Annotated in this window: 56 protein-coding genes, 3 tRNA genes and 1 pseudogene (2 of these 60 cut by a window edge); 34 read left to right on the plus strand and 26 right to left on the minus strand. The window is 61.7% G+C overall.

Going from position 1 to position 55172, the window contains the following annotated elements; genetic code table 11:
• The 5 genes from plsX to NKH90_RS16265 form a co-directional block, all read left to right on the plus strand.
• Window positions 1-512 carry the 3' portion of a phosphate acyltransferase PlsX gene (gene plsX / locus NKH90_RS16245; RefSeq protein WP_352472001.1) on the plus strand. Its footprint begins 559 nt before the window's first position, so 512 of the gene's 1071 nt are visible here — the last part of the coding sequence; its start codon lies off the left edge, out of view; its stop codon occupies window positions 510-512.
• A 9-nt stretch (window positions 513-521) separates the two neighbouring features.
• On the plus strand, window positions 522-1493 hold the full coding sequence (locus tag NKH90_RS16250; protein WP_023674509.1) for a beta-ketoacyl-ACP synthase III: 972 nt from the start codon (window positions 522-524) through the stop codon (window positions 1491-1493).
• 104 nt (window positions 1494-1597) lie between these two features.
• Entirely contained in the window at window positions 1598-1921 is a 324-nt protein-coding gene (locus NKH90_RS16255) for an integration host factor subunit alpha (protein ID WP_023717292.1), read from the plus strand.
• A gap of 244 nt (window positions 1922-2165) precedes the next feature.
• A complete protein-coding gene (locus NKH90_RS16260) occupies window positions 2166-2708 on the plus strand; it encodes a MerR family transcriptional regulator (protein ID WP_352682035.1) in 543 nt (180 codons plus the stop codon).
• 74 nt (window positions 2709-2782) lie between these two features.
• Window positions 2783-3124: a hypothetical protein gene (locus NKH90_RS16265; protein ID WP_352501526.1), complete on the plus strand. Its 342-nt coding sequence runs from the start codon at window positions 2783-2785 to the stop codon at window positions 3122-3124.
• Window positions 3125-3250: 126 nt separating this feature from the next.
• Here the strand turns inward: NKH90_RS16265 and NKH90_RS16270 are convergent, their stop codons facing one another.
• Window positions 3251-3442: a hypothetical protein gene (locus tag NKH90_RS16270; protein WP_023674514.1), complete on the minus strand. Its 192-nt coding sequence runs from the start codon at window positions 3440-3442 to the stop codon at window positions 3251-3253.
• A 317-nt stretch (window positions 3443-3759) separates the two neighbouring features.
• Between NKH90_RS16270 and NKH90_RS16275 the strand changes: the two genes are divergently transcribed.
• Together NKH90_RS16275 and NKH90_RS16280 are read left to right on the plus strand one after the other, a co-directional pair.
• A complete protein-coding gene (locus tag NKH90_RS16275) occupies window positions 3760-4038 on the plus strand; it encodes a helix-turn-helix domain-containing protein (RefSeq protein WP_352471998.1) in 279 nt (92 codons plus the stop codon).
• A 119-nt stretch (window positions 4039-4157) separates the two neighbouring features.
• Window positions 4158-4616 carry a YbaK/EbsC family protein gene (locus NKH90_RS16280; protein WP_352471997.1) on the plus strand — a complete coding sequence of 153 codons (459 nt, stop codon included), beginning with the start codon at window positions 4158-4160 and terminating at the stop codon, window positions 4614-4616.
• A gap of 38 nt (window positions 4617-4654) precedes the next feature.
• On the opposite strand, the gene NKH90_RS16285 is transcribed toward NKH90_RS16280, so the two are convergent.
• The 7 genes from NKH90_RS16285 to NKH90_RS16315 all read right to left on the minus strand — a co-directional run bounded on the left by NKH90_RS16285 (window position 4655) and on the right by NKH90_RS16315 (window position 10748).
• Entirely contained in the window at window positions 4655-4849 is a 195-nt protein-coding gene (locus NKH90_RS16285) for a hypothetical protein (RefSeq protein WP_023674517.1), read from the minus strand.
• A gap of 147 nt (window positions 4850-4996) precedes the next feature.
• Entirely contained in the window at window positions 4997-5230 is a 234-nt protein-coding gene (locus NKH90_RS16290) for a hypothetical protein (protein ID WP_352471996.1), read from the minus strand.
• A gap of 766 nt (window positions 5231-5996) precedes the next feature.
• Window positions 5997-6073, minus strand: a tRNA-Pro gene (locus NKH90_RS16295).
• Window positions 6074-6109: 36 nt separating this feature from the next.
• Window positions 6110-7399: an O-antigen ligase family protein gene (locus NKH90_RS16300; protein ID WP_352820066.1), complete on the minus strand. Its 1290-nt coding sequence runs from the start codon at window positions 7397-7399 to the stop codon at window positions 6110-6112.
• Window positions 7396-8931 (minus strand): undecaprenyl-phosphate glucose phosphotransferase, encoded by a 1536-nt coding sequence (locus NKH90_RS16305; protein WP_352471993.1) that lies wholly within the window; start codon window positions 8929-8931, stop codon window positions 7396-7398. Before NKH90_RS16305 ends, NKH90_RS16300 begins: the two co-directional genes overlap by 4 nt.
• A 116-nt stretch (window positions 8932-9047) precedes the next feature.
• On the minus strand, window positions 9048-10172 hold the full coding sequence (locus tag NKH90_RS16310; protein ID WP_352501530.1) for a glycosyltransferase family 4 protein: 1125 nt from the start codon (window positions 10170-10172) through the stop codon (window positions 9048-9050).
• A 12-nt stretch (window positions 10173-10184) separates the two neighbouring features.
• Window positions 10185-10748 (minus strand): polysaccharide biosynthesis/export family protein, encoded by a 564-nt coding sequence (locus tag NKH90_RS16315; RefSeq protein WP_023674625.1) that lies wholly within the window; start codon window positions 10746-10748, stop codon window positions 10185-10187.
• Window positions 10749-11003: 255 nt separating this feature from the next.
• Here NKH90_RS16315 and NKH90_RS16320 point away from each other — a divergent pair, with 255 nt between their 5' ends.
• Window positions 11004-13253, plus strand: coding sequence for a GumC family protein (locus NKH90_RS16320; protein ID WP_352820067.1), 2250 nt, complete (start codon window positions 11004-11006; stop codon window positions 13251-13253).
• Between the two features lie 23 nt (window positions 13254-13276).
• Here the strand turns inward: NKH90_RS16320 and NKH90_RS16325 are convergent, their stop codons facing one another.
• Complete coding sequence (locus NKH90_RS16325) at window positions 13277-14506, minus strand: GNAT family N-acetyltransferase (RefSeq protein ID WP_352820068.1); 1230 nt, start codon at window positions 14504-14506, stop codon at window positions 13277-13279.
• 90 nt (window positions 14507-14596) lie between these two features.
• Here NKH90_RS16325 and NKH90_RS16330 point away from each other — a divergent pair, with 90 nt between their 5' ends.
• Complete coding sequence (locus NKH90_RS16330) at window positions 14597-15655, plus strand: polysaccharide deacetylase family protein (RefSeq protein ID WP_352501533.1); 1059 nt, start codon at window positions 14597-14599, stop codon at window positions 15653-15655.
• Here the strand turns inward: NKH90_RS16330 and NKH90_RS16335 are convergent.
• Window positions 15652-15879, minus strand: a complete 228-nt coding sequence (locus NKH90_RS16335) for a DUF2842 domain-containing protein (RefSeq protein WP_023674629.1) — start codon at window positions 15877-15879, stop codon at window positions 15652-15654. The two genes, NKH90_RS16330 and NKH90_RS16335, sit on opposite strands and share 4 nt — an antisense overlap.
• A 151-nt stretch (window positions 15880-16030) precedes the next feature.
• Here NKH90_RS16335 and NKH90_RS16340 point away from each other — a divergent pair, with 151 nt between their 5' ends.
• Window positions 16031-17125 carry a COX15/CtaA family protein gene (locus tag NKH90_RS16340; protein WP_352820069.1) on the plus strand — a complete coding sequence of 365 codons (1095 nt, stop codon included), beginning with the start codon at window positions 16031-16033 and terminating at the stop codon, window positions 17123-17125.
• On the opposite strand, the pseudogene NKH90_RS16345 reads toward NKH90_RS16340, so the two are convergent.
• The 3 genes and pseudogenes from NKH90_RS16345 to speB all read right to left on the minus strand — a co-directional run bounded on the left by NKH90_RS16345 (window position 17115) and on the right by speB (window position 19917).
• Window positions 17115-17953: pseudogene (locus NKH90_RS16345) on the minus strand (aminoglycoside phosphotransferase family protein). The gene NKH90_RS16340 and the pseudogene NKH90_RS16345 sit on opposite strands and share 11 nt — an antisense overlap.
• Window positions 17954-18880, minus strand: coding sequence for an N-acetyl-gamma-glutamyl-phosphate reductase (gene argC, locus NKH90_RS16350; RefSeq protein WP_352449330.1), 927 nt, complete (start codon window positions 18878-18880; stop codon window positions 17954-17956).
• A 29-nt stretch (window positions 18881-18909) separates the two neighbouring features.
• Window positions 18910-19917: an agmatinase gene (gene speB / locus NKH90_RS16355; protein WP_352449331.1), complete on the minus strand. Its 1008-nt coding sequence runs from the start codon at window positions 19915-19917 to the stop codon at window positions 18910-18912.
• A 305-nt stretch (window positions 19918-20222) separates the two neighbouring features.
• Between speB and NKH90_RS16360 the strand changes: the two genes are divergently transcribed.
• The gene (locus NKH90_RS16360) at window positions 20223-21281 is read left to right on the plus strand and encodes a glycerophosphodiester phosphodiesterase family protein (protein WP_352820070.1); all 1059 of its coding nucleotides are present in this window, start codon (window positions 20223-20225) and stop codon (window positions 21279-21281) included.
• Between the two features lie 353 nt (window positions 21282-21634).
• Here NKH90_RS16360 and NKH90_RS16365 read toward each other — a convergent pair whose 3' ends face one another.
• Window positions 21635-22513 carry an aldo/keto reductase family oxidoreductase gene (locus tag NKH90_RS16365; protein ID WP_352820071.1) on the minus strand — a complete coding sequence of 293 codons (879 nt, stop codon included), beginning with the start codon at window positions 22511-22513 and terminating at the stop codon, window positions 21635-21637.
• Between the two features lie 94 nt (window positions 22514-22607).
• Here NKH90_RS16365 and NKH90_RS16370 point away from each other — a divergent pair, with 94 nt between their 5' ends.
• The gene (locus tag NKH90_RS16370; protein ID WP_352614137.1) at window positions 22608-23516 is read left to right on the plus strand and encodes a LysR family transcriptional regulator; all 909 of its coding nucleotides are present in this window, start codon (window positions 22608-22610) and stop codon (window positions 23514-23516) included.
• Between the two features lie 87 nt (window positions 23517-23603).
• Here NKH90_RS16370 and NKH90_RS16375 read toward each other — a convergent pair whose 3' ends face one another.
• The 4 genes from NKH90_RS16375 to NKH90_RS16390 form a co-directional block, all read right to left on the minus strand.
• On the minus strand, window positions 23604-24134 hold the full coding sequence (locus NKH90_RS16375) for a hypothetical protein (RefSeq protein ID WP_352766872.1): 531 nt from the start codon (window positions 24132-24134) through the stop codon (window positions 23604-23606).
• Window positions 24135-24357: 223 nt separating this feature from the next.
• Complete coding sequence (gene rpsI / locus NKH90_RS16380; RefSeq protein ID WP_023674644.1) at window positions 24358-24840, minus strand: 30S ribosomal protein S9; 483 nt, start codon at window positions 24838-24840, stop codon at window positions 24358-24360.
• A 1-nt stretch (window position 24841) separates the two neighbouring features.
• Complete coding sequence (gene rplM, locus NKH90_RS16385; protein WP_023674645.1) at window positions 24842-25306, minus strand: 50S ribosomal protein L13; 465 nt, start codon at window positions 25304-25306, stop codon at window positions 24842-24844.
• A gap of 214 nt (window positions 25307-25520) precedes the next feature.
• Window positions 25521-25985, minus strand: coding sequence for a PaaI family thioesterase (locus NKH90_RS16390; RefSeq protein ID WP_352471978.1), 465 nt, complete (start codon window positions 25983-25985; stop codon window positions 25521-25523).
• Window positions 25986-26135: 150 nt separating this feature from the next.
• Here NKH90_RS16390 and NKH90_RS16395 point away from each other — a divergent pair, with 150 nt between their 5' ends.
• The 5 genes from NKH90_RS16395 (at window position 26136) to NKH90_RS16415 (ending at window position 29776) form a co-directional block, all read left to right on the plus strand.
• Window positions 26136-26957, plus strand: coding sequence for an enoyl-CoA hydratase (locus tag NKH90_RS16395; RefSeq protein WP_352682011.1), 822 nt, complete (start codon window positions 26136-26138; stop codon window positions 26955-26957).
• A gap of 9 nt (window positions 26958-26966) precedes the next feature.
• Window positions 26967-27389, plus strand: a complete 423-nt coding sequence (locus tag NKH90_RS16400; RefSeq protein ID WP_352820072.1) for a VOC family protein — start codon at window positions 26967-26969, stop codon at window positions 27387-27389.
• Between the two features lie 76 nt (window positions 27390-27465).
• Window positions 27466-27987, plus strand: coding sequence for a CoA-binding protein (locus tag NKH90_RS16405; protein WP_352820073.1), 522 nt, complete (start codon window positions 27466-27468; stop codon window positions 27985-27987).
• Between the two features lie 152 nt (window positions 27988-28139).
• A complete protein-coding gene (locus tag NKH90_RS16410) occupies window positions 28140-29420 on the plus strand; it encodes an O-acetylhomoserine aminocarboxypropyltransferase (RefSeq protein ID WP_352820074.1) in 1281 nt (426 codons plus the stop codon).
• A 5-nt stretch (window positions 29421-29425) separates the two neighbouring features.
• Window positions 29426-29776, plus strand: a complete 351-nt coding sequence (locus tag NKH90_RS16415; protein WP_352820075.1) for a cupin domain-containing protein — start codon at window positions 29426-29428, stop codon at window positions 29774-29776.
• A 160-nt stretch (window positions 29777-29936) separates the two neighbouring features.
• Here NKH90_RS16415 and NKH90_RS16420 read toward each other — a convergent pair whose 3' ends face one another.
• Entirely contained in the window at window positions 29937-31112 is a 1176-nt protein-coding gene (locus tag NKH90_RS16420; RefSeq protein ID WP_352820076.1) for an LVIVD repeat-containing protein, read from the minus strand.
• Between the two features lie 30 nt (window positions 31113-31142).
• On the opposite strand from NKH90_RS16420, the gene NKH90_RS16425 reads away from it, so the two are divergent.
• Both NKH90_RS16425 and NKH90_RS16430 read left to right on the plus strand, forming a co-directional pair.
• Window positions 31143-31376 carry a hypothetical protein gene (locus NKH90_RS16425; protein WP_352820077.1) on the plus strand — a complete coding sequence of 78 codons (234 nt, stop codon included), beginning with the start codon at window positions 31143-31145 and terminating at the stop codon, window positions 31374-31376.
• Window positions 31377-31503: 127 nt separating this feature from the next.
• On the plus strand, window positions 31504-32418 hold the full coding sequence (locus tag NKH90_RS16430; protein WP_352682001.1) for a LysR family transcriptional regulator: 915 nt from the start codon (window positions 31504-31506) through the stop codon (window positions 32416-32418).
• Between the two features lie 160 nt (window positions 32419-32578).
• Here NKH90_RS16430 and NKH90_RS16435 read toward each other — a convergent pair whose 3' ends face one another.
• Window positions 32579-33826: a cytochrome P450 gene (locus NKH90_RS16435; RefSeq protein WP_352820078.1), complete on the minus strand. Its 1248-nt coding sequence runs from the start codon at window positions 33824-33826 to the stop codon at window positions 32579-32581.
• Window positions 33827-33923: 97 nt separating this feature from the next.
• Here NKH90_RS16435 and NKH90_RS16440 point away from each other — a divergent pair, with 97 nt between their 5' ends.
• Entirely contained in the window at window positions 33924-35027 is a 1104-nt protein-coding gene (locus NKH90_RS16440; protein ID WP_352820079.1) for an NAD(P)/FAD-dependent oxidoreductase, read from the plus strand.
• A gap of 3 nt (window positions 35028-35030) precedes the next feature.
• Here the strand turns inward: NKH90_RS16440 and NKH90_RS16445 are convergent, their stop codons facing one another.
• Window positions 35031-35621, minus strand: coding sequence for a hypothetical protein (locus NKH90_RS16445; protein WP_352820080.1), 591 nt, complete (start codon window positions 35619-35621; stop codon window positions 35031-35033).
• Between the two features lie 374 nt (window positions 35622-35995).
• Between NKH90_RS16445 and NKH90_RS16450 the strand changes: the two genes are divergently transcribed.
• From NKH90_RS16450 to NKH90_RS16480, 7 genes are all read left to right on the plus strand, one after another.
• The gene (locus NKH90_RS16450; RefSeq protein ID WP_352820081.1) at window positions 35996-37390 is read left to right on the plus strand and encodes a TackOD1 domain-containing metal-binding protein; all 1395 of its coding nucleotides are present in this window, start codon (window positions 35996-35998) and stop codon (window positions 37388-37390) included.
• Window positions 37387-38661, plus strand: coding sequence for a glycosyltransferase family 2 protein (locus NKH90_RS16455; RefSeq protein WP_352820082.1), 1275 nt, complete (start codon window positions 37387-37389; stop codon window positions 38659-38661). The genes NKH90_RS16450 and NKH90_RS16455 overlap by 4 nt, the downstream gene beginning before the upstream one ends.
• Complete coding sequence (locus tag NKH90_RS16460; protein ID WP_352820083.1) at window positions 38592-39686, plus strand: HlyD family secretion protein; 1095 nt, start codon at window positions 38592-38594, stop codon at window positions 39684-39686. Before NKH90_RS16455 ends, NKH90_RS16460 begins: the two co-directional genes overlap by 70 nt.
• Window positions 39687-40031: 345 nt before the next feature.
• Complete coding sequence (locus NKH90_RS16465) at window positions 40032-40661, plus strand: ATP-dependent Clp protease proteolytic subunit (protein ID WP_023674655.1); 630 nt, start codon at window positions 40032-40034, stop codon at window positions 40659-40661.
• Between the two features lie 304 nt (window positions 40662-40965).
• Window positions 40966-42240: an ATP-dependent Clp protease ATP-binding subunit ClpX gene (clpX, locus tag NKH90_RS16470; RefSeq protein ID WP_006332719.1), complete on the plus strand. Its 1275-nt coding sequence runs from the start codon at window positions 40966-40968 to the stop codon at window positions 42238-42240.
• Between the two features lie 280 nt (window positions 42241-42520).
• Window positions 42521-44932: an endopeptidase La gene (gene lon / locus NKH90_RS16475; protein WP_352501552.1), complete on the plus strand. Its 2412-nt coding sequence runs from the start codon at window positions 42521-42523 to the stop codon at window positions 44930-44932.
• 196 nt (window positions 44933-45128) lie between these two features.
• Window positions 45129-45401: an HU family DNA-binding protein gene (locus tag NKH90_RS16480; RefSeq protein WP_006201846.1), complete on the plus strand. Its 273-nt coding sequence runs from the start codon at window positions 45129-45131 to the stop codon at window positions 45399-45401.
• Window positions 45402-45475: 74 nt separating this feature from the next.
• Here NKH90_RS16480 and NKH90_RS16485 read toward each other — a convergent pair whose 3' ends face one another.
• On the minus strand, window positions 45476-46498 hold the full coding sequence (locus NKH90_RS16485) for an aldo/keto reductase (RefSeq protein WP_352820084.1): 1023 nt from the start codon (window positions 46496-46498) through the stop codon (window positions 45476-45478).
• A gap of 183 nt (window positions 46499-46681) precedes the next feature.
• Here NKH90_RS16485 and hxlB point away from each other — a divergent pair, with 183 nt between their 5' ends.
• Complete coding sequence (gene hxlB, locus NKH90_RS16490; protein WP_352820085.1) at window positions 46682-47248, plus strand: 6-phospho-3-hexuloisomerase; 567 nt, start codon at window positions 46682-46684, stop codon at window positions 47246-47248.
• A 5-nt stretch (window positions 47249-47253) separates the two neighbouring features.
• Window positions 47254-47997 (plus strand): creatininase family protein, encoded by a 744-nt coding sequence (locus tag NKH90_RS16495; protein ID WP_352471961.1) that lies wholly within the window; start codon window positions 47254-47256, stop codon window positions 47995-47997.
• A gap of 50 nt (window positions 47998-48047) precedes the next feature.
• On the opposite strand, the gene NKH90_RS16500 is transcribed toward NKH90_RS16495, so the two are convergent.
• The 3 genes from NKH90_RS16500 to NKH90_RS16510 form a co-directional block, all read right to left on the minus strand.
• Window positions 48048-48965, minus strand: a complete 918-nt coding sequence (locus tag NKH90_RS16500) for a carbohydrate ABC transporter permease (protein ID WP_352575954.1) — start codon at window positions 48963-48965, stop codon at window positions 48048-48050.
• A 13-nt stretch (window positions 48966-48978) separates the two neighbouring features.
• Window positions 48979-50100, minus strand: a complete 1122-nt coding sequence (locus NKH90_RS16505) for a carbohydrate ABC transporter permease (RefSeq protein WP_352456633.1) — start codon at window positions 50098-50100, stop codon at window positions 48979-48981.
• A gap of 128 nt (window positions 50101-50228) precedes the next feature.
• Window positions 50229-51893 (minus strand): ABC transporter substrate-binding protein, encoded by a 1665-nt coding sequence (locus NKH90_RS16510; protein ID WP_023674663.1) that lies wholly within the window; start codon window positions 51891-51893, stop codon window positions 50229-50231.
• A 293-nt stretch (window positions 51894-52186) separates the two neighbouring features.
• On the opposite strand from NKH90_RS16510, the gene NKH90_RS16515 reads away from it, so the two are divergent.
• Genes NKH90_RS16515 through rbsK form a run of 3 tightly spaced genes read left to right on the plus strand, consistent with a single transcriptional unit; the run spans window position 52187 to window position 54675 of the window.
• A complete protein-coding gene (locus tag NKH90_RS16515) occupies window positions 52187-53245 on the plus strand; it encodes an ABC transporter ATP-binding protein (RefSeq protein ID WP_352456634.1) in 1059 nt (352 codons plus the stop codon).
• 31 nt (window positions 53246-53276) lie between these two features.
• A complete protein-coding gene (locus NKH90_RS16520; RefSeq protein WP_352471958.1) occupies window positions 53277-53729 on the plus strand; it encodes an RbsD/FucU family protein in 453 nt (150 codons plus the stop codon).
• 4 nt (window positions 53730-53733) lie between these two features.
• On the plus strand, window positions 53734-54675 hold the full coding sequence (gene rbsK / locus NKH90_RS16525; RefSeq protein WP_352769962.1) for a ribokinase: 942 nt from the start codon (window positions 53734-53736) through the stop codon (window positions 54673-54675).
• Window positions 54676-54768: 93 nt separating this feature from the next.
• On the opposite strand, the gene NKH90_RS16530 is transcribed toward rbsK, so the two are convergent.
• Window positions 54769-54845, minus strand: a tRNA-Asp gene (locus tag NKH90_RS16530).
• A 217-nt stretch (window positions 54846-55062) separates the two neighbouring features.
• Between NKH90_RS16530 and NKH90_RS16535 the strand changes: the two genes are divergently transcribed.
• Both NKH90_RS16535 and NKH90_RS16540 read left to right on the plus strand, forming a co-directional pair.
• Window positions 55063-55138, plus strand: a tRNA-Val gene (locus NKH90_RS16535).
• Between the two features lie 20 nt (window positions 55139-55158).
• On the plus strand, window positions 55159-55172 hold the beginning of the coding sequence (locus tag NKH90_RS16540; RefSeq protein WP_352820086.1) for a hypothetical protein. 490 nt of this gene lie beyond the right edge of the window; 14 of the gene's 504 nt are visible here — the first part of the coding sequence; its start codon is at window positions 55159-55161; the stop codon falls past the right edge of the window.

Genomic DNA, 55172 nt, shown 5'->3' on the forward strand with positions numbered 1-55172 from the left:
TCAAGGGTCAGGAAGAGGTCAAGGAGGCGGGTCGTATGTTGCGCGAGGCCAACATGGCCTCGATGAACTACCATGGCTTTGTCGAGGGTGACGACATCGGCAAGGGCAGTGTCGACGTCGTCGTTACCGAGGGATTTGCCGGCAACATCGCGCTGAAGACGGCGGAAGGCACCGTTAGGCAGATCGCCGGCTATCTGCGCGCGGCGATGAACCGGACGCTGATGGCCAGGATCGGCTATATCTTCGCCAAGACCGCCTTCGATCGCCTGCGCGAGAAGATGGATGTCGGCCGCTCCAATGGCGGCGTCTTCCTCGGATTGAACGGCATCGTGGTGAAGAGCCATGGCGGGGCTGATTCGGATGGCTTCGCGGCGGCGATCGAGCTTGGCTACGACATGGTGCGCAACAATCTGCTTGACCGCATCGAAGCCGATCTCGACCTGTTCCATGCCCGCAATCCGAATGCCCAGACAATCCGGAAATCCGACGTCGTCATCGACGCAAAGGAATAGGAAAGAGCATTGATCAGATCCGTCGTGCGCGGCACGGGCGCCGCGCTGCCCCGCCGCATTATGAAGAATGCCGATTTCGAAGGCATGGTCGAGACGTCGGACGAGTGGATCGTCCAGCGCACCGGCATTCGCCAGCGCCACATTGCGGCCGACGACGAGACGACGGCCTCGCTGGGCGAGGCGGCAGCGCGCGCGGCCCTCGACAGTGCCGGCCTGACGGCTGACGACATCGACCTGATCGTGCTGGCGACCTCGACGCCCAACAACACCTTTCCCGCGACCGCGGTCGAGATCCAGAACCGGCTCGGCATGCACCACGGTTTTGCCTTCGACCTGCAGGCGGTCTGCTCCGGCTTCGTCTATGCAGTGACGACCGCCGACCTCTATATCCGCGGCGGCTTGGCCAGACGGGTACTGGTGATCGGCTCGGAAACATTTTCGCGTATTCTCGACTGGAACGACCGCTCGACCTGCGTTTTGTTCGGCGACGGCGCCGGCGCGATGGTGCTGGAAGCAGGCACGGGGGCAGGCGGCATCGCCGACCGAGGCGTTCTGGCGGCCAGCCTGCGCTCCGACGGCATCCACAAGGACAAGCTTTTTGTCGACGGTGGGCCGTCGACCACCGGAACGGTCGGGCACCTCAGGATGGAAGGCCGCGAAGTGTTCAAGCATGCGGTCGGCATGATCACCGACGTCATCGAGGCGACTTTCGCACAGGCCGGCATCGGCGCCGCCGATCTCGACTGGTTCGTGCCGCATCAAGCCAATAAACGAATTATTGACGCTTCGGCCAAAAAGCTCGGGATAGAGGAGCGGAAGGTGGTGGTGACCGTCGATTTGCACGGTAATACCTCGGCGGCTTCCGTGCCGCTGGCACTGTCCGCAGCCGTCGCCGACGGTCGCATCAAAAAGGGTGACCTGGTACTGCTCGAGGCGATGGGCGGCGGCTTCACCTGGGGTGCCGTCCTGCTCCGCTGGTAAGTGCCGAACTATCGGGTTCGGGTCCTTGACCTTGACGGATCAATTACTTAGGTTCTGCCGTTGCTTGTATCGATTTATGTTTTTGAGCTGATGGGACGGTTCGTATGGGGGGAAAGACACTTACGCGCGCCGACCTCGCCGAAGCCGTTTACCGCAAGGTTGGGCTGTCACGTACTGAATCGGCCGAGCTTGTCGAGGCGGTGCTGAATGAGATCTGCGAGGCGATCGTTCGCGGCGAGACGGTGAAGCTGTCGTCCTTCGCGACCTTCCACGTCCGCTCCAAGAACGAGCGCATCGGGCGCAATCCCAAGACCGGTGAGGAAGTGCCGATCCTGCCGCGCCGGGTGATGACCTTCAAGTCGTCGAACGTACTGAAGAACCGTATCCTGCGCTCCCATCAAAACAGCAAAGCCAAGGGCAGCAAGTAGCCGCCCAATCCCCCTTTGCCAAGAATCATGCTCCAGGCTTCGGTTGAAAAATGAACCCTGCTTTTGCGCCGGGCTTGAATATTGTTTCATAAACCGCTGAAATAAGATGCGATTCGGTAGGCCGGATCGGTATTGGGTGTGATCCGTTCCGCCGGGACGGAAAGCTGCTCTCTTTGTTAAGCGTGATGTCGCCCGAACCCGGTTCCCGCCTTTCGCGATCATGCTCTAGCGTGAGGATTCGTCCATGGACAAGAGCCCTGATGCTTTCCGCACCATCAGCGAGGTCGCGGAGGATCTGGATTTGCCGCAGCACGTGCTGCGTTTCTGGGAGACGCGTTTCAACCAGATCAAGCCGATGAAGCGCGGCGGCGGCCGCCGCTACTACCGTCCGCAGGACGTCGAACTGATCAAGGGTATTCGTCATATGCTCTACGACCAGGGCTATACGATCAAGGGCGTGCAGAAGCTGTTGCGCGAGAACGGCAACCAGTTTCTGATCGCCGTCGGCAGTGGCGACATGGCGGCGGTCGAGGCGATCTCGCAGCGCCGACAGGCCGACACGGTACCGCTGACGCAAGCGGCGCAGCCGCGCGGCCCGGACGACGAAATGCTGGTTGGCCAGCCGAGGGTGAAACCCAGCCGTCGTTTTTTCGGTATGGGCAAGACCGACGAGGAAGGTCCGGTTCCGCCGGACACGTCAAAACTTTCCCGTGACAATCGCGCGTTGCTGCAGGAGGCGCTGTTCGACCTCCTGGAATGCAAGCGCCTGCTAGATCAGGTTCGCTAGAGCCCGCCGGGTTGACCGGAACGGTCTTCAGGGTCATGCGTTAGGCTTCCTTCTGCAGATGAAGGAAGCACGTCATGGCATCGCTTTCGAGCATCTCCGACACCGATCTCAACAAGCAGGTCGCGGCCTTGGCCAGGGAACTGGCCACCTTGAAGAAAGCCGTGTTGAAGCAGGGCGGCGCCTTTTACGAAGACGGGCGCGATACCGCGTCGGATTACTATTCGGATATCACTGAGCGGCTCGGCAACGCCTTGCCGGCAATCAGAAGGCAAGGCCGGGCGATCGAGAAGACCGCCCGAGATCACCCGGCGACGGCGGCCGCTGTCGGGCTGGTTCTGGTCGGGCTCGTCGCCAGTCTGTTCCTCGGCGGCCGACAGCAAAACGCGCCGCGAGCGCGTTCAAGGTCGGCACGTTAAGAAAAGCAAATGGCGGTGGTCAGCGGACCGCCGCCATTTTTCGCCGACACGGCAAACCCGGCAAGCGCGCCGCCCTTGATCCAGGACCAGAACGCCTGATTGCGGGTTGTTCGCCCGAGGGTGTTTTCAGTACTTCTTCGCGACAACCTTCTTGTGATGGTGGCGGTAGTGGTGGACGCGGTGATGGTAGTGATGGCGGTGATGCTTCTTGACGGTGGTGTGCATCGTCGTCGCATTCGCGCTGCTTGCGCCGATGATCGGCATCGAGAGTGCAAGTGCGATTGCAAGTCCAAGAGCGGAGAGAAGAGGCTTCTTCATGACATCGTTTCCTTTTTGCGCAGGCGGAATTTGAGCGTCACTGATTCAGGTCGGTGACTCGAGCGCTGCGGTTGGGACTATCGCCTTGGAGTTTTTCGGCAGTTTCTCCGGCCTGTAGAATTTTGTTTCCGAACTGTGTCTGCTGAGGATCCGGCCAGATGTCAGCTCGCCGGCATCCGCCATCCATTCCGGCGTCGGTTCACGATGCCGTGACGCTATCTTTGATGCTTGGCAAATCACCGGCGAGCGGGCATTCTCCCGATCGTCTCAGGCAACAACATGATTTGATCTAACTCTTTCATCCCACGGAGTTGCCAATGCCCCAAATAGCAAAACGCGAACCTTATTCCGAACTGGCGGCGAGCGCGGTTACGCCTGAACGCAGTGCCGTCCGAACCGCCCGGGAAGCCCGTGGATACAGCATCGAAGAGCTGTCCCTGGCGTGCGGGCTGGCAGCCTATGAGATTGCCGACGTTGAAAGCGGCAAGGATGCCGATCCCTCGAAACGTCGGCGTATTGCCTCCGCGCTTCAACTTCCGGAAAGCGCTCTGTTTGACGAAGCCGTGTTGCCTGCCAAAAGGCGATCCGTGTCGTAGCGACGTGTCATGCTTTTATTCCACGAGCTCGCCATGGGTCGCCCTGGCGGGCTTCGTTTTTTCGGCCACGTAGTGGACTTGCCGGCCGCCACGGCGACGCCAGACGGAAATTGCTGGAGATGAGCCTCGAATCCGTTCGCGCCTTCTTCGCCGCACACGCGGCCGACATTGACGTCATCGTCACGGAGGCAAGCTCGGCGACGGTGGCTCTGGCCGCCGAAGCGCATGGCGTAGCGCCGGCGCAGATTGCCAAGACGATCTGCTTGCGCGCCGGCGACCAGACGATGCTGATCGTGGCCAGCGGGATCTCCAGGCTGGACAATCGCAAATTCAAGGACCGGTTTGGTGGCAAGGCGCGAATGCTGGACGCCGACCAGGTGCTCGCCGCGACCAACCATCCCGTCGGTGGGGTGTGCCCGTTCGGCCTACCGGCGCCGCTCCCGGTCTACTGCGACATCTCGCTGCGCGCCTTTGACGAGGTCGTCCCGGCGGCAGGCGCGACGAATGCCGCCGTGCGGCTCAGCCCGCAACGCCTGGCCGAACTCGTCGACGCCGAGTGGGTGGATGTGTGCCAGTAGCGATTTATCCGGGTCGTGGAATCCGCTGAGCGTTACCGCTACTCGGTCTTCTGTGGCTCTTCTTTCTTGATCGTCTGAGCGTCCGTGACAGTCGACATATCGGCCTTCTCGACGCTTGCTGTCTTCGTCTGCGTGTCGACCGATGCCTGAACCTTGGAATGCGCGGGGCAATCCGCAGAGGCAGCTGATATGGACATGGTCAGTGCCGCGGCTATTGCGAGGAATGTCTTCATGATCATTCTCCTCTTTCGTTCGATGGGTAAAGTTAGCCCGTCTGGCACCGACCGCAAAATCACATTTGTTCACACGCGCTCCTGCGCACACGGAAGCCGACGCTGGGCCAGTAATTCAAATGGCTGCGCGGATAGCCGCTTGCCGTATCAAGGCCCACTGGCTCCGGCCGGAGGATTTTTGGCGTTAAAGATCTCGCCGCTCAGAGCCAGTCTCAAATCTTCGGCGCTGAGCTGACCACTTTCAAATAAATCCATCACTCTGCGGCCGAGCACTTCTCTGCCTGGATCTCCATCAGCGAGGCCTAGTTCACGGCATCGGGCATCAAGTGCCTTGGTCAACATGGTCAGCTCGGCAGGACAGGCAACTCCTTGAAGCGACATTGCATCTCTCCCGAAAAGGGCGAAAGCGCGTGGCATCTTCGTAGCGTCCGCTCGCCCTTACAACTGCGGACGACGGCAATTCAACTAGAGCCAACCTTTTTCGAACTCAACATTCAAACGTACCAAAACGCCGCGCGCTCCAATGCGAGGATCCTGCTACAATACGGTATGGCCGTCCGAATAGCGGTTGTCCTCGCGCTTCTTTTCGCCTTCGCCTACGGTTTCGCAAAACTCGCGGAACATTATCGCAGCGTTGGCGATAGGCCCTCTCCGTGTGAAGAATTGCCCTATCCTGATTGTCCTGACCAAAAAGCTCCTCCCCGGGAAGAAACTGAGCCTTGAGCGCGCGCCTGTTCAGGCCAGGCCAGCCGTCGGGATTGAATTAGTTCTTTCCAACCGACGGTTGGTGGACGCATTGCAGCTGATGCGCCTAGGGTTCAGTACGATCCGCGCGCACCGGGCATGCCCAACCCCCGAGTCACCCTGCCTGATGCAAGGCGCCTGATCGAGTCCCGCCGTTCTGGCATGTGCGGCGGGACCTTTTCTCACGATAAAGGTTGGCGTACGCAGCAAAGCTTACCTAGCCATTACCGCGCGGTTTCTCGGTGGGCTTCTGGCTAGACGCCAGCCTCCGTGCCTCGCGCACGAGTGATGCGTGATCGGTTCCCTCGATGAGATCACGCCTGCGTATGTTGCGCTGCTGCAGTGCGGCTATCGTCTGTACAGCCAGTTTTGGGGGAAAACTGGCTAAGCCTTTGGATTTTAATGGTCGGAGTGGCCGGATTCGAACCGACGACCCCTTGACCCCCAGTCAAGTGCGCTACCGGGCTGCGCTACACTCCGGACCGGTCGCGATGTATCGTGATAGACCGGGTCCGGTCAACCGAATTCGGTTGCTGTCTTGCCTGAAGCAACCGCGACGGGGATTGCCGGTCGCTGCGTCGCCCGCAGCTGCCACTGGTGGCGGTATTCGAGCGCGATGGCACCCCAGATCAAGCCGAGCAGCAGGTAGACGTGGCGCCAGTGGTCGATGTCGATGAAGGTGCCGAGCCCGATATTGCCGATGAAGGCGACGTAGGCGCATAGAAGATAAGGCTGCCACGGCCGGTCGCGCAGCAGAATGCGGAAGCCGGCGGCGATCGTCCAGCACGTCAGCGTCAGGAACGACACGAAGCCGAGCCAGCCGTAATCCATCAGCATCTTCAGCCAGATGTCGTGCGTGTCCTCGCCGAACATCTTGCCGAAGACGAGCGGGCCGATGCCGAAAGGATGCTCCAGTGCCATCTGAAAGCCGATCGTATAGCGGGCGAAGCGGCCGAGCCGGGCGGTGTCGTAGCTTTGTTCGAGCTGTGCGCGGTTCGAGAACATTTCGGCGACTCCTGGCAGTTGCAGGATGACGATCATTGCGATGACCAGCAGTCCGACGGCGGCGATGGTCATGACGACGACGCGCAGCCTGAACTTGCCGCTGGCGCTCTGCAGGAACAAGGCACCGGTCAAAAGGATCGCCGAAACGGCGAACATGCCCCAGGCGCCGCGCGAAAAGGAAAAGAAGATGCCGGCGGTGATGATCAGCAACGGCACCGCCAATAGCGGCATGCGTGCGACCGAGCCGGTAAGCAGCAGGTAGAGCAGGTAGATGCCGGGCAGCACCAGGAACGGACCGAACACGTTCGGGTCCTGGAAGGCGCCGGCGGCACGGTCGTATTTGGTGAAGATCTCGGCTCCTGGAAAGGCATGGAAATAGCCGGCTATGCCGACCAGCGAAGTCAGCACCGCCGACACCACATAGGCGACGAAGATCACCCGGTAGAGACTGGGCCGGACCGCCGTTACCGAAGCGAAAAAAACCGCGGTTAAGGCCAGGAACAGCGAGACGGCGAGATAGAGCGGCGTGCCGGCGAGGTCCGACATCTGCGTCATCGAGATCATGCCGCCGATGTTCATGATCACCAGCAGCACCAGCAGCGGCACCGCCGCGCGTTGTATGCGCAGGCCGAACAAGGGCCACACCACGATCAGCCCGACCATATAGAGGTCGTATGGCGCCGGTTCATCGATGACGAAGCCCGACAGGAAAACACCGAGGAAAACCGCCCCCGAAGCAATCAATGCAATCAGCTTGGCGTTGACCGCCGTCGCCGGCAATTCATAGGCCGTCGCGCTCAATACGCGTTTTCCGTATTGAGCAGGCGGATCGGCGTCAGGAACAGGATTCTGAGGTCGAACAAGAGCGACCAGTTCTCGATGTAATAGAGGTCGTATTCCGTCCGCATGCGAATCTTCTCGTTGGTGTCCATCTCGCCGCGCCAGCCATTGATCTGCGCCCAGCCGGTCACACCGGGTTTGACCTTGTGGCGGGCGAAATAGCCGTCGACCACTTCATTGTAGAGGAGGTTGTGCGACTGCGCGGCAATGGCGTGCGGGCGCGGCCCGACCAGCGACAGCGAACCGAACAGCGAATTGAAAAACTGCGGCAGTTCGTCGATCGAGGTCTTGCGGATGAAGCGGCCGACGCGGGTGACGCGCGGATCGTTCTTGGTCACGGTCTGTTTGGCCGTCGGGTCCGCCTTGTCGGTATACATCGAACGGAACTTGTAGACGTCGATGATCTCGTTGTTGAAGCCGTGCCGCTTCTGATGGAACAGCACCGGCCCCTTGCTGTCGAGTTTGATCGCGATTGCGGTCGCCAGCATCACCGGCGAGAACACGATGATGCCGATGATCGAAAAGACAATGTCGAAGGCGCGCTTGGCGACCGAATCCCAGTCGTTGATCGGCTTGTCGAAGATATCGAGCATCGGCACCGAGCCGATGTAGGAATAGGCGCGCGGCCTGAATTGCAGCGCATTCGAATGCGCCGACAGCCGGATGTCGACCGGCAGCACCCACAGCTTCTTCAATAATTGCAGCACGCGCGATTCGGCGGTCAGCGGCAGCGAAACGATCAGCATGTCGATGCGCGCGATGCGGGCAAATTCGATGAGCTCGGAAATCGTGCCGAGCTTGGGATAGCCGGCGACAACCGGCGGCGACCGCTTGTCACCACGGTCGTCGAAGATGCCGCAGATGCGGATGTCGTTGTAGGGCTGCCTTTCGACCGAGCGGATCAATACCTCCGCGGCCTTCCCGCCGCCGACGATGACGGCCCGGCGCTCCATCCGCCCGTCGCGCGCCCAGCGCCGGATCAGCTTCGACATCACCAGGCGGAGACCCAGGATCAGCACGAAACCGACGACGAACCATGTGCCGAAGAGCAGGCGCGAATAGTCTTCCGACATTTTCATGGTGAAGGCGGTGAGCGCCATCAAGGCGAATGTTCCGGCCCAGACCAGCAGGAGACGGCCGAAATTGGCGATCGGCCGCATCAGCGCGACGATCTGGTAGCGGTCGGTGACGTCGAACAGAACGACCGCGAGGAACGAAGTGGCGGCGATCGTCAGTGAGTATTGCCAGGCAAGATAGTTGAAAAAGCCGACATAATAGAAATAGACGGCAAGACCTGACACCAACAGCAGCGCGAATTCCACCATGCGCAGGACGCCGCTCACCATGATCGGCGACATCGTATCGCGCCGGTATTGCGAGGCGACCTGGCGGGCAACATCGTTCATGCCGCCGGCCGTATTGTTCTCGGCAGGGGCGTCGAATTTGCGCACCGCGTCTAGCGAAAAACGGCGCGCTGGGTCGATTTCGTTCATGGGGCGTCCGCAGGTTTCCCTCAGGTGAATAGCAAAAGAGAGCTAAGAAACCCTTGAAACAACGGATGGCTTTGGAGACGCTTTCACCAGGAGCAGCCCGGTGGAAACCCGTTGTTCTATTTTTTGAGCGCGGCGAAATAGGCCTTTTCGATTTCGGCGGCCATTACATCGGCGCCGAAGCGTGCCTTGAGGTCGGCGAGGCCGGGCATCAGGCCTTTGTAGGTGTCGAGATCGGCCAATGCGGCGCTTATCTTGTCGCCAAGTTCGCGCGGGTCGGGCCGGATCAGGACAGGCGAGCCGGTGTCGAAGATTTCCGGTATGCCGCCGACCGCCGTCGCGATGATCGGCTTGCCGGCGGCGAGCGCTTCCAGAACTATATAGGGCATGGCTTCCGCGCGCGAGGGAACGACGACCAGTTCGGCCAGCCTGAAGGCGAGCCTGGCCGGCATCGGCGCCAGGAAGCTGACCTCGAGGCCGAGCTGATCTACCTGGGCGCGATAGCGCGGCAGGTCGTCGCCGTCGCCGACCATCAGCGCTTTCAATGGGCGGCCGAGCCGTGTCGCGGCTAGCCCCAGCGCATCGATGAAGATGTCCGGGCCTTTGAGGTCTCGCATCATGCCGATATAGAGGAGGTCAACCGCATTGTGCTCGGTCCGCACCGGCTCGAACTCGGCGGCGCGCAGGCCGTTGTGGACGAGAGCGTTCGGAATGGGCGGCTCGCCGACCTTCCTGCGATAGGTCCGCCGCTCATAATCGGAAACAAACAGCAGGCAATCGGTGAAGCGAGCCATGAAGCGCTCGAGCGCGAAGAACAACTTCCCCATGGCGGTGGTCTCGTCATAGTGAAGCGAGCCGCCATGCGGCGAATAAAGGCGGGCTACGCGCGACCTGGATACCCGCAACAATGAGCCGAACAGACGGGCATAGGCGCCACCTTTGGCGCCATGCCCGTGCAGCACGTCCGGCCGCAATTCTTTTATGATCCTGTAGGTGCGCCGGGCCGAGGCGAGATCGCCTGGCCCGACATGCCGCTGCATCGGGGTGCGGTGAATGCCGAGTGCCAGGCTGCCTTTCATCTGTTCGAACAGCCGTTCCTCGAAATCGCCGCCCGTCGTCGAATCGCAGACGATGCCGACGGCATGGCCGGCGGCGACCTGAGCCTCGGTCAGGTCGCGCACATGCCGGAAGATGCCTCCGACCGGTGAGCGAAAGCAGTGGACGATCCTGAGTGTGTCCGCCACTTTGTCAGCACATCAAAACAGGCGTTCGCGAACATAGACTGTATCGCCGGGCAGCAGCGGGTCGGAGGTCACCACGCGTCCGGTTATCACCTTGCCGTTGATGTCGCGGGTAATGTCGACGCTTTCCTGGTTGGCGCGTGGCGTGAACCCGCCGGCGATGGCGACGGCTTTCTGCACGGTCAGGCCTGGAACGTAGGAATACTGCCCGGCCGCACCCACTTCACCCATGACGAAGATCGGCCGGTAGCGATCGATTTCTACCGAAACATCGGGATCCCGCAAATAACCCTGGCGCAGTTTCTCGGCGATCTCGCTTTCAAGCTGTTGGGCGGTGTGGCCGCGCGCCGGCACGTTGCCGACGAGCGGCAGCGAGAGATAGCCGGACTGGTCGACGCTGTAGGTATTGGTCAGTCCTTCCTGCTCGAACACGGTTACGCGGACGCGGTCACCGGCGCCGAGGCGATAGGGCTGGTCGAGAACTTCATGGAATGCAGCCGGCGTCGGCCGGTAGCTGGAGCAGCCCGAAAGCATCGATACGGCAAGCAGCGCGCGGAAAAGGGGAGCAGTGCTTTTCATGAGCGGACACGTACCTTTGAATAGCCGGCGACTCTGCGGCAAACCTTAACGATCGAGCTCGGTTATCATCCTGTTAGGGTTAATGGCCGGTAAAGGCGCGCGGCCGATGCGGGCCGGATCGACGAATGCAGATGGTTTTCAGCCTCTTGTTTGCGGCTTGTTAGTAGAGCCTGACAGGTTCTTACCGCGATATTAACGGCTGAGTTACCATAGTTGTTTACGGTGCATGCTGACTCAGTACCGGAGCAGAGATGCATGTCCGTTCAATCCGCGGCCGCAGATGTCGACGTCGATCTCAGGCAGCTTTTCGCCAGCCTGGCGCGAAACTGGCTGCGCATCCTTGTCGTCGCACTGGTTGTAACCGGTCTGGCCTTTGCGCTCGCCTGGCTTGCAACGCCCGAATACAAGGCGGCAGCCAAGCTGGAGATCGGGCCTCGAGAATCGGAGTTCACGCGGCCAGCCGGGGCCAACGGCAACGAGCGGTCGATTCCCGACGAAGAGGCTGTGGCCACCGAGGTCCAGATCATCTCGTCCCCCGACATCCTCAAGCAGGTGGCGGCGAAGCTCAACCTGGCGAAATTGCCCGAATTCGACGAGGCGCTGAAGATGTCGGCGCTGAGCCGCGCCCTTGTCCTTGTTGGCTTGAAAAGCGATCCGTTCGAGATTCCGCTGGAAGAGCGCGTGCTGGACGCAATGCATGAGAAGCTCAACGTCTATGGCGTTGAAAAAACCCGCGCGATCGCAATCGAGTTCTCGTCAGAGGATCCAAAGCTTGCCGCCGCGATCCCGAACGCCATTGCAAACGCCTATATCGCCTCCAAGGGCAATGCCAAGCTCGAATCGAATTCCGCCGCCACCGACTTTCTGGCGCCGGAAATCGCGGATCTGCAGAACCGGGTGAAGGAGGCGGAAGCCAAGGTTGCCGCATTCCGTGCGCAGTCCGATCTTTTGATGGGCGGCAACAATTCGGTGCTTGCCACCCAGCAGCTGTCCGAATTGTCGAGCGAACTGTCACGCGTGCGCGCCAATCGCGCTTCGGCGGAAGCGACCGCCGACAGCGTGCGCAGGGCGTTGCGCAATGGCGGCTCGCTGGATGCCGTTCCGGAGGTGTTGTCTTCCGAACTGATCCAGCGCCTGCGCGAGCGGCAAGTCGAACTCAAGAACAACATCGCCGACCTTTCCACCACCTTGCTCGACAACCATCCGCGCATCCGCGCGCTGAAGTCGCAGCTCGCGGATCTCGACCGCCAGATCCGCAACGAAGCGGAAAAGATCATGAAAGGTCTGATGGCGCAGGCCGAGACGGCGAAGGCGCGAGAGGCTCAACTCGTGGCAGACGTCAACACGCTGAAGGCGGCGTCCGCCCGCGCCGGCGAAGAGCAGGTGGAACTCGATGCGCTTCAGCGTGATGCCGCGACCAAGCGTCAGCAGCTCGATCTCTATTCATCCAGCTATCTCCAGGCGGCCGCACGCAAGGATCGCAACTATCTGCCCGTCGACGCTCGCGTATTTTCGGAGGCCCAGGTGCCGGCCGAACCTTATTTCCCCAAGATTGGTCCGATTGTCAGTGCGGCCTTTGTCGGCTCGTTGCTCATCATGGCGATCGTCACGCTGCTGCAGGAACTGTTTTCCGGCCGCGCCATGCGTCCGGCCGCCGGTGCCCATTTCGAGCGCATCGAGCAGGTTGCGATGCCGGCTGTCCAGGCCGAACGCGTGATGGCCGAGCCCGACCCGTCGGTTGGCCGGTCTGAACCGGCAGTCGTTGAGATCGATGAGGCCGACGACGACAATATCATTGAAAGCAAAGTGGAGTCGGAACCCGTCGCGGTGGCGGAAGCGGCTGCCGAGAAAATCGAACCGGAGTACTCTGAAATGGCTGCTGGAGACATTGAACCGGCACGTTCTATCCTCGGCGAGGTCGACATCGACAAGGCCGCGGAAAAACTGATCGCCACCGGTGCCGCCCGCGCCATATTCGTCTCGCCGGAAGGCGACGAGGCGGCTGCCTCGGCAGTGCTGGTGGCGCGCGCAGTCTCCGACGCCGGGCTACGCGTGCTGCTGCTTGATCTCACCGCTTCGGGTGCTGCCTCGCGGCCGATGCTGGACAGCGGGCTGTTTCCGGGCATCACCGATCTGCTCGCCTCGCAAGCGCAGTTCAGCGATGTGATCCACCCCGATCTCTATTCGGACTGCCACGTTATTCCCGTCGGCACAGCCGATCCGGTTCGCGCCATGCGCGCCGCCGACCGGCTGCCGATCATCATGCAGTCGCTGACCACCGCCTATGATTTGGTCGTGGTCGAATGCGGACCGGCTGACGCGCAAGGCATCAGCCGCCTGGTGGGCGAGGGGACCGAGGTTTTGCTCTCCATGCTTGAACCGGACGACGAGGTGACGCAGGCCGCGGTCGCGCTCATCGAGAGTGGCTATCCCGACCTGACGCTGGTCACGCCCATCGGCCATGTGGCGCCGGGCCCAATGCCGGGACGGCGCTCGGCCGCCTGAGGCAGTTTTCTCTCAAATCGAAATCAGCTGTCGTCTTCGCCTGCGGCCGGTGCTGTCCGCCCCACGGCTTTGCGGCGCAGCAGCTTGGTCAGCTTCCAGACCATTGGGCTGTGCTTGATGAATGCCTTCAGGCTTGCGCCCTGCCTGAGCGCCAGCGCCAGCGCACGACCTTTCGGCGTCAGCGGAACCAGCACCTCGAAATGCTGCGTTTCGACATCGCACCACAATCGCTTGTAGGGTTCGTCGCCAACCGAGAAATCATAGATTTCGAAACCCGCCTCGCAGGCTTCCTGGATGTTCTCGAAGAACAGGAAGTCGCCCGGGCTGGTGTGTGCGAGGTCGTCCTCGGCGATCGCCCCGAATTCGCAGATCAGCCGCTTGCCCGAGCGGCTCGACCCGGTGACGGCACGAAGTTTGCCGGCGACTTCCAGCCCATGCAGGACGAAGGACGGATCTTCCTCTTGAAGCGCGTCGGCAAACAGCGAGCGGAAAAAAGCGCGCACCTCCGCCTCACCGAAAACATTGGCGATGCCCATCTTGCGGAAGCGGAATTCCTTCATCTCAAAAAAGGCATCGAGCAGCATGTGCACCTCGTCCGCAGTCCTCGCCTCGATGCGACGATAGCTGCCGACGGCCTCGAACTTGCGCGCCTGCGAGCGATGCTTCTTGCGCCTGCGCTTGCCGCTCACGCGGGTGAGCAGTGCGTCAAATCCTCCCACAAGACCGGCGGCCAGCGACAGATTGGGGCTCGAAAAATGCGGCAAGGCGGAGAGCGGGTTGGCAACGCCGTCGAGATCGGGCAGCAGCCGCTCCAGCGCAACAAGATCGATGTCGCGCCGCGCCTTGGCAATCGCAGCCAGCATCGAGCGGATCGCCGCGCTATCGGCATTCGCCAGCCATTGGGAGTCGGCGGCGGCAAAATTGCCGTTTGCATGGCGGCCGCCCATGAACCGGGCGACGCGGAACGCTCCACTGCGAGTGACCTCCAGCGCCAGTGAGAAAACCGGCCTGTCCTCGGCGCGCAGCGTCGCAACGACAACGTCGGCGCCGGTATGTGCGGCCCAGTTCAGGATCCAGCCTGCGCTTTGCGCAGGGGCAAAAAGCGCGGAATGGCAGAATTCTGCGTACGCCGCCAACGCCGCACTATCGGCGACCGAGGTTGACAGGCCGGCTTTGCCGGCCGGCAAGGCACACGGCGACGCCTCGCTGCTTGCCAGCCGATTGCCGTCAAATGACGCGGTGGCGTCAACCATACCTCAATCCTTAGGGCGTATTCGTCGCGATTGGGGGTCCCGCGCAGGCGCATTCCATGCTTGATGAGCTTAGGCGCAAAAGGTGAATGAATGATCGACGGGGGCGAGGCAATCCGCAAACTGGCGCTCAATCTCGCCCGCTATTCCGGTCTCGCGCCGCTGGCCAAGCCGTTTATCGGCGGCCTTGGCGCCATCCTGATGCTGCATCGGGTTACCGCGACACCGGAAAAGCCGAACGGCGTCAACCGCCACTTGAACATCGCGCCCGGGTTTCTCGATATCGTGATCGCCGACATGAAGGCGAACGGCTACAGTTTCGTCACGCTTGACGAGGCGATCGAGCGCATCAAGGCCAGCGACAAGGACGGCCAGTTTGCGACGATCACCGCCGACGACGCCTATCGAGACAACATGACCGAGGCGCTGCCGGTGCTGGAGAAGCACGGCGCGCCGATCACCATCTACGTCGCGCCGGGACTGATCGACGGCGCTGCCGATTTGTGGTGGGACGTGGTCGAGGACATCGTCAATGCGCGCGATCGCCTGACGCTGACGACGCCGGATGGCCCGGTGACAATCGACTGCTCGAGTCCGGGAAAAAAGGTCCAGGCCAATGCGCGCCTGCACGCTCATCTGACGCTGAAGGTGCGCGAGCAGGACCAGCGTGCGGTGTTGCGGGATCTGGCGCGCTCGAACGGCATCGAGTTGGGTGGTCCGCGCCCGAGCACGCTGATGAACTGGGACGAGATCCGCACCATGGCCGGGCACCCGCTGGTGACGATCGGCGCACATAGCGTCAATCACTGCAATCTGAAGCGGCTTTCCGAGAGCGATGCGAGACATGAGATCGGCGACGTCAAGCGCATATTGCAGGCCAAACTCGGCGAGGAGCCGCGCCATTTCGCCTATCCCTACGGTTATGCCAGTGCCGTCGGCCGCCGCGAAGTAGGCCTAGTCCGCGATGCCGGATACGCCTCGGCGGTGACGACCCGCCACGGCATACTCCGCGCCGAGCATGCCGGCTTCCTGCACGCCCTGCCGCGCATTTCGGTCAATGGCCGCTATCAGAGCGTCGCCCACATCCGAACAATGTTGTCGGGCGTGACGACGCCGCTGGCCAATGCCGGCAAGACGGTGGTGACGATCTAACTGTTGCCTCGCCCCTTCGGTCGCGGCTCCAGGATCAGCCATTTGATGATGCCCATCGCCGGCAGCACCCACAAAAGCCCGCTGAGCAGGAAGAAAATGAAGTGCGCCAGCGGCCCGGACTGCGACAATTGGGCGACCGCCACGATCGAGGCGACCAGCGCATAGACTATGACCAGCACTACCAGCAGGAAGCTTCCGATCAGCTTTTTCAGGCGAATGGGCATGGCGCGATCTCGTTGATCGCTATCGCTTAGGCCGAACAGCCAATACGCGCAACCCGCCAGAAACGGCGCGACGGCGTGCCGCGCTGTCCGGTCTTGCAAGCCGGGTTGCGATGGTTCACCAATCCGCGACTTCAACTGCCGGGACAAATCCATGGCTGCTGCCATATCCGATGCCGCGCCTTTCGCCGCCCGCGATCTTGACCTTCGCAACCGCGCGCTGGTACGCGGTTGGCTCTATGTCGTGCTCCTGGTGCTGTTTGCGCTGGTACTGGTTGGCGGCGCTACAAGGCTCACCAATTCCGGCCTGTCGATCACCGAATGGCAGCCGATACACGGCGTCATCCCGCCGCTCAATGATGCCGAGTGGCAGGAGGAGTTCCTGCGCTACCAGCAGATCCCGCAATATGCCGAACTCAACAACGGCATGAGCATCGAGGCGTTCAAATCGATCTTCTGGTGGGAATGGGTGCACCGCATCCTGGCGCGTAGTGTCGGCGTGGTCTTCGCCCTGCCGCTGCTGTTCTTCTGGGCGACGCGCCGCATCGAGCGCGGGCTCGGAACGAAATTGTCGGGCATCCTCCTTCTCGGCGCCCTGCAGGGCGCGATAGGCTGGTGGATGGTGGCGTCCGGGTTGGTTGACCGGGTTTCGGTCAGCCAATACCGGCTGGCGACGCATCTGACGCTGGCGGCGCTGATCTTCACGGCGACCATGGTGGTCGCGCGCGGATTGGCCCCACACTCCGAACCGGCCGCCAACCGCTCGACACAGCGTCTGGCCGGCTTCCTGGTGCTGCTGGCGCTGGTCCAGATCTATCTCGGCGGGCTGGTCGCAGGGCTAGACGCCGGCTTGAGCTACAACACCTGGCCGCTGATGGACGGCAAGCTGGTCCCCGGCGACCTGCTGCTGCTGGAGCCGGCATGGCGCAATTTCTTCGAAAACCCGAAGACGGTGCAATTCGTCCACCGGGTCGGCGCCTACACGATCTTCGCGGTCGCGCTCTGGCACATGATTGCGACACGCCAGCGCCTGCCGGGCACGACGCATGCCCGACGCGCGACGCTGCTGTTCCTGATTGTCGTGGTGCAGGCGTCGATCGGCATCGGCACGCTATTGATGCAGGTGCCTCTGCACATGGCCCTGACGCATCAGGCATTCGCGCTGTTTCTGCTGGGCTTCGCCGCCGCGCATTGGCGCGGTACCAAGGGCGCTTACCCGCTGCCCCACGAGATCGCTCTCAGAGGCTGAGCCGCACCCGCCGGATTGCCGCGGCAATCGCCAGTTCGCGGTTTTCGTCGACCGCATTGCGATCTTCATGGTGCCATGCAGCCGACAGGCAGCCATAGGCGATGGCGTGGTCCAGTATCGCGGGCGGCGACTGGCCGAGCGTTGCTGCAAAGACATGCGCCATATGCGCGATCCGCCGCGGATCGAGGCAAAGATCGTCTCGGTCGAGTGGGTTGTAGAACACATTGGCGGCATCGAAGCCGGGGTCGCCGAGAACGCCCTTGGATCGATCGCCAGCCAGCCGCGCGGACCGTGCATGATGTTGTCGTGATGCAGGTCGCCATGCAGCGGCCGTACGTCGTGCGGATTGGACAACAGCCGTTCCGCGATTTCGGCAGCTTCGACATACAGGCTCTTTTCGCCGGCGGCGCGATCGGCCTTCGCCTTTTTGAACAGGCTGGAAAACCGGGTCCGCAACGGCTGAAGGTCCGGTGGAGCAGGGTGCTTCGACGGCGAGAACAGCTTGGCCATTACCTCCGCCGCGATCGCGGTGGCGGCATTGTCGCCCTGATCCGCAATCATCTATGACAGCGAGGTTTCGCCGGCATACTCGAGCAGCATGCGGTGGCCATCGCGGCCCAGCAGCCGCACCGCGCCTTCGCCGCGTCGCCAGGCGAGGAAATGCTCGCCACGCAACTCGTCCTCGACATCGTCGAAAGGCTTTAGATCCTTGACGATTGCCGGCGAGCCGTCCTCGCGCGCGACCTTCCAGATGCGGCTGCTGAACGTTTCGGCGATGAGTTCGGGCGCGCCGACCTTCCAGCGCTTTGGAAATGCCGGCACATCCATTTAGAGGCCGAGCATCAGATCCATGTTCTGCACGGCGGCGCCCGAGGCGCCCTTGCCGAGATTGTCATAGACCGCAAGCAGCAGCGCCTGCGCTCGATCGTCATTGGCGAAGACGTAGAGCTTCATCCGGTTGGTGCCATTATAGATCTCCGGATCGATGTCAGGCATGCGTTCCTGATGCAGATACGGCGCCACCTCGACCACGCCGCCATCGATGGAAGCGAAATGATCGGCGATCGCCGCGTGAAGCTCGGCGCCGGTCGGCACATGGTCGAGGCCGCCGAGTTGCAGCGGCACCACCGTGATCATGCCTTGCGCGAAATTGCCGACCGCCGGCTGCATGATTGGATCGTGCGAAAGCTTAGCATAGGTCCTAAGCTCAGGCACGTGCTTGTGCTGCAGCGTCAGCCCGTAGGGCAGGAATTCCGGCGCATCCTCGCCCTTGCCGACATAATCCTCGATCATCGGCCGGCCGCCGCCGGAATAGCCGGAAATGCCGTTGACGGTGACCGGAAAATCGGCCGGCAGCAGCCCCGCCGCAACCAGCGGCCGCAGCGTCGCGATTGGTCCTTGCGGCCAGCAGCCCGGATTGGCGACGCGCTTCGCCGAAGCGATCTTCTTCGCCTGGTCCTTGTCCATTTCGGCGAAACCATATTCCCACCCATCGGCGACACGATGCGCCGTCGAGGCGTCGATCACTTTGGTGGTGTCATTGGCGATCAGCGAAACGCTTTCCTTGGCGGCCGCGTCCGGTAGGCAGAGAATCGCGACATCGGCGGCATTGAGGAACTCGGCGCGCGCTGCCGTTTCCTTGCGGCGCTCGGTCGGGATGGAGATGATTTCCAGGTCGCCACGCTCGGCAAGCAGCGCCCTTATCTGCAGACCGGTGGTGCCGTGCTCGCCGTCGATGAAGATTTTCGGTTTCATTGCTTGCCAAAATTCCTGTTATCTCAAAGCTATATGCCGCTTGCCTGGTTCAATCCGGCAACGCCATGATTGCCCTGGTTCATTTCTTCGAGTCGGGCCTTTCGTTCCGCCAACAGCCCGAGATAGTGCATGGCCACCATCGACCCGGCAATTGCCGTTATATCGGCGTGATCATAGGCTGGCGCAACCTCGACGACGTCGGCGCCGACGATATCGAGCTGATTGATCTGGCGCAGCACCGACAGGATCTTTGCCGAAGACGGGCCTCCCGCGACCGGCGTTCCGGTGCCGGGCGCAAAAGCCGGGTCCAGGCAATCGATATCGAAAGTGACGTAGGTCTTCTTGCCGCCCGTACGGTCGACGATGGCATAGGCGATGTCCGACGCACGCATTTCCTCCACTTCATGGCCATACAGGATCTTGATGCCGAACGTGTCGGGCGCGTGGGTGCGGATGCCGATCTGGATCGACCGGTCGGGGTCGATGATGCCCTCCTTGACTGCACGGCCGACGAAGGAGCCGTGATCGATGCGCTTGCCGTCGTCGGGCCAGGTGTCCTGGTGTGCGTCGAACTGCACCAGAGCCAGCGGGCCATGGATGGCGGCATGCGCCTTGAGCAACGGCCAGGTGACGAAGTGATCGCCACCGAGTGACAGCAGAAAGGCGCCGGATTTCAGGATCTTCGCCGCTTCGCGTTCGATCGTGGCAGGCGTCTTCTGGTGATTGCCGCTGTCGAGCAGGCAGTCGCCATAATCGACCACGGCAAGCTGTTCGAACAGATCGCGCGAAAACGGATATTGCGGGTCGTTGTCGAGGATGGCCGAGGCGCGGCGGATTGCCTGCGGCCCGAAACGGGCGCCCGGCCGATTGGTGACCGCAGCGTCGAAGGGAATGCCCCACACCACCGCATCGGCGTCCTTCACGTCCTTCGAATATTTGCGCCGCATGAACGACAGGGCGCCGGCATAGGTCGGCTCGAACGACGCACCCGTCCTGGAGCGGGTGGTGAAGGCATGATCGATGGTCCTTGGCGGCATGAAGCGATCTCCTGTGCGTCGACGCGCAACCTTATTGGACATAATTCTCAGAATTGCGACCCCTGCGGAGGATCATGGCCATTCGATCCGGTCACAAATCCTTGCTCGCCAGGCGAACCCGGCATGGCTCGCCATGAGATTGCCTGGCAAGCAACCGAAAGTAGCCGCCGAAGACTGCTTCGGCCGGCGCTGACCTGATTTTCCGGCATTTTGCAAGCCGGCTTCGTTCACCTGCCTGTCACGGGCATCGCTTAACCGGGGTGCGATCCCGGTACGGAGCGATTCTCGTGCGAATGACCTGTCTCATGCGAACGATTTGGCTGAGCCTTCTATTTTCCGCGGCGCTGGCGCTCTCCCTTGGCCAGGCATCGGCAGGCGAAACGCGCGCCAGGCAGATTCTCGACCGCTTCGAGCACGCCAACCAATGGCGCGACCATGTGATAGTGGCCGCGCACCGCGCCGGCGGCATGCAATCCGGCAAGACGCTCTATCCCGAAAATTCGATCGCCGCCGCCGAGGCGTCGATCGCAATGGGCGCCGAAATCGTCGAGGTCGATATAAGGCGCTCGAAGGACGGACAGTTCGTCGTCATGCATGACAGTTGGCTCGACCGCACGACGAATTGCAAGGGTGAGGTGGTCAACCGCACGATGGCCGAACTCAAGACGTGCCGTTTGGTGATCGAAGGCACCGGCGCCGTTACGGGCGAGACGGTCTCGACGTTGCGCGAGATGTTGATGACGACCAGGGACAGGATCCTCATCAATCTCGACAACAAGCTCGACACCGAAAGCCTCGTCGGCATGGTCGCGGTTGCGCGCGACCTCGGCATGGCCGAACAGGTGATCGTCAAGGAGAACCTGTGGAATGTGGAGCGGATTGCCAGTGTCAAGGCCGCCATGGACGCGATCGGCAGCGGCTTCCAGTTCATGCCGATTATCGCCGATGACGCGGTTCGCGACGCCATGTTTGCCGAGAAAGTGGGCCGGGCCTTCCCGATGCGCGCGGTCGAGATGATCAACTGGCGCATGGGATCAGAGACACTGACCGAGACCGGCGGCCCGCTGTTCAGCCCGCGCATGCGCGCGCTGGCGGTGAGGGGCGACTGGCACATCTGGGCCGACACCTATGCCATCGTCAACAAGCCGGGAGGCTTCCTCGCCGGCGGTCGCGGCGACGAGCTGGCGGTTGCGGCCAGCCTGCCGCGCGAGACTTATGGCTTCTGGGTCGAGCGCGGCGCCACCATCATCCAGACCGACGAACCGAAGGCCGCCATCAGTTGGCTGGCGGCGAACGGTTTTCGCGTGCCCTATGCCGGTGAGAAGCGCCCGGCCGAGCCGGCCAACACGGCCAGCATCAACTAGACCGGCGCGGCGAGAATTGGATCTCCCTCTTGTGGTGACGATGCCCGGCAGGGCAGAAGGGCGCTGTCCCGCCGACCCCAGGCCGGCAGCGCCAAACTTTCGAAGGAACCCAGAAACAGAAAACCCGCCTCCGTGGGCGGGTCGCTGGAGCCAATTAGCACCATACCCAGATTAGTAGCATAGCTGCCGGCACAAAGCAAGAACAAAATGTGGCGTAGTAGCAGAAAAATGCGACGATCCTTCAGCGCCTCGGGGGTTCCGCCTGCAAGGTCGCGCCTTCGCTGTCCTGCCGGCAATCTCCCCCGCAAGGGAACCCACTTGGGGGAGATTGGCTCATCACTGCCTTCGGCAATCTACCCGCAGGCCGCCATTGCCACACCATCCAGCTCCTTGATGACATCGTCCGACAGTTCGAGGTCGGCAGCGGCGAGGTTCTCCCGCAGATGCGCGACGGAAGACGTGCCGGGAATCAGAAGAATGTTGGGCGCGCGGCGAAGCAGCCAGGCGAGCGCGACCTGCATGGGCGTGGCGCCGAGGCGTGCCGCGACCTTGGACAAGGTCGACGACTGCAACGGGTTGAAGCCGCCAAGCGGGAAGAACGGCACATAGGCGGTGCGGTCGCGGGCCAGATCGTCGATCAAGGCATCATCGCCCCGATGCGCCAGATTGTACTGGTTCTGCACGCAGACGATCCTGCAAATCCGGCGGCCTTCGGCGATCTGTGCGGCGGTGACGTTGCTCAGCCCGATGTGGCGCACGAGGCCCTGTCGCTGGAGCTCGGCAAGCGTCGCAAGCGGCGCCTCGATCGACCCTTCGGCGGGGCCATGCGCGTCGAACATGACCCGAAGGTTGACCACCTCCAGCACGTCGAGTCCGAGATTGTGCAGATTGTCGTGCACCGCCTGTGTCAGCTCTTCTGCCGAGAAAGCCGGCAGCCACGAGCCATCCGTGCCGCGTCGGGCACCGATCTTGGTGACAATAACGAGGTCGTCGGGATAGGGTGCGAGCGCTTCGCGGATCAACAGGTTGGTCACCTGCGGGCCATAGAAGTCGCTGGTGTCGATGTGGTTGACGCCTTGTGCAACGGCTTCGCGCAGTACGGCCAATGCCGCGTCGTGGTCCTTTGGTGGGCCGAAGACGCCTGGCCCTGCGAGCTGCATGGCGCCGTAGCCGAGCCGTCTCACCTTACGGTCGCCGAGGATGAATGTGCCGGAATGGTTGACGCTGGACATGGTCTTTCTCCTTCAGGAACGGTGCACAGATAGACGCTGTCCGATCTCATGATAATTGGCTACAATTCGCACGGGCTGTGCGGAATGACGAACAATGCAGATTGATCTCGGGGACCTGAACGCCTTCGTGGCCGTAGCGCGCGCCAAAGGTTTTCGGGATGCGGCACGCGCCAGCGGCGGCAGTGCGTCCGGCTTGAGCGAGGCGGTGCGGCGCCTGGAGACGCAGCTCGGTGTCAGGCTGCTCAACCGGACGACCCGCAGCGTTGTCCTGACGGAAGCCGGCGAAGGCCTGCTGGCGCGGCTCGGTCCTGCCTTGACCGAGGTGGAGTCGGCTCTCGACGTAGTGAACGGCTTTCGCGACAGGCCGGCAGGTACGTTGCGCCTCAATGTGCCGGTCAGCGCGGCGCGGCTGGTACTGCCCAGCATCGTTCCGCCTTTTCTCGCCGCCTATCCAGGCATCCGGTTGGAGGTGATCTCGGAGGAGAGCTTCGTCGATGTGCTGGCGGCGGGGTGCGACGCCGGCATTCGCTATGAGGAGCGGCTGGAGCAGGACATGATCGCTGTGCCGATCGGACCGCGTGTGCAGCGCTTCGCCACCGCCGCCAGCCCGGCCTACCTGGATCGTCATGGCCGGCCGCAACACCCGCGCGACCTGCTCGGCCACGCCTGCCTGCGCGGCCGCTTTGCCAGCCGTGCGATGCCGCCGTGGGAATTCGAGCGCGACGGCGAGGTGGTGCGGGTCGACCCGACGGGGCCGCTTCTCGTGACCCTGGGCGGGGCGACTGACCTCAAAGTCGATGCAGCCATCGCCGGCACCGGCATCATCAGCCTGTTCGAGGATTGGCTACGTCCTCACTTCGAGAGCGGAGCGCTCGAACCGCTGCTTGAACCCTGGTGGCAGAGCTTCTCCGGGCCGTTCCTTTACTATCCCGGACGGCGCCTCGTGCCGGCGCCGTTGCGGGCGTTCATTGACTTCATCAAGGCGTCCGCCGGCCAGCCCTGACACCCGGGAGAGCCGCGCCCGAAAATAAGCGCGGCTCCCTTCCCTCAGGTGACCCGCCACTACGCTTCGCGGCAGGTCTTGCTTGATCTATTTGACTGGAATCATCAGGTGCGCGTAGGGCGTGTCGGGGAACATGACGTATGGTTGTGTGGGGTTCGGCTCGTGGGGATACAAGGCCATCATGTCTGGTGCGTTCATGACCATCACGTGCGGACCATCATGCAGCCATTCGGCTCCCTCCGGCGGCTTGGTTGCAAAGGGGTCGGTATTGCTGGCCGCATCGCCTCCTTTTAGCATGTAGGCGAAAGCAACTTTCCCTGCAGGCGGCTCCTTCTTGGACATGATCGCGTGCATCCACGCCATCCCGTTCTCATCCGTGCACATTGGGTCGTCGGCGGGAGTGCTCGGGTCGTCCGGGATGCAAGTGAAACCGTTGGTGCCCTTCCTCAACGTTTTCATCTCCCAATTCACGACGGCGGCGTTTTTGCCGACAGCCGCCGGTGCCGCTGTAATCGCATTATCGATCAGCTGCTCGTCGCTTTTGTCGGCCGCAGGCGCGGCGAATGCCCAAGTGGCGGCGACAGCTGCCAGAAACACACTGCTGGAATGGATGCGCATTGCCTCCTCCTTCGCGAGCGTCGGGTTACCGGCGCGTCGCAACGTGCACAGCTCCCGCTCTGTGGAGTTGGCTGCTGGCCTGGGATCTGGAACGCGCCTGTAATTAAGATACTACTAATATTATGTTGGGTCACCTGAAGATGCGGGATTGCTATGTCGACAAAGAAAAGGGGCTGCGAATACGCAGCCCCTCTGAAAAAATCGATAGAAAACAGGTCTCTGTTTAACGCTTCGAGAACTGGAAGGAGCGGCGGGCCTTCGCCTTGCCGTACTTCTTGCGCTCGACGACGCGGCTGTCGCGGGTCAGGAAGCCGCCCTTCTTGAGCACGGCGCGCAGCGCCGGCTCGTAATAGGTCAGCGCCTTGGAGATGCCGTGGCGCACGGCACCCGCCTGGCCGGAAAGGCCGCCGCCGATGACGGTGGCAACGATGTCGTACTGGCCGGCGCGATTGGCGGCGATAATCGGCTGGTTGAGGATCATCTGCAGCACCGGACGCGCGAAATATTCGGCGAACACCTTGTCGTTGACGACGATCTTGCCGGAGCCGGGCTTCACCCAGACGCGGGCGATGGCGTTCTTGCGCTTGCCGGTGGCGTAGGCGCGGCCCGACTTATCGAGTTTCTGGACGTGGACGGGTGCGGCCGGCTGGGTGTTGGTATTGCCGGTGGCAGCTCCGAGTTCTGCGAGCGAGGAAAGCTCAGCCATCTTACGAAACCTTCTTGTTCTTGGCGTTCAGCTTGGCCACGTCGAGGACGACGGGCTGCTGGGCGACATGCGGATGTTCCGTGCCTGCATAGACGCGGAGGTTCTTCATCTGGCGACGGCCGAGCGGGCCACGCGGGATCATGCGTTCGACGGCCTTCTCGACGACACGCTCGGGGAAACGACCCTCGAGCAGCTGGCGCGCGGTGCGCTCCTTGACGCCGCCGGGGTGGCCGGTGTGCCAGTAATAGACCTTGTCGGTGAACTTCTTGCCGGTGAACACCACCTTGTCGGCATTGATGACGATGACGTTGTCGCCGTCGTCGACGTGCGGGGTGAAGGTGGGCTTGTGTTTGCCGCGAAGATGATTGGCGATGACAGTGGCGAGACGGCCGACGACGAGACCCTCGGCGTCGATCAGCACCCACTTCTTCACCACATCCGCAGGCTTCTGCGAAAAGGTTGCCATGGATTGTTGCTTTCGGTTAGGACCTTCAAAAGAAGGCGTTTCTTGTTGCTTGGATTGGCGAAAGGCGCTTGCCCGCCGCCAATAACAAAACGGCGGCCTTTGCGGGCCGCTGTTCCGTGAGGGCTTATAGGAGAGGACGGCGACTGCGTCAAGGCGCGTGAAATGTCGGCGAGCTATCAAAATCCAGCAAAAACAATGCCTTGGATGAAAGGTATTATTTTACCACACCGTCAATCCGCTTTGGCGGGATCGAATAGGTGCCCGTTGCGTGCGCTACCGTGTGTCCCTCCGGGCCGGCGACGATGTCGATATCGAACACCATCAGGCTCTTGCCGAGCTTGAGGATGCGGCAATGGCCGTCGATCGGCCCGGCCTCGGCCTTGCGGACGAAATTGATGTTGAGACTGGTGGTGACCGAAAGCGCATCCGGTCCGGCATGCGAGAGCACGCAGACATAGCCGCCTATGTCGGCCAGCGTGAACAGCGCCGAACCCGACACGGTGCCGCCGGGACGCAAATGGCGCTCGTCGGCGTTGAGCCGCACGACACAGCCGCCTGGAAACACCTCCAACGCCTCGTAGAAGGTGAACTGGTCGTTGAGCTGCGGGAAAATGGTCGCCATCAGCGCGTTTATTTCGGCAGCCGTCAGCACCGGCTTGAGATTGCTGTGGGCGGGCATTTCAGTCTCCCGGTTTGCGCCCTGCATGTATGAACGCGACGTGGCGTTTCTGGCAACAGCCCATTCATTATGGCAGAAGCGGACGAGGGAGTTGGACGAAGCGAGACGGCATACTAGATTAGTCCATCATCGATCCGGGAGGAACGACCTATGGCCGAAATCGTCGCCATCAAGCCTGCCGTTGCCGAAGGGCCGGTCGTCTCCAGGCTGGACAACGGCGCGCTGCGCCTGACGCTCGCCAATCCGCCGGCCAATGCTCTTTCGCTTGCAGTGATGGCGGCGCTGACGGCGGAACTCGACCGCGCCAAGGCCGACAAATCCGTCCGCGTCATCGTCCTTGGGGCGACCGGCAAAGTGTTCTGCGCCGGGCACGACCTCAAGGAGTTGAGCGCGCACCGCGCCGATGCCGATCGCGGCAGGGGCTTCTTCGAAAAGACGTTTTCCGCCTGCGCCGCGCTGATGCAGGCGATCGTTCGCCATCCTAAGCCGGTGATCGCCGAAGTCGACGGTCTGGCGACGGCGGCCGGATTGCAGTTGGTCGCCAGCTGCGATCTCGCCATCGCCTCGCACGAGGCGACCTTCTGCACGCCTGGCGTCAATATCGGACTGTTCTGCTCGACGCCGATGGTGGCGCTGTCGCGCAACGTTTCGCGCAAGCACGCCATGGAGATGCTTTTGACCGGCGAGACGATCGATGCGGCAACCGCCAAGGAATTCGGCTTGGTCAACCGCGTCGTGCCGCGCGAATATCTGAATCAGATTGTCACCAAATACGCGCAAACCATTGCGTCCAAATCCTCTCTGGTCGTCAAGATCGGCAAGGAAGCCTTCTACGAACAGGCAGAAATGGGGCTGGCCGAGGCCTATGATTACACCGGGCGCGTCATGGTCGAGAACATGCTGGCGCGCGATGCGGAAGAGGGCATTGGCGCCTTCATCGGCAAGCGCAAGCCGGAATGGCCGGAGGAGTAGGAGGCGGATATGGAACCGCGCATCTCCATCGTCACCATCGCCACCGACGATCTCGACCGTGCGACGCGCTTCTATGAGGCGATGGGCCTGACCCGCCATGCCGGGATCACCGACGGCGTTGCCTTCTTCCAGATGGGCGGCGCCATTCTTGGCTTGTTTCCGCGCCCAAGCGCCGAAGAGGATTCGGGCGTCAGCTTCTCGAAGGCGCCGTCGGCCGTCTACCTCGCCTACAACACCCGCTCTGACGCCGAGGTCGACGAAGTGCTTGCGGCGGCTGAGAAGGCTGGCGGCAAGATCGTCAAGCCGGCCGGGCGCGCCTTCTGGGGCGGCTGGTACGGCTATTTCGCCGATGCCGACGGGCATGTCTGGGAAGTCGCGCACAATCCGGCTTTTCCGATCGCGGAAGACGGATCGATCTCGCTGCCGGGCTGACGACGTTCTCCCTGGCCCATTGCAAGCCACTTGCTCGGCTGTTGGCACCTCACTCCGAAGCGCTGTATGACGAGGCATGAACCACGACGCCTACGACAACGCCTATATCGCCGGCATTCTCAATTCCGTGAAGACCATCGCCATGGTCGGCGCGTCGGCCAACGATGTGCGGCCGAGCTATTTCGTGCTGAAATATCTGCTCGGCAAGGGGTTTTCGGTGTTCCCGATCAATCCCGGCCAGGCCGGCAAGGCGATTCTGGGCCAGATGACCTATGCCAGGCTGGCCGATGTTCCAGAGCCAATCGACATGGTCGACGTGTTTCGCGCTTCCGCTGCCGTGCCGGGCATTGTCGACGAGGTGTTGCGGCTCGATCCGCTGCCGAAAGTCATCTGGATGCAGCTTGGCATACGCCATGACGAGGCGGCGACGCGCGCAGAGGCTGTCGGCATCAAGGTGGTGATGAACCGTTGCCCCAAGATCGAATATGGCAAGCTGTCCGGCGAGATCGGCTGGACCGGCGTCAATTCCGGCGTCTTGTCCTCGAAGAAGCCGCTGATGCGCCCGGGATTCCAGAGTTTCGGCGTTCGCCAGAAGTAGGTAGTGAATAGAGAATGGTGAATAGAAAGATTTTTCTGGAAGGCCGGCAAGGCGGCATATGAGCCGCTTGCAATCAGGGTGGGGCTGGCCGACTTTGCCATTCACCATTCACCATTCACCATTCACCATTCACCATTGAGGGAGGTTTTTCGATGGCCCGCACGCCCGGTTTCAATACGCTCGCCGTCCATGCCGGCGCCAAGCCGGATCCGGCGACGGGCGCACGCGCGACGCCGATCTACCAGACCACCTCCTTCGTCTTCGACGATGCCGACCATGCCGCCTCGCTGTTCGGGCTGAAGGCGTTCGGCAACATCTATACCCGCATCATGAACCCGACGCAGGCGGTGCTGGAAGAGCGCATCGCGGCACTCGAAGGCGGCACGGCAGGCCTTGCGGTCGCCTCCGGCCATGCCGCGCAGGTGCTGGTCTTCCACAATCTAATGCAGCCCGGCGACAATTTCGTTTCAGCGACAAAGCTTTACGGCGGCTCGATCAACCAATTCGGCCACGCCTTCAAGAATTTCGGTTGGCAGGTGCGCTGGGCCGACACCAATGACATCTCGACCTTCGAGAGCCAGATCGACGACAGGACCAAGGCAATCTTCATCGAGAGCCTAGCCAATCCCGGCGGCGTCTTCGTCGATATCGAGAAGATCGGCGACATCGCCCGCAAGCACGGCCTGCCGCTGATCGTCGACAACACGCTGGCCTCGCCCTATCTGCTGCGGCCGATCGAGCATGGCGCCGACATCGTCGTGCATTCGCTGACCAAGTTCATCGGCGGTCACGGCAATTCGATCGGCGGCGCCATTGTCGACGGCGGCACGTTCGATTGGTCGAAGTCGGGCAAGTATCCGATGCTGTCGGAGCCGCGCCCCGAATATGGCGGCCTCGTCCTGCACGAGACCTTCGGCAATTTCGCCTTCGCCATCGCTGCTCGCGTGCTCGGCCTGCGCGACATCGGCGCGGCGATTTCGCCGTTCAACGCATTCCTTATCCTGACCGGTCTGGAAACCTTGCCGCTCAGGATGCAGCGCCACTGCGACAATGCGGCGGCGGTCGCCGGATGGCTTTCCAACCATCCCAAGGTCGCCTGGGTTTCCTATCCCGGCCTGCCCAGCGACAAGAACAACGCGTTGCAGAAGAAGTACTCGCCGCTTGGCGCCGGCGCGGTGTTCACATTCGGGCTGAAGGGCGGCTATGCGGCGGGCATCAAGTTCGTCGAGGCGCTCGAACTGTTCTCGCATCTGGCCAATGTCGGCGACACCAAGTCGCTGGTCATCCACCCGGCATCGACCACGCATCGCCAGCTTTCCGACGAGCAGAAGATCAACGCCGGGGCAGGGCCTGACACGGTCAGGCTTTCGGTCGGCATCGAGGACGTCAACGACATCCTCGCCGATCTGGAACAGGCTCTCGCCAAGGTTTGATCGCCATGGCCACGCCGAAATTTCTTTCCGTCGGCGTCGACGCCGTCGAACCGGAATTTGGCGCACCAGCGCCGGATCGCCTGATTTCGGGCGATCCGAAATTCCGCACCTGGAATGTCGAGGAACAGCACGGCGGCCTCTATGCCGGCGTCTGGGAAGCAACGCCAGGCAAATGGCGCATCGAATATGATGAGTGGGAGTTCTGCCACATCCTGTCAGGGGTTTCGGTGATCGCCGAAGACGGCGGCGACGCGCGCACCGTCAGGGCAGGCGACAGTTTCGTGCTCAGGCCGGGCTTTAGAGGAAGCTGGGAAGTGCTTGAAACGACGCGCAAGGAGTATGTGATCAAGCTTTGATCTCGCATCGCGCCGGACTTTACAAAAGGCGATCGATGTCCGTGTCGGAAAATCCGTATCGGCTCATAATGCCGCGGTGCCATGAAACTTTCCCAGCAAATCATGACTGCCTCCGCTTCCCGCGCTCCGACTAAGGCTTCATTCAGGGTGAATGTGACCGTCACGTTCGATCCGTTTCCGGCCGCGGGCCGGTGTAGCGGAGAATCCAGAGCCCCTGGTTCTTGTCAGTTATGTAAATGAAGCCGCGCCGGTCCACGACCACGTCCTCGGTCTGAACAACCAGCTTGTCTTCCGGCATAGGGCCGTAGCGTCGGACTGGCTCCGGCGGGATGAAGTAGCCGACCTCGCGCGGAAGCCGAGTATTCGAGACGTCATAGACCCTGAGCCCGGCGTTGAAGTGCGCGATATAGAACAGATCGCCTTGTTTCTGGACATCGGGATGATGCTGGTGGTGGTTGATGTTGTGCGGTCCGCGCCAGCCGCCACGAGTTGTGAAATCCGAATAGGGAGCGCCTTCGGGTGGCACTGGTTCGGGCAACAGCGACAGCAGAAAGGGTTCACTGGAATCGGAAATATCGACGATCGAAGCGTGATGCATCGGACCAAGTCCATAGGTGACGTTCTCCGAATTGGCGAAGGCAATGCCGCGCTCTGGAATCGGCAGCACGCTATGCACACCGAAGCGCGAGTGAAACGGAGGGCTGAAGCTCAGGCCGCCGACCTGCCTCGGCTGGGAGACATCGCTAATATCGAGCACAACGATTCCCGCCGCACCATAAGGCAAATAGACAAGATCGCCAGTGACATAAGGCGGGCCGTGCAGCGAGACATCCTCGCCCGTGCTGGCGCAGAAGGCGCCGCACATGCATTGCGGCTTCAGTCGCAACCGGTAGCGATCGGCGGTCTCCTGGTCGGCGGCGGGCTTCGCAGCCGCAAAGCTCTCGCCGCCGGCCTCGTGCTGGCCCGGCACCCACCAGCGTCCGGCTTCGCGCGGATTCGAGCGATCCGAAATATCGAGGATGACGTAGATGTTGCCCCTGTAACCCGGCATGCCGGCGGCAAGGTGGACATAACGTCCACCGGGATAGAGGTTGCGATGCGTGCCGTTTCCGCCGGTGCGGTAGTGACTGAGTTGTTTCGGATTGATGGGGTCCGCGATATCCCAGATCAGAACGCCTTCGCCGAACGGTGCGTCGGGGTCACCGCCGAAATTAGCAAAGGGCTTTTCGAGGGCGGTCACCATCGTGTCGCCGGACAAATCTATTTGTAGAGTCCAAGTATTCGTGCCGAGATAGGGCACGAACTTGACCGTCTCGGGCTTGGCCGGGTCGGTCACGTCCACGATGCTCCAGCCGGAGTGCCAGAAGTGCCCAGTGTAGAGATACCAACGTTCGCCAACCTGCCTGATCGCCATTTTGAAGGCTGGGCGATGATCGAGATCGGTATAGCCCACAGCTTCGACATTGTGGGCGAAAGCGCCAGGGGGCGCTGGCGACGAAGCTGGAACGGGTTGGGCAAGGGCCTCGCAGACAAGACCGGATTGAGATGTCGCGGCGATCGTCGCGCCGATGAGCGGCACTTTCAGCATCTGGCGGCGTGAAATCTCGGAATTTTTCAAAGCGCGTCTCCCGGATTTTGCAGCTTTCCGGATTTTGCAGATTCCGATACTTTCCGTCCAATATCGTTTGAGCCATGGGTAATTCTATTTGGGAAATTAAAGGCTGAAGATGAACCACAAGCTGATGCAGTCCTTCATGGCCGTCGCCGAAGAGCTGCATTTCGGGCGCGCGGCAGCGCGCTTGCATATCTCACAGCCGCCCCTGACAAAGCAGATCCAGCAACTGGAACAGGCGATGGGTGTGCGCTTGCTGGAGCGCACCAAGCGCAAGGTCGAACTGACTGCGGCGGGGCGTGTGTTCCTTGATGAGGTTAGGGCCGTGCTTCAGCAGACAGAGCAGGCGGTGGAGCTTGCTCGCAAAGCCGATCGTGGCGAAACCGGCCATCTTGCTGTCGGATTCATCGACGCGGCTATCTACAGCGTGGTGCCTTCTGTCGTCCAACGCTTCACCAAGCGCTATCCCGAGGTCGAGTTGAGCCTGACCGACCTGCGCATTCCCAATCAAGTCAGGGCTGTGGCCGAACGCCAGCTCGATATCGGTTTTGTTCATCCTCCCGTCGTTCACAACGCATTGAAGGTCGAAAGCATACTGGTCGAACCCCTGATCGTGGCCTTGCCGGAAACGCATCGGCTGGCCTCGGAAGCAGAGGTCGCGCTAGCCGACTTGGCCTCCGAAGCGTTGATTCAGTTCCCGCGCAGCATCAATCCATCCCTCTATGACGAGATCGTCGGGTTGTGCCGTTCATCCGGGTTCAGCCCGAGGATCGTTCGAGAAGCAACGCCGAAGCAGACAATCATCGGACTTGTATCCGTCGGGCTGGGCGTCTCGCTGCTGCCCGCCTGTCTGCAAAATTTGCGCCGGAGCGGCGTCGTTTATCGCCCTATCCAGGGACGAACCTTGTCTATCGACACTTCAATCATCTACCGGCATGAACAACCCTCGCCGGTGCTGAAGGCCTTCCTCGACATCGTCCGCGAGACGACGCAAAAAGATTCAAATCCCGTCTCTCTTCAAGCTTCATGACCGAATTTCTATAGGCATCCGGGATTTTTAGTGTGAGGTCCTGCTTCCGGTAGCTTCATCGTTCAATCAGCGATTATTTGGCACTCGCGGCCTTGAGATGTTACCTATTTGACCGGAATTCGCCGGAGCCGGCTTCGAAGCCTGTCGTCGGAAGCCGTCCTCAGATTCTGACGGCAAGCGTTTCCAGCCCGTGGAAATGATACGTGTCACGGAAGCGCGGCTGTTCGGCCATTTGGAGCCGCGGCAGGCGTTCGAACAAGGTTTTCAGCGACACCTGCAATTCGAGCCGAGCGAGCGGCGCGCCGATGCAGAAATGGATGCCGGCGCCGAACGATACGTTCTTCTGGTCGGCGCGGTCCGGCCTGAAGGCGAGGGGCTCGGCAAACGCAGTAGGGTCGCGATTGGCCATGCCGAGCAGCAGACCGATCGTTTCGCCCGGCTGGACGATGATCCCCGGCTCGGCCTCGACCTCCTGATAGGCGTAGCGCGTGAACATGTGTAGCGGCGCGTCGAAGCGCAGGCACTCTTCGACCGTCGCGGCTGTTGCTTCCGGTGAGGCGAAGAAGCGGCGCGGGTCGCCGCCTTGCGCAAGGATCGAGCGCACCGCATTGCCGGTCTGGTGGACAGTTGCTTCATGGCCGGCATTGAGCAAAAGGATGGCCGAGGACACCAGCTCGTCCTCCGACAGTTTCTGGCCGTCCTCCTGTGCCGCAATCAGCAGCGACAGAAGATCCGCGCCCGGCCTCTTTCGCCGCTCGGCGACGTAGCCGCGCAGAAAATCGGAAAAGTCGCGCGCGGCGCGATTGGCCGTGTCCTCCGTCCCGCGGGTGCGGCCATGCATGTACATGGCGACCATCCGATGCGACCAGTCGAGCAGCTGCGGCCCCATGTCGACCGGCACGCCGAGCATTTCCGCAATGATGGTGATCGGCAAGGGAGCTGCGAATGCCGGCAGCAGGTCGACTCCTCCTGGTTCGAAACGGTCGATCAGTTCGTTGGCCAGCGCCTCGACACGTGGCCTGAGCCGCTCGACCTGGCGCGAGACGAAGGCGCGGTTGACCAGCGTTCTGAGCCGTGTGTGGACAGGCGGCTCCAGCTCCAGCATCGAATTGGCCTCGATGCCGTCGAACGCGCTGAGGTGCGTGCGGTCCTGACCGATGCCTCGGCTGTCCGGAATGCCGGCCGGGTTCTGCCGGCCGAAGCGGCGATCGCGCAGCAGCCGGTTGACGTCGTCGAAGCCGCCAAAGCACCAGAAACCAAACTCCTCCCAGAAGAAGGCGTTCGATGCGCCATGCAGGAAGGCGTAGGCTTCGTACGGATTCTGGAAGAACGCCGGCTCGTGCGGATCGAGCCGCAGGCGGCGCGTGGCTGGATCAAAAGCAAGGTAGGGCGGCTTCAATTCGGTCATGCCAGATCATTAGCGCGGCTTGCCAGTCTGGTGCCAGACCGTATGTTGGCCCTCCAGTGAGGTGAGCCGCCGAAGCGGTTGCGGAAGGACGGTTTTCATGAATGTGATCGTGGTCGGTGCAGGCATTGCCGGGCTATCCACGGCGTGGTCACTGGTCAGGGCCGGGCACCTCGTCTCGATCGTCGAGCAGGGACCGATCCCCAATCCGCTTGCCGCGTCGGGCGACCATCATCGCATCATCCGCCGCGCCTACCGGGCCGGAACGGGCTACGGCCGGCTGATCACCGAAGCCTATGAAGCCTGGGATGAGATGTGGGCCGATCTCGGCGAAAGCCATCTCGATCCGCGCGGCTTCATCTGCATTTCGCGCCAGCCGGGAGATGAGGCCGAGGAATACCGAGAAGGCATGGAAGCCGGGAACTACCCGTTCGAATTGTTCGAGCCGGATGCCGCGGTCGAACGCTGGCCGTTCCTGCAGCCTGGTTCATTCCGCTATGCGTATTTTTCGCCGGACGGCGGCGCGCTGCACTGCCGCAAGATCGCCGCCGGCCTCGCCAGGTGGCTGCGCGCGAACGGCGCCAATGTCTACGAGAACAGCAAGGTGGTCGAGATCGACGCCGAGGCCGGGCATATCGTGCTGGCAGGCGGCGAAACGATGCAGGCCGACCGGATCGTCGTCGCTGCCGGCGCCTGGGTGCTGAAACTGTTCCCGGAGCTGGACGGCGAGCTGAAAACCTGGCGCACCGCGCTCGCCTATGTCGAACCGCCGGCGGATCTGCAGGCAGCCTGGCAGGCAGCGCCGGTTGTCCTCGACATTGGCGGCACTGTCGACGGCTACGCAATCCCGCCGACAGGCGGCGCCGGCATGAAATTCGGCTCGGGCCTGCACAGGGTGCCGACCAGCGATGCAGACTGGAACCGTCAGCCGGTACCGGGCGAGGGTGAGGCGATCCGCAACCTGTTTTCGCCGCCGATCGCTCGTATCGAGGAGTACAAGGTCACCGAAGTGGTCACCTGCGCCTACACATTCACCGCCGACGAGAAGTTCCTGGCCCACCGGAAAGGCAGATGCCTGATCGTCTCGGCCTGCTCCGGCCACGGCTACAAGTTCGGCGCGGCGGTCGGCAGAAGGGTTGCGGCCTGCGTCGGCAGTGGCGATGTCGGCGGCCTGAAGAAATGGCTCAGGGCGGAGGTGGCCTGAGCGCTAATACTGGCAATGCCTCGGAATATGCACGCGGCGCCAGCTGGATGAGCCCTCCCTGACCACCACGCGGCGGGCCACTGTCTGATAAGACGCCGGAATGTCGATGATGCGCCGTTGCTCCGGCCGCACCAGAACCTCTTCGGCGACGCTCTCGTATTCGGCGGGGAGGACAACGCGCCGCCGGCGTTCCGGCTCAACCACGACGATCTCGGCCACCCGTTCATAGCGCGCCTTGTGCCTGACCTTGCACAGCACCTGGCGGCCATCGATGATGCGCCATTCCCAGGAATAGCCGCCGTCATCGACCCTCACGGACCGGTAGATGGTGCGGGTGATGGCGGGCACGATCTCGTAGCTGACGCGCGCCGGCGCGATCTGCACCACGCGCTCGCGCGTCCCGTAGATCGGCGCTTCATACTGCACCTGCTGGCCGGCTGGGCTGACGAGCACGTCCTCGTAGACCGTGTCGTAGAAGGCCGGCCGATTGACCTGCTCGTAGCATTCGACCGCGCGTCCGCCGGCCGCCGTTTCCGACATTGTGCCGAGCATGGTCAGGCCGGCAATGGCGAAGGAAAAAGCTTTCCTGGTCATGGAACTCCCCCTGTTTGAACCGCATGAAGCGGGTTCAACGTTGAACTGTAGGGAAAGCCATGTCGTGGAAAAGGCGATTCATCAAACTTCGTTAATTCGACTACCTGAGTCCGACAGACAAATTCTTGCTGCCAATTAAGCATCCGCTAACAATCAACGAATAACATTTGACGTATTCGAGTTGATTGACTTGGTCGCTGGTCAGGAACGTCGTGGGGGGACGTAGCTGGCCATCCGGTGTCGCATGCGATCCCGCGTTTTCCGCATATCTCGTCCTGCAATAATCCTTTCAGTAAATGTGACGTTGCCCTTGGATCCTCCACCCAGGCTGCAAGTCGTACCTGTGGCGGCGTTCCTTTGCGAGCGCCGGGCAAATGGAGGCCGACATGCCCGCAGAACTTGTTCCGAAATCCGTTGTGCAACTGCCGGCACCGACGGCTTCCACCGCAAGCCATGAACTCACCGACCTTTGCCTGGCACTCTGGGCCAGAATGGGATTGTCCTGGAAGCCTGCCGTCGAATGGTTCCCACGCGTGGTCGTTCTGCATTCGGCGATCTACCGCACGATGTTCGACTCCTCGTCGGAAGGGGACATCGATGCCGTTCTTCTGGCCGATGAGCGGCGTAACTCGCCGCTGGACAACCTGCGTGACCACATTCCGCTGGCGATGGTGCCTGTCATCGATCTGGGCGGCCGTGCCGGCCGGTTCGCGGATGTACATTTCGATCTGATGCAGCAAACGACTTGGGCGGAGACGGCAAAATGCATACTCGATTTTCGCCGCCGCCGCCAACAGCTTGCCGCGCACATCCGTTCGACAAATACGCCCGAAACGCGCTTTCTTGCGCATGCCTTCGCCGCCGGCAGAAGCATCGAAGCCAAGCGCTATCCGATGACGTCGGCCTCCATAAGCTATCCGGGCTTTCCGTCGGCGGCCAAGACAATCCCGATCGCCGAAGATCTCTCCCATCGCGGACTTCTGCTTAAGACCTTCTTCGACCGCGTGCATGAGTGCGGCGCCTGCGGGTCGCGGCGGCTTACCGTTCGCGAGGAATGTCCCTCCTGCCGTTCGGCCGATATGTTCGAGGCCGAGCTTATTCATCATTATCGTTGCGCGGCTCTTCGTCCTGAAGGCGATTTTCGGCAGGGAAGCGCACTGGTCTGCCCCAAATGCAGCCAGCAATTGCGTCACTATGGAAAGGACTATGACAAGCCCGGCCACTCGCAAATCTGCAGGAGGTGCAAGGATTCGACATCGGAGCCGGCTGTTGGATTCGTCTGCCAGGATTGTGATGCGCGGGCTGATGGCGACAGCGTTAAACGTATCGACCTTTTTTCCTACGCACTCACGGATCAGGCGCTGTCTCTGCTCACCAGTCCGGAGAAAAAGCTGCCAACGTCCTTGTTGGGGTTGCCGCCGTCCCTGGTTCAGGAACTCGACCGCGCACGCATGACCGGAGCGAAGGGCCCGCCGTTGGCGGTCACGGAATTGCGTTACGGAGCACGAGAGTCGCTCATAAAATCAAAGGGCCAGGACGTCTTTGAGAAACTGCGCCGTCTCTTCATCGAAAACCTGAGCAATTACCTTGCGGAGACAGGATCGGTGCACAAAGGCGCCGCCGCCGACTATTTCATCATGACGGCGAAGGGCGACGCAACATTGTCGGAGCAGATATCGGCAATGCTTTCAATCTGCGAGGCGTCTTTGGGCGAAAAGCTTGATCCTCGCCCTCGGGTGGCGACCAAAACGGGGCAAGCCTCGCGTTGAATGATCTCGAACTCGGATTTGCGTTCCTGCTAGCTCAATCGACGGCGAGCCTGGCCTCCGTTTTCTGGTACACGCTGGTCTTTGAGTTCCCCCGCTACATCATTCCGTTCGTCGCGGCCGCTGTGACCATGCGTTCGCGTGATGCCGCGGGTTCGATTGACCATGAGCGACCATTACGGCCCAATGTAAGCATCATTCTGGTTGGCCATAATGAGGCTGAGTCCATCGAAACCTGCGTCCGCTCGTTGCGGGAACAGTCTTTCAATGACTTCGAAGTTGTCATTGTCAGTGATGGTTCGACCGATCGGATGAGCAGGGTCTCGCAAGCTCTGGTCAAGAGAGGTTATGCCTCGCGCATCATTTCGACGGATCTGCGGGGCGGCAAGGCGAGCGGGATCAATCTGGCGTGCCGCGTAGCCAAAGGCGACATACTGATCAATGTCGATTGCGACTGTTCGTTTGATCGGTACGCGATCGAGAATATTCTCGGCCCCTTTTCGGATCCAGCGGTTGGAGCGGCATGCGGCGATATTGCACCGCGCAACGGCCACGCGAGTATCGTCGCCCAGTTTCAGGAGATCGAATATTTGCAGTCGATTTCGGTCGGAAAGCGTATTGCTGGAGCTCTCGATCAGGTCGTTTGCATTTCGGGAGCGTTCAGCGCCTTCAGGCGCAAAGCCCTTTTGGGGGTTGGGGGGTTCGACGTAGGCGGTGGCGAGGATCTGGATGTCACGCTGAGATTGCGGCGGGCGGGCTGGCGCATGGCCTATGTACCGGATGCGATCTGCTATACGGACGTCCCGATAACCGCATACCAATATATCCGCCAGCGATTGCGCTGGGAACGCGATGCCATTTGGCTACGCTTTCGCAAACACTACCGCCTGTTTCATGTCTCGGACTCGGGTTTCCGGCTTCCGGAGGCCCTACACCAATGGGATTTCCTCCTTTTCAACGTCGTTGGTGCCGCGATATTCCCGCTCTATCTCGTCTGGCTCGCCCTCCAGTACGGCTCTTTCACGCCCGCGATCCTCATCGGCATGCAGTGCGGCCTCCTGGTTCTCGACGTGTTTGTGCTGGCGCTGGCCAGTTGGACCACCGAGCGGCGGGGGTTCTGGCGAAGCATATGGTTCCTGCCCGGCTACTCCCTGTTCATGACCTATGTGATGAGACCCGTTCGATTGATCGCCTATATCGATGAATGGGTGTTCTCAGGTTCACATCGCGACAACTACACGCCGATCAAAGTTCGGCTAGAGCGGCCCTGGTAGAGAACGAGTTTCAGATGAAATACATTCGAAAACATGTCCGAGTGGACAATCTGGGAAAACAGCAGCGCGCGAATGTGGGAAGTTGGGGTCGCATCGTTTACCTCGCTCTCCTCGGTTTGTTTTCCTCTTCGATCGTCTACTACCTCATTGGTGATGCGGTCGTCTTGTCAGCGGACGGTATTGTCCTGAAGGATCGGTATGCCGTCGATGCCGCCTATCCGGCCAAGGTGACGCATGTCTTTGTCAAGGCGGGAGACAAGGTCGAGCCCGGTACATTGCTCGTCGAGCTTGAATCGTTCGACATGGTCAAGGAGATCGCGGAGCTGCTGTTGCGACAGGGTGAACTCGCCGTTCGCGAGGGCCAGCTCCACAGCCGACACGAAGCGATCCAGTCCGTGATGCCGCTGGCCGAGCGGACAGCGCGTGAAACCAGGACGACACTTGCGAGAATCGACACCATCGTCACGGCAGGCATCGTCTCGACTTCGACGAAGGACGAAGCCGTTCGTGGCAGCTTCCAGGCCGCCGAACATCTGGCTGATCTGACCGGTCAACTGCAAGCGACCAAATCCGAACTCGCCCTGGTGGCGCAATTCCGTGCGAGATCGGGCGAGGCTATGGATGAGGTAAAGGCCATATATGACGGCGGAAACATCCGCTCGGTCACGGAGGGGGTCGTTGGCGCCAAGGTGCCGGTCCCTGGCCAGGTGCTGCGGTTCGGCGATCCGCTTCTACAGATCGACGGCGGCAAGTCCTACGTCCTCGCCTATCTGCCGGACAACTATCTGTTTTCGCTGCGCGAAGGAATGGCGGTCGACGTGGGTAACGGAACCGAGCGTGCAAGAGGAACAGTCGAAAAGATTCTGTCGGTCGCCGACGCGTTGCCGGACGAGTTTCAGAACATGTTCCGGCCCCGCGACAGGTCAAGGCTGATCCGTATCGCACTCGATGAGTCGAATTCCTTCGCGGTCTCGCAAAAAGTATCAGTGAGTGGTTGCGCGTTCGGCTTCTGTTGGGCCAGGTAATGCCTGCTTAATCCCGCGGAGGCAGCTACTTAGCCGTCCCGGGAACGCAGTCAATCTTCCTCGCCCGATACGACGTTCCAGGTCCTTCGCGTTGCGAGCGACGCCAGTGCCACCATGGCCGCGCGAAACCGTGGGATCAAAGAGGTGAAGTCAATCCACCAGGATCCGTGCCGCATCCTCCGGGCACCGTCCGGCAAGCTTGATTCGTTTTAACCAAGTGGCTAGGAGAGGCGGCCTTGCGCTAGGGTGAGCCGGCATCCTATTTACACAATAACGATCCAGAACCGATTCTGCCCGATTGCAAATCTCCGGCGCCGGAATCCCATCCTCAAAAAGGGATAGTCCATGAAGAACCCCGTCGAAACCTACATGAACCTCGTTCCGATGGTGGTCGAACAGACCAATCGCGGCGAGCGGGCCTACGACATTTTCTCGCGGCTCCTCAAGGAGCGCATCATTTTCATCACCGGCCCGGTCGAGGATGGCATGGCGACGCTGGTCTGCGCGCAGCTGCTGTTCCTCGAGGCGGAGAATCCGAAGAAAGAAATCAACCTCTATATCAACTCGCCCGGCGGCGTCGTCACCTCCGGCATGGCGATCTACGACACCATGCAGTTCATCAAGCCTGCGGTGTCGACGCTCTGCATCGGTCAGGCCGCCTCGATGGGCTCGCTGCTCTTGACGGCGGGCCACAAGGATATGCGCTTTGCCACGCCGAACGCCCGCATCATGGTCCACCAGCCTTCCGGCGGTTTCCAGGGCCAGGCTTCCGACATCGAGCGCCATGCCCAGGACATCATCAAGCTGAAGCGCCGCCTCAACGAGGTTTACGTCAAGCACACCGGCAAGAGTTATGATGAGATTGAAAAAACGCTCGACCGTGACCATTTCATGACTGCCGACGAGGCCAGGGATTTCGGCCTCATCGACAAGGTCATTTCGTCACGTGAGCCGGTCGAAGGTATTGCCTTATAGGCCCGCGGTGGCTCCGCGGTGGCAATGAGTGGCGGGATCACGCGCTTTTGGCGCAGCTTGCGGCATTTCGGCCACAATTGGCTGTTCCCTCGACGGGTGCAATTGCCTACGTTAAGGCTATGTTGATTTTCGACGGCTTAGCTTTGCGTGGGGTTGTTCGAATCATTGCCCCGTTTTCCGATTTGTGTTTCGTACGGAATGCGTTGCGGGAGCCGGGGCACTGGCGGCGGCGGATTCCCGCGATAGATTGAATATGCGCCCTTTCAACCAGACCATCGGCGGGCGGCCATGAAAGGACATGAAAATGAGCAAGGTCGGCAACAACAGCGGTGATTCCAAGAACACGCTTTATTGCTCGTTTTGCGGCAAAAGCCAGCACGAAGTGCGCAAGCTGATCGCCGGGCCGACGGTGTTCATCTGCGACGAATGCGTCGAACTGTGCATGGACATCATCCGCGAGGAGAACAAGACCTCGATGGTGAAGTCGCGCGAGGGCGTGCCGACCCCGCAGGAAATCCTCAAGGTTCTCGACGACTACGTCATCGGCCAGCCTTACGCCAAGCGCGTGCTGTCGGTGGCCGTCCACAACCACTACAAGCGCCTCGCCCATGCCGGCAAGAACAACGACGTCGAGCTGGCGAAGTCGAACATCCTGCTGATCGGCCCGACCGGCTGCGGCAAGACGTTGCTGGCGCAGACGCTGGCCCGCATCATCGACGTCCCCTTCACCATGGCCGACGCGACGACGCTGACCGAGGCCGGCTATGTCGGCGAGGACGTCGAAAACATCATCCTGAAGCTGTTGCAGTCGGCCGACTACAATGTCGAGCGCGCCCAGCGCGGCATCGTCTATATCGACGAGATCGACAAGATCTCGCGCAAGTCGGACAATCCCTCGATCACCCGCGACGTGTCGGGCGAGGGCGTGCAGCAGGCACTTTTGAAGATTATGGAAGGCACTGTCGCCTCCGTGCCGCCGCAGGGCGGCAGGAAGCATCCGCAGCAGGAATTCCTGCAGGTCGACACCGCCAACATCCTGTTCATCTGCGGCGGCGCTTTCGCCGGCCTGGACAAGATCATCTCGGATCGCGGCAGGAAGACCTCGATCGGTTTCGGCGCCATCGTCGCTTCGCCCGAGGATCGCCGCACCGGCGATGTTTTCCGCCTGGTCGAGCCTGAGGATCTGTTGAAGTTCGGCCTCATTCCCGAGTTCGTCGGCCGTCTGCCGGTCCTGGCGACGCTGGAGGATCTCGACGAACCGGCGCTGATCCAGATCCTGACCGAGCCGAAGAACGCGCTGGTCAAGCAGTATCAGCGGCTGTTCGAGATGGAGAATGTCGACCTGACCTTCCATGAGAACGCGCTGTCGGCGATCGCCAAGCGCGCCATCGAGCGCAAGACCGGCGCACGCGGCCTGCGTTCGATCATGGAAGCGATCCTGCTCGACACCATGTTCGAGCTGCCGGCACTGGAAGGCGTGCGCGAAGTGGTTATTTCGGAAGAGGTGGTGTCAGGCAACGCCAGGCCGCTCTACATCTATTCCGAGCAGAAGGAAAAGAAGGGCAACGTCAGCGCCTGACGTGAGCCGGCAATGGATTTTTCTGAAACGGCGCCGCAGGGCGCCGTTTTGCTGTCGCACACCGCGTACGGCGCCGCGTAGTTGCTGCGGATTGGAGGGACGGACCGTGTTGACCCTTGATCTTTACCCCCTGTGCCTCCAACTAAAGGCGGAAGGCCGTGGTGCCGAATTCTGTGCTGTAAAACTCCCGTCACAAACGGTGGTAGGCGGAACGATCCCCGGTCGTTAATATGAGATTCGCGGTTGGCCCATTGGCGGCCGCGACATGAAAGGTTGGACAATGGCCAAATTATCCAAGGCTCCCAGCGACGGCGTCTTCGCAGTCCTCCCACTGCGCGACATCGTGGTGTTCCCGCACATGATCGTTCCGCTCTTCGTCGGGCGTGAAAAGTCGATCAAGGCGCTGGAAGAAGTGATGGGTCAGGAAAAGCAGATCCTGCTCGCGACCCAGATGAATGCCGCCGACGACGATCCGGAGCCCGATGCCATCTTTGACATCGGCACGCTCGCCAATGTGCTGCAATTGCTGAAACTGCCGGATGGCACCGTGAAGGTGCTGGTCGAAGGTGCCTCGCGCGCGAAAATCGTCGCGTTCACCGACCGTCCCGACTTCCATGAGGCCCGTGCTGCGGCGCTGGTCGAACCGGAGGAGGAAGAGGTCGAAGTCGAGGCGCTGGCACGTTCCGTGGTCACCGACTTCGAGAACTACGTCAAGCTGAACAAGAAGATCTCGCCCGAAGTGGTGGGTGCTGCCAGCCAGATCGACGACTATTCCAAGCTCGCCGACACGGTCGCTTCGCACCTTGCCATCAAGATCCCCGAGAAGCAGGAGATGCTCGCCACGCTGTCCGTCAAGGAACGGCTGGAAAAGGCGATGGGCTTCATGGAAGCCGAAATCTCGGTGCTGCAGGTGGAGAAGCGCATCCGCTCGCGCGTCAAGCGCCAGATGGAGAAAACGCAGCGCGAATACTACCTCAACGAGCAGATGAAGGCGATCCAGAAGGAGCTCGGCGAGGGTGAGGACGGCCGCGACGAGGCCGCCGAGATCGAGGCGCGCATCAAGAAGACCAAGCTCTCCAAGGAGGCCCGCGAAAAGGCGGAGGCCGAGCTGAAGAAGCTGCGGACGATGTCGCCGATGTCAGCTGAATCGACCGTCGTGCGCAACTATCTCGACTGGCTGCTGTCGATCCCATGGGGCAGGAACTCCAAGGTCAAGCAGGACCTGGCCTTTGCCCAGAATGTGCTCGATACCGATCATTTCGGCCTCGACAAGGTCAAGGACCGCATCGTCGAATATCTCGCTGTGCAGAGCCGCCAGAAGAAGCTGAAGGGGCCGATCCTGTGCCTCGTCGGACCTCCCGGCGTGGGCAAGACCTCGCTCGGCAAGTCGATCGCCAAGGCGACCGGCCGTGAGTTCATCCGCATGGCGCTGGGCGGCGTGCGTGACGAGGCCGAGATCCGTGGTCACCGCCGCACCTACATCGGCTCGATGCCTGGCAAGGTCATCCAGTCGATGAAGAAGGCGAAGAAATCCAACCCGCTCTTCCTGCTCGATGAGATCGACAAGATGGGCCAGGATTTCCGCGGCGATCCGTCATCGGCTTTGCTCGAGGTGCTCGATCCCGAGCAGAACTCGACGTTCATGGACCATTACCTCGAGGTCGAATACGACCTGTCGAGCGTGATGTTCGTGACGACGGCGAACACGCTGAACATCCCTGCGCCTTTGATGGACCGCATGGAGATCATCCGTATCGCCGGCTACACCGAGGACGAGAAGATCGAGATCGCCAAGCGTCACCTGATGCCCAAGGTGATCCGCGACCACGCGTTGCAGCCGAAGGAGTTCTCCGTCGGCGAGGACGCGATCCGCGGCATCATCCAGACCTACACCCGTGAAGCGGGCGTCAGGAGCCTGGAGCGCGAGCTGATGAAGCTCGGGCGCAAGGCGGTGACCGAGATCCTGAAGACGAAGAAGAAGACGATCAACATCACGGCGGACAATCTTGCCGATTACCTTGGTGTTCCGCGCTTCCGCTTCGGCCAGGTCGAGAGCGACGATCAGGTCGGCGTGGTCACCGGGCTCGCCTGGACGGAAGTCGGCGGCGAGCTGTTGACGGTGGAAGGTGTCATGATGCCCGGCAAGGGCCGCATGACCGTGACCGGCAATCTGCGCGACGTGATGAAGGAATCGATTTCGGCGGCGGCGTCCTATGTCCGCTCGCGGGCCATCGATTTCGGCGTCGAGCCGCCACTGTTCGACAAGCGCGATATCCACGTCCACGTGCCGGAGGGTGCAACCCCGAAGGACGGACCGTCGGCTGGCGTGGCGATGGCGACGGCGATCGTCTCGGTGCTGACCGGTATCCCGGTCAGGGCCGATGTGGCGATGACTGGCGAGATCACGCTGCGCGGCAGGGTGCTGCCGATCGGCGGCCTTAAGGAAAAGCTGCTTGCCGCACTCCGCGGCGGCATCAAGAAGGTGCTGATTCCGGAAGAGAACGCCAAGGATCTGGCGGAGATTCCGGAGAACGTGAAGAGCGGCATGGAGATCATTCCGGTCTCACGGGTTGGCGAAGTGTTGCGCCATGCGCTGGTGCGCATGCCGGAACCGATCCAGTGGGTCGAACCCGTCAATGCGCCGGCCGTGGTCGATGTCGGAGACGAGGCTGGTAAATCGCTGGCGCATTAGTGCTTGCTAAAGTTGCAATGCACAAAGAGAGAGCCGGGCCTTGAGCCCGGCTTTTTCATGTGAAGAACCGCGGATTTCCGGGCTTTTTTCGACTTTCCCGGCGCTTTTCGACTTGGTTGCCGGAGCGCTTCTTTCTAAAGTCCGTTTCCTGCCGGATGAGTCGAGTGTTCCGGTTTTCTCATGGAAGGGAATTTTTATGAACAAGAACGAACTGGTGTCCGCTGTCGCCGATGCCGCGAGTATTTCGAAGGGTGACGCGCAGTCGGCGGTTGATGCGGTGTTTTCCGTGATCACCGGCGAACTGAAAAAGGGCGGCGATGTCCGGCTTGTCGGCTTCGGAAATTTCACCGTGTCAAAACGCGCCGCGTCGACCGGCCGCAATCCGCAGACCGGTGCGGAAGTGAAGATCCCGGCGCGCACCGTGCCGAAGTTCTCGGCCGGCAAGGGCCTCAAGGACGCGGTCAACTAGGCGCCTCCTTAAGTCTTTCAGAGAAAAGAAAAGCCGGCATATCCGGTTTTTCTTTTCTGTTGGAAAAGGCGGCGCTATGCCGTCGGCGCGTCCGTGCGCATCAAGCCTTCTTTCTTGAGATCGGTCCACAGCGCCGATGGCAGCTTTGCGTCGAGCAGGGAGCGATTGCTTTCGACTTCGCCCGGCCGCTGGCCGCCGGGGATTACCGAGACGACGGAAGGATGCAGCAGCGGGAACTGCAGCGCCGCCTCGATCAGGCGCACGCCGTGGCGTTTGCAGACGGCCTCGATGCGGGTGACGCGGTCGATGATGTCCTGCGGCGCCTCCGAATAATTGTAGTAGGCGCCGGGCTTCGGCCCGGTTGCCAGGATGCCGGAATTGTAAGGCCCGCCGAGAACGATGCCGATGCCGCGTTGCTGGCATAGCGGCAGGAAAGACTGCAGCGCTTCCTGCTCCAGCAGCGTGTAACGCCCGGCAAGCAGGAACAGATCGAAATCGCCGCGCTCGGCCAGCGTCTGGGCAACCTGCCACTCGTTGATGCCGCCGCCGAATGCCTTGATCACGCCCTGGTCGCGCAATGCCAGCAATCCGTAGTAGCCGGAGCTCATGAATTCCTGGATGTGCTGGTCCGAGGCTTCCTTGCTGCCATGGGTGAAGATGTCGACATCGTGCACGAAGAGGATGTCGATGCGGTCGACGCCGAGCCGTTCCAGCGAGGCTTCGAAGGAGCGCATGACGCCGTCATAGCTGTAATCGTAGACCTCGCGGCGCGACGGCGTGTCGAAGAACTTGCCGATGCCGGTGCGCTGCTCCGGCGGGCAGGCGCGCATTATGCGCCCGACTTTGCTGGACAGCACGTAGTCGTCGCGCTTCTTCGAACGCAGGAACGGATTGAGCCGCGTTTCGGCTAGGCCCAGCCCATAGAGCGGCGCGGTGTCGTAGTAGCGGCAGCCGACCCGCCATGCCGCCTCCAGCGTAGCATTGGCATCCTCATCGGAGACGGCGCGGTAAAGATTGCCGAGCGGCGCGGTGCCGAAGCCGAGCTCGGTGAAATTGATGCCGCCATTACCGATGCGGTCGAAATGCCGTGTCTTCATATGCTGCCGTTTCCTCATTTGGATTTGCCGTGACACTATCACGGCTGTAGCGCATCAAAAGCACTGCGTGTCGTTGGACACCGATTTTCGCGGTGATAGCATGAATGAAAACAAGCCGTTCGGGGCAAAGGTGACTGAGATATTCAAATGGTTCTCCGGCACCGGCAAGCTGGTGCAAATGTCATGACGGACGCCGGCGAAAACCTGTTTGGGATTGCGCTGAACGAGCTTGGCACCGTGCTGGAGCGTATCGACGCAAGCCGCATCGACGCCGCTTGCGCCATCTTGGCCGGTGCGAAAAAGATCGTCACCTATGGCTGCGGCCGCGAGGCGCTGCAGGTCAAGGGTTTTGCCATGCGGCTCTATCATCTCGGTCTGCCGGTGTCGGTCGTCGGCGACATGACCACGCCGCCGCTGGGCGCGGGCGATGTCTTCCTCGCCAGTTCCGGCCCGGGTGAGACGTCGACGGTGCTGACCTTGATGCAGGTCGCGCGCGAGGTCGGTGCCACCGTCCTGCTGCTCACCGCGCAAGCCGACAGCACTGCCGCGAAGCTGGCCGACCTCACACTGCTTATCCCGGCTCAGACCATGGCCGACGACCAGGGTCCCGAAAAGACATCCGTCCTGCCGATGGGCTCGGTTTTCGAAGGCGCGCTGTTCGTCCTCTTCGAAGTGATGGTGCTGAAGCTCAGGGATCTGACCGGCGTCTCGCCGGGAGCGATGCGCGGCCGCCACACCAATATGGAGTAGGTGTCATGCGCTACGAATTGATGCTGCCGCATCAGATACGCAAGGTGATCGCCGAAAACCGGCCGGTCGTGTTGCCGCTGGGTGTGCTTGAATATCACGGCGAGCACATGGCCGTCGGCATGGACACGCTGGCGGTGGTCAAGAGCCTGGAACTGTTCGAAAAAGAAGCCGAGATCGTCATTCTGCCGCCCTTCTATTACGGCGCGGCGAGCTATGCTGTTGCAGCACCGGAGGGCAGTGGTTCGCTGCAGGTCGGCGGCAATGTGCTGGCGCCATTTGCGGAAGAACTGTTCTATAGCCTGCTGCGCATCGGCTTCCGCAACATCCACGCCATCATTCACCACCAGACCGAAAATTTTGCCGCCGGCATGCCAACCGATCTCGCCTTCAAGGCCGCCGGCCGGCAGGCGATCTTCCGCTTCCTGGAGAAAGAACGTGGCGAAGGCTGGTGGGGCTCTGCGGCGATGGCCGACTATTATGCCGAGCACGCCGAGGGCAGCAATTTCTTCAACTGGGTGCAGGTGCATCCCCTAATGCCGGCTTCAATGCACAGCCGGTACCCGTTCGACCATGCCGGCACCGGCGAGACGTCGCTGATGCTGGCGCTGTACCCGGAAGCGGTGGATGCCGGCCGCTTCGCCGACAACACCGGCTGGTACACGGCAAGTGCGCCCGAAGCTTCGGCGGAATTGGGGCAAAAAGGGGTTGCCATGATCCTCGAGCATTTGCGAGCAACACTTTCGGGTTAGCGCGCTTTTCCCTTCTCCCGCAACAAGGGGAGAAGGGAGAGCCGGCGCAGTTATTTCACCGCGCCCGCTGTCATGCCCATGATCAGGTAACGCTCGAGCGCGATGCCGATGACGGCGAGCGGCGTGATGGCGGCGGTGGCAAGCGCTGCCATCGACCACCAGTTGATGCCTTGTGAGCCGGTCTGGCTGGCCACCATGACAGGAATGGTCTTTGCGTCGGTCGAGGTCAAAAGCGCTGCGAAGAAATACTCGTTCCAGCACAGCACCATCGCCAGGATGAAGGCGGCGACCATGCCCGGCAGCGCGATCGGCATGACGATGCGCAAGAAGGCGCCCCAGATCGACAGGCCGTCGACGAGTGCTGCCTCCTCCAGCTCCACCGGTATGGAGTTGAACTGGTCGCGCATGATCCAGATGACGATCGGCAGCACCATCAGCGTATAGAGCAGGATCAGCCCGACGCGTGTGTCGAGCAGGCCGACCTCCCGGTAAAGCACGAGGAAGGGCAAGGCCAAAACCACCGGCGGCAGGATCAGCTGAGACAGGAAGAAGAAGGAAATATCCTCGTTCCTGAACCAGGCAAACTTGTAACGATAGCGGGTCAGCCCGTAGGCGGCGAGGCTGCCGATGACGATGGCGAGGGTCGACGCACCGACCGAAGTGATGACCGAATTCATGAAACGCTTGATGAATTCGTCGCGCACCGTCGACGTCCGAAAGATCGAGTCCGGCGACAGGCCGAGCGAACGCCAGCCCTTCCAGTCGGGCCGGAAGTCGACGAACGGGATCAGATGGCCCTGGGTGACGTCGACCGCGGTCTTGAACGAAGTGGTTATTGTCCAATAGATCGGGAACAGGCAGATGAAGGCCCAGAAGATGAGCGCGCCGTAGATGAAGACGCGGTTGGCGACGAAGCTCGCCGGCGAGCGAATTTCGGAAGCGGCATAGTCGGTGGTCTGAACGCTCATCTTGCCGGCCCGATCAGTTGACGTTGCGCACGAAGCGGCTGGCGAACTTCAGCAGCCAGGTCACGAACACGATGATGATGATCAAATAGGCCATCGCCAGCATCGTGCCGTAGCCGACGTTCGAACGGTCGCGATATTCGCGGTAGATGAAACTGGACACCGAATCGGTCGCGCCGCCCGGCCCGCCGGAGGTGACGGTGATGATGATATCGGCGAGCTTCAGCTTGAAGATGATGCGCAGGATGACCGCTGTCACCGACACCGGCAGCATCAGCGGGAAGGTGACCTGCCAGAAGGTCTGCCAGGCAGTGGCGCCATCGACACGCGCTGCCTCGAGCACCTCGCGCGACATCGCCTGCAGGCCGGCGAGCAGCATGATCATCATGAACGGGATGAACGTCCACGCGTCGAGCACCATGATCGAGATGCGGGCGGTGATCGGGTTGGAGAAGAAGGCCGGGTTTTCCCAGCCGAGATGCCGTGCCAGTGTCGCGGCCGGCCCGAAGCGGTATTCCATCAGCGACTTGCCGATCATCCACGACACCGCCACCGGCGACAGCATCAGCGGCATGAGAAACACGACGCGGAAGAATTTTCGTGCCCTAATCTGCGCGTTGAGCAGCAGCGCCAGGCCGAAGGCGATGACATATTCGACGAACACCGCCAGCACGTAGAGCACCATGTTGAACAGCGCATTGCGATAATAGGCGTCGTTCAGCATCTGCCAGAAATTGTCGAGCCCGTTGAACTGCCGTCCGCTGAAGGAACTGAGGTTCCAGTCGGTCAGCGCGATGTAGAAGCCGAACAGCGTCGGGAAGATCACCATGGCAATGGTAAACAGCAGCGCCGGCAGCAGGAACAGAGCGCGCTGGCCGTCCTCGCCGCGCGTCAGCACCTGGCCGATGCCGAGCGCGACACCCCACAGCACGTAGGCATAGACCACCGGCCGCCAGGTGTCGAAGCCGATAGTGTCGACCTCGCTCTTGTAGAGGATTTGCAGCGCGATCACCGCCAGAAGGCCGAGCGTCGCAGCAGCCATCAGCGCCCAGCCAAGCCGTTTGCGGCTCCGCGGAATCAGGTCGGATGGCACGGCGCCTGCCGGCCATTCACTTGTCGACAAAGTCTGGTCAGCCAGGGTCCGGTCAGCCACGCGTCTTGCCTGTTCACAGGAGGCTCGATGACCGGCCGAGCCGATCGAGGCCGGGCCGGTAAAGCGGATGTCCGGCGGCTGTGCGCCGCCGGACCAGGTTTCACGATCTCAGCCTACATGCCGAGCGATGCCTTGTAGAGCTTGACCTGTTTGTCGCGGCCGATCTGGTCGGTCAGCTTCTCCCAGGCGGCTGCGATGGCGTCGGCGCCTTCCTGCGCCTTCATCTTGCCGGCAAAGGTGTTGGCCAAAATGTCCTCGGCGGCGCTGTAGTACTGGAAGATGCCGGGGATGCGCGGCTCGATCGCCGCGTTCGGATGGTTGTAGCTGTCGGCTTCCGACTTCAGATACGAGGTGATGAACGCCTCGTCGTAGCCCGCCGCCACCCATTCCGGAATGTTGAAATGCGAGTTGCGATAGGGCTGGAAACCCGACGGATAGGCCGCGCACCAGAGCGACAGGTCCTTGCCGCCGAGATGGGCAGCGGCAGACCATGCCGCCTTCTTCTTCTTTTCGTCGCTGTCGACGCGGGCCATGACGTAAACGCCCCAGCCGAGATAGGCGCAGTTCGGCGCATGGTTCGGGCCGCTGGCGAGCTTGTCCCACTGGCCGGTCTTGGAGTTGTAGACATCGTCCGAGCCCGGCAGGATCGAGAAGCCGGTGATGTCGCCGACGACCGAGGAATCGTTGGTCTTGACGTTCGAACCGACGTCGCCCCACCAGGTAACCATCGAACCGGTGCCTGCCAGGAATTGCTGGAAGGCGGTGGTGTTCGGGTCGGCGTTGATCTGGTCGGCAGGTTCGGAGGGCAGGGCATCGATGACGTCCTGGATCGCCCGCACCCATGCCGGATTGTTGACGCGCGGCTTCATCGTGTCGGCATCAAACAGCCAGGCCTTGTCATCGGGATGCTTGGCGTAGGCGCTGGCGCGGCTGCCGAGGAAATAAAAGCCGAAACCGCCCCAGGGCTTGGGCGCATCGAGATAGCCAAAGACATCCTGGCCTTTCACCTGCTTGCCCTTGAGGAATTTCGTCACCGCCTGCACCTGCTGCCAGGTCTTCGGCACGCCCCATTCGCCTTCTCCGCCGCCGTCCTTCCAGGCCTTGGCGAGGTCGGCATCGGCGAACACGTCGGTGCGGTAGTTGAAGTTATGCGCGTCGCCGTCGACCGTGACGCGATATTGCTTGCCGTCCCAGGTGCCGACCGGCGGCTGCAGATAGGCCACGACATCCTTCATGTCGATCTGGTCCTTGACCCAGTCCGGCATCTCGGAGGTGAGACCCTTGCCGCAGACGTCGCCTTCGAACGGTGCCCCCATTTCGATGATGTCGAAATCGACGGTGCCGGTCGCGATCGACTGCTGCAGGCGGGCGTTGTAGTCAGCCTGCGCCAGGTCGATCCAGTTGATCTTGGCGCCGGTATAGGTCTCCCACGGCTTCAGGAAGCCGCGAAACAGCACATTGTGCAGGTTCTGGTTGTTGAGGCCCATGAAGGTGAGTTCGACACCGGCGAATTCGCCTTCCTTGACATTGGCCTTGGTGGCGCCAAGGCAAAGCTCGCCGACCTGCTGGAAGTCGGCATCGGTCGGCTGACCCTTGCCGACACCCGGAATCTGCAGGATCTGCGCACGCAGGTCGTCGGCGGCCGCAGCCGTGCGCGTCAGCGCACCAAGCCCGGCGCTTGAGGCCGCCGCGAGGGCGGCCATGCTGGCCGCTCCCTTCAGCACGTCGCGGCGGGTGGCCCCGGCGCGGACAAGTTGGTTATAAAGGCTGACTTTCATTTCGTTCCTCCCAGAAGGTCAATTGTGAATTGGTTCAGATGGTGGAGCGCCGATTATGTTCCCCAACGACAGCGACTCCGGTAAATAGCGGCCCGAATTCTCCCTCCCGCGACGCTTGGCATTCAGTGCCGGACAAGCGTACCGGTGCGCCCGGAACAGGGTCATAAGCCGGACACTGTCACTATTCGCACAACGAAGTGCGGTGTCAACGTGAATGGGTTTTTTATCTATAAGAGACTGACTTGCCCTCGCCGTTTGCGTTGTTTAGCTTCACGGCAACTGAAGGGGGAATGATGGCTCAAGTCGCGATCCGCAATGTGGCCAAGGCGTTCGGAACCGTCAAGGTTCTGCACGATGTCAGCGTCGACATCGCCGACGGGCAGTTCGTGGTGCTGGTCGGGCCTTCCGGCTGCGGCAAGTCCACGCTGCTGAGGATGGTGGCCGGGCTGGAAACGGTCTCCGGCGGCACCATTGCCATCGGCGAGCGCGTCGTCAACCATCTGCCGCCGGCCAAGCGCGACATCGCCATGGTGTTCCAGAACTACGCGCTCTATCCGCACAAGACGGTCGAGCAGAACATGGCCTTTGCTCTCAAGCTGCGCAAAACCGACCCGGCGGTGGTCACTGAGCGGGTCAAGCGCGCCGCCGACATCCTCGACCTCAATCCCTACCTCAAGCGCTATCCGCGCCAGCTCTCTGGCGGCCAGCGCCAGCGCGTCGCCATGGGCCGCGCCATCGTGCGCAACCCGCAGGTGTTCCTCTTCGACGAGCCGCTCTCCAATCTCGACGCCAAGCTGCGTGTCCAGATGCGCACCGAGATCAAGGAACTGCACCAGCGGCTGAAGACCACCACCATCTACGTCACCCACGACCAGATCGAGGCCATGACCATGGCCGACAAGATCGTGGTGATGCGCGACGGTCGCATCGAACAGGTCGGCGCGCCGCTGGAATTATTCGACCGGCCAGCCAACCTGTTTGTCGCCGGCTTCATCGGCTCGCCCTCGATGAACCTGCTCAAGGGCGTCGTGCGCAAGGGCGACAAGCCCGTCGTCGAGATCGCCGGGACGCCGTTCCCGATTGCGGCGACCAGTGCCGTCGAGGATGGCCGTAATGTCGTCTACGGCGTGCGGCCCGAGCACCTCGAAATCCATCCCGATGGTGTTCCGGCGAAGATTTCGGTGGTCGAGCCGACCGGTTCCGAGACTTTGGTGTTCCTGCGCTTCGGCGAGGGCGAGATGGTGGCGCTGTTCCGTGAGCGCCACGACTTCAAGCCGGGCGACACACTGCACCTGAAACCGCGGCTCGACCAGGTGCATCTCTTCGACGCAGAGACCGGCAAGCGTCTCTGATTTCGCCCCAGCAAACTTCGCGAGGAATACCATGCTCAAAGGAATCAATCCGCTGCTCAATGCCGATGTGCTGCAGGCGCTGCGGGCGATGGGCCACGGTGACGATCTGATTATCGCCGACACCAATTTCCCGTCCGATTCGGTGGCGCGCCAGACCGTGCTTGGCCGGCTACTGCGCATCGATGCGTCGGCGGCCGACGTGGTCAAGGCGGTACTGTCGCTCTATCCGCTGGACACCTTCGTCGACGATGCCGCCGCGCGCATGGAGATCGTCGGCAAGCCGGACGACATTCCCGCCGTGCAGAAGGAAGTGCAAAAAGAGATCGATGCCGCCGAGGGCAAGGCCTGGCCGATGATCTCGGTCGAGCGCTACGCCTTCTACGAACGCGCCAAGAAGGCCTATTGCGTCATCCAGACCGGCGAGCGCCGCTTCTATGGCTGTTTTGCGTTCCGCAAGGGCGTCGTGCCACCGGATGCGGAGTAGCGGGATGCCGGCGAATCCGATCGTCATGAAGCCGGTTGTCATATTGGGCGTCTTCGTCGCCGATACGGCCTACCGCGCCGCCCGCCAGCCGCGCATGGGCGAGACGATCCTGGGCACGTCCTTCACGCTCGGCCCCGGCGGCAAGGGCTCGAACCAGGCGGTGGCGGCCGGCCGGCTCGGCGCCGACGTCACCTTCCTTACCCGCCTCGGCGTCGACCCCTTTGCCGATATGGCGAGACAGACCTGGTCGCACGCCGGCGTGAAGAGCGCCGTCATCGACACACCGGAAAGCTACACCGGTGCCGCCTATATCTTCATCGAGGAGACGAGCGGCAACAACGCGATCATCGTCAGTCCGGGTGCGGCGATGCTGATCTCGCCCGCCGATATCGAGGCAAATGCCGGCCTGATCCGCGCGGCCGGCGTTTTCGTCACCCAGCTCGAACAGCCGATCGAGGCGGCGCTGCGGGCGCTGGAGATCGCGCGCGGGGCAGGGGTGACCACCATCCTCAACCCGGCGCCCGCGGCCAGGCTTCCGGACCGCATCTACACGCTTTGCGACTATGTCACGCCGAACGAAACCGAGGCCGAGGAACTGACCGGCATCAAGGTGTCCTCGATCGACGACGCCCGCCGTGCCGCCGACAGCCTGCTTGAGAAGGGCGTTGGGGCAGTCATCGTGACGCTTGGCGAAAACGGTGCGCTGCTGCACACGGCCGATCGTTCCGAGCATGTCGCAGCGGTCGCCGCCGGCCCGGTGGTCGAGACCACAGGCGCGGGCGACGCCTTCAACGGCGGCCTGGCTGCCGCGCTGTCGAGGGGGATCGAACCTCTGGAAGCGGTGCGCTTCGCCTGCGCCGTCGCAGGCATCTCGGTGACGCGCCCGGGCACCGCGCCGTCCATGCCGACGCTGCAGGAGGTCGAGGCGCTGCTCGCCGAGGGGTGAGACCGTATGGATTACATCATGAACGACGACGGTTTTTGACAAATCAACGTCGACATTTCTCCGACACCAGGGGACGTGACCCCAAAGGAGAAATGGCGCGAGTGACGGGGCTCGAACCCGCGACCTCCGGCGTGACAGGCCGGCACTCTAACCAACTGAGCTACACCCGCGCATGGACGAGCACGTGTCAGCCGTGTTCGTCGTTGGGGCGGTGGATAAGGGGTAAGCCACCGGGTGTCAAGCGGACCCGGACAGCATAACAGCAAACAGCAGAAGGTTTTTTGACAAGCCGAACTTTGTTGCCGAAACCGGCTCCCGGCCAAGCCACTGGCCGCTCATTTGGCCTTGCGAAGCCGGTCCTAACTGCTTAAAGGTCCGGCCCGGAGCGGGCGATTAGCTCAGTTGGTAGAGCGCTTCGTTTACACCGAAGATGTCGGCGGTTCGAGCCCGTCATCGCCCACCATTTTCCTCGATGTGTTCAGTTTGGGCTACACCGC

Source organism: Mesorhizobium sp. M0898 (assembly GCF_040319695.1).
GTDB lineage: Bacteria > Pseudomonadota > Alphaproteobacteria > Rhizobiales > Rhizobiaceae > Mesorhizobium.

Excerpts from the sequence above, each read along its gene's own strand:
- NKH90_RS16255 (WP_023717292.1), top strand. The coding sequence starts at position 1,598 with ATGGGGGGAAAGACACTTACGCGCGCCGACCTCGCCGAAGCCGTTTAC.
- NKH90_RS16260 (WP_352682035.1), top strand. The coding sequence starts at position 2,166 with ATGGACAAGAGCCCTGATGCTTTCCGCACCATCAGCGAGGTCGCGGAG.
- NKH90_RS16265 (WP_352501526.1), top strand. The coding sequence starts at position 2,783 with ATGGCATCGCTTTCGAGCATCTCCGACACCGATCTCAACAAGCAGGTC.
- NKH90_RS16270 (WP_023674514.1), bottom strand. The coding sequence starts at position 3,442 with ATGAAGAAGCCTCTTCTCTCCGCTCTTGGACTTGCAATCGCACTTGCA.
- NKH90_RS16275 (WP_352471998.1), top strand. The coding sequence starts at position 3,760 with ATGCCCCAAATAGCAAAACGCGAACCTTATTCCGAACTGGCGGCGAGC.
- NKH90_RS16280 (WP_352471997.1), top strand. The coding sequence starts at position 4,158 with ATGAGCCTCGAATCCGTTCGCGCCTTCTTCGCCGCACACGCGGCCGAC.
- NKH90_RS16285 (WP_023674517.1), bottom strand. The coding sequence starts at position 4,849 with ATGAAGACATTCCTCGCAATAGCCGCGGCACTGACCATGTCCATATCA.
- NKH90_RS16290 (WP_352471996.1), bottom strand. The coding sequence starts at position 5,230 with ATGTCGCTTCAAGGAGTTGCCTGTCCTGCCGAGCTGACCATGTTGACC.
- NKH90_RS16305 (WP_352471993.1), bottom strand. The coding sequence starts at position 8,931 with ATGAACGAAATCGACCCAGCGCGCCGTTTTTCGCTAGACGCGGTGCGC.
- NKH90_RS16315 (WP_023674625.1), bottom strand. The coding sequence starts at position 10,748 with ATGAAAAGCACTGCTCCCCTTTTCCGCGCGCTGCTTGCCGTATCGATG.
- NKH90_RS16320 (WP_352820067.1), top strand. The coding sequence starts at position 11,004 with ATGTCCGTTCAATCCGCGGCCGCAGATGTCGACGTCGATCTCAGGCAG.
- NKH90_RS16325 (WP_352820068.1), bottom strand. The coding sequence starts at position 14,506 with ATGGTTGACGCCACCGCGTCATTTGACGGCAATCGGCTGGCAAGCAGC.
- NKH90_RS16330 (WP_352501533.1), top strand. The coding sequence starts at position 14,597 with ATGATCGACGGGGGCGAGGCAATCCGCAAACTGGCGCTCAATCTCGCC.
- NKH90_RS16335 (WP_023674629.1), bottom strand. The coding sequence starts at position 15,879 with ATGCCCATTCGCCTGAAAAAGCTGATCGGAAGCTTCCTGCTGGTAGTG.
- NKH90_RS16340 (WP_352820069.1), top strand. The coding sequence starts at position 16,031 with ATGGCTGCTGCCATATCCGATGCCGCGCCTTTCGCCGCCCGCGATCTT.
- argC (WP_352449330.1), bottom strand. The coding sequence starts at position 18,880 with ATGAAACCGAAAATCTTCATCGACGGCGAGCACGGCACCACCGGTCTG.
- speB (WP_352449331.1), bottom strand. The coding sequence starts at position 19,917 with ATGCCGCCAAGGACCATCGATCATGCCTTCACCACCCGCTCCAGGACG.
- NKH90_RS16360 (WP_352820070.1), top strand. The coding sequence starts at position 20,223 with ATGCGAACGATTTGGCTGAGCCTTCTATTTTCCGCGGCGCTGGCGCTC.
- NKH90_RS16365 (WP_352820071.1), bottom strand. The coding sequence starts at position 22,513 with ATGTCCAGCGTCAACCATTCCGGCACATTCATCCTCGGCGACCGTAAG.
- NKH90_RS16370 (WP_352614137.1), top strand. The coding sequence starts at position 22,608 with ATGCAGATTGATCTCGGGGACCTGAACGCCTTCGTGGCCGTAGCGCGC.
- NKH90_RS16375 (WP_352766872.1), bottom strand. The coding sequence starts at position 24,134 with ATGCGCATCCATTCCAGCAGTGTGTTTCTGGCAGCTGTCGCCGCCACT.
- rpsI (WP_023674644.1), bottom strand. The coding sequence starts at position 24,840 with ATGGCTGAGCTTTCCTCGCTCGCAGAACTCGGAGCTGCCACCGGCAAT.
- rplM (WP_023674645.1), bottom strand. The coding sequence starts at position 25,306 with ATGGCAACCTTTTCGCAGAAGCCTGCGGATGTGGTGAAGAAGTGGGTG.
- NKH90_RS16390 (WP_352471978.1), bottom strand. The coding sequence starts at position 25,985 with ATGCCCGCCCACAGCAATCTCAAGCCGGTGCTGACGGCTGCCGAAATA.
- NKH90_RS16395 (WP_352682011.1), top strand. The coding sequence starts at position 26,136 with ATGGCCGAAATCGTCGCCATCAAGCCTGCCGTTGCCGAAGGGCCGGTC.
- NKH90_RS16400 (WP_352820072.1), top strand. The coding sequence starts at position 26,967 with ATGGAACCGCGCATCTCCATCGTCACCATCGCCACCGACGATCTCGAC.
- NKH90_RS16405 (WP_352820073.1), top strand. The coding sequence starts at position 27,466 with ATGAACCACGACGCCTACGACAACGCCTATATCGCCGGCATTCTCAAT.
- NKH90_RS16410 (WP_352820074.1), top strand. The coding sequence starts at position 28,140 with ATGGCCCGCACGCCCGGTTTCAATACGCTCGCCGTCCATGCCGGCGCC.
- NKH90_RS16415 (WP_352820075.1), top strand. The coding sequence starts at position 29,426 with ATGGCCACGCCGAAATTTCTTTCCGTCGGCGTCGACGCCGTCGAACCG.
- NKH90_RS16430 (WP_352682001.1), top strand. The coding sequence starts at position 31,504 with ATGAACCACAAGCTGATGCAGTCCTTCATGGCCGTCGCCGAAGAGCTG.
- NKH90_RS16435 (WP_352820078.1), bottom strand. The coding sequence starts at position 33,826 with ATGACCGAATTGAAGCCGCCCTACCTTGCTTTTGATCCAGCCACGCGC.
- NKH90_RS16440 (WP_352820079.1), top strand. The coding sequence starts at position 33,924 with ATGAATGTGATCGTGGTCGGTGCAGGCATTGCCGGGCTATCCACGGCG.
- NKH90_RS16445 (WP_352820080.1), bottom strand. The coding sequence starts at position 35,621 with ATGACCAGGAAAGCTTTTTCCTTCGCCATTGCCGGCCTGACCATGCTC.
- NKH90_RS16450 (WP_352820081.1), top strand. The coding sequence starts at position 35,996 with ATGGAGGCCGACATGCCCGCAGAACTTGTTCCGAAATCCGTTGTGCAA.
- NKH90_RS16460 (WP_352820083.1), top strand. The coding sequence starts at position 38,592 with ATGGGTGTTCTCAGGTTCACATCGCGACAACTACACGCCGATCAAAGT.
- NKH90_RS16465 (WP_023674655.1), top strand. The coding sequence starts at position 40,032 with ATGAAGAACCCCGTCGAAACCTACATGAACCTCGTTCCGATGGTGGTC.
- clpX (WP_006332719.1), top strand. The coding sequence starts at position 40,966 with ATGAGCAAGGTCGGCAACAACAGCGGTGATTCCAAGAACACGCTTTAT.
- lon (WP_352501552.1), top strand. The coding sequence starts at position 42,521 with ATGGCCAAATTATCCAAGGCTCCCAGCGACGGCGTCTTCGCAGTCCTC.
- NKH90_RS16480 (WP_006201846.1), top strand. The coding sequence starts at position 45,129 with ATGAACAAGAACGAACTGGTGTCCGCTGTCGCCGATGCCGCGAGTATT.
- NKH90_RS16485 (WP_352820084.1), bottom strand. The coding sequence starts at position 46,498 with ATGAAGACACGGCATTTCGACCGCATCGGTAATGGCGGCATCAATTTC.
- hxlB (WP_352820085.1), top strand. The coding sequence starts at position 46,682 with ATGACGGACGCCGGCGAAAACCTGTTTGGGATTGCGCTGAACGAGCTT.
- NKH90_RS16495 (WP_352471961.1), top strand. The coding sequence starts at position 47,254 with ATGCGCTACGAATTGATGCTGCCGCATCAGATACGCAAGGTGATCGCC.
- NKH90_RS16500 (WP_352575954.1), bottom strand. The coding sequence starts at position 48,965 with ATGAGCGTTCAGACCACCGACTATGCCGCTTCCGAAATTCGCTCGCCG.
- NKH90_RS16510 (WP_023674663.1), bottom strand. The coding sequence starts at position 51,893 with ATGAAAGTCAGCCTTTATAACCAACTTGTCCGCGCCGGGGCCACCCGC.
- NKH90_RS16515 (WP_352456634.1), top strand. The coding sequence starts at position 52,187 with ATGGCTCAAGTCGCGATCCGCAATGTGGCCAAGGCGTTCGGAACCGTC.
- NKH90_RS16520 (WP_352471958.1), top strand. The coding sequence starts at position 53,277 with ATGCTCAAAGGAATCAATCCGCTGCTCAATGCCGATGTGCTGCAGGCG.
- rbsK (WP_352769962.1), top strand. The coding sequence starts at position 53,734 with ATGCCGGCGAATCCGATCGTCATGAAGCCGGTTGTCATATTGGGCGTC.